The organism is Streptomyces sp. NPDC048142, assembly GCF_043202835.1.
In the GTDB taxonomy this organism is placed as follows: domain Bacteria; phylum Actinomycetota; class Actinomycetes; order Streptomycetales; family Streptomycetaceae; genus Streptomyces.
The window spans coordinates 1-57671 of the sequence record NZ_JBIDBC010000037.1 but is presented as its reverse complement, the minus strand read 5'-3'; the positions used below and the strand labels follow the sequence as shown (position 1 = coordinate 57671).

Genomic DNA, 57671 nt, shown 5'->3' with positions numbered 1-57671 from the left:
GAAGCGCAGGATCGCCTTCGCCGTGTACGTCGCCGGCGCGGACGAACTGCCCGGACTCCAGGCCCTCCTGCGCAGCCTCGCGCTGAGCAACCCGGCCCTCTGCGAGGACGTCGTCGTCCTGCACCCCGGCCTGCCGGACACCGCCTTCGACGCCGCCCGCCGGCTGCACCCCCGGCTGATCCCGCGCACGGCCGCCGGACGCCACGACGTGTTCCGCGTGGACGGGTACGACACCGTGCTCGCCCTCACCCCCGCCATGGTCGTCCTCGGCCGGCTCGACGCCCTGCTGAGACTCCGTACGGGCGTGGCCGCCGTGCCGCGCCCCGGCCCCGACAGTGCCCCGGACCTGCGCGGCGGTGTCCCCGACGACGGGCTGCTGGTGATCCAGCGGCGGGACCTCGCGGCGGTGATCCAGCGGCGGGACCTCGCGGCGGTGGACCAGAGGCAGGACCTCGCGCCGGAGGTCCAGGACCTCGTGCCGGAGCCGCTTGTAGCGAATGACCTCCCGGAAAGTCTTCTCGTACCCCTGGACTCCCGTCACGACTTCCGGGCGCTGCGGCTCAACGACGACCTGCCGGTCCCCGAGGGCGTCGTCGTCCTGAACTTCGCGGACGCCCCCGCAGCCCGCACCGGCCTCGCCCCCGCCCACGCCGCCAGGGACCGTTTCGACCTGGACGACGAGGCGTTCCGGGCCGCCTACCTCGCCCTCCCCGGCCCCAAGCACCCGGACCTGCTGCTGCACCTCGCGCTCCCGTTCCCCGACCGGCCCCGGCCGCCGATCGACCTGGTCCGGCAGCTCGCCGAGATCCTCCGGGGGCGCGGTCGGCACGACGAGGCCGTCGCCCTGCTGGGCGAGGCGGTCGCGGGCCGCCCCGACCTGCCACGCTGCCACGAGACGCTCGGCGTCTGCCTGATGGCGCTGTCCCGGTACGAGGAGGCCGAGACGCACCTGCTGCTGGCGACCGCCTCGCCGGACTTCGCCCCCCGGGCCTTCGGTCAACTGGCCCGCCTGGCCTGGCTGCTGGGCCGTACCGAGGATGCCCGCGGTTATGCGCTCGCGGGTCTGGAAGCCGACCCCACCGATGCCAACTGCCGTGCCTGGTACACCCGCACGTCCGAGACGGTCATCCCGGACCGGTCCTCGGCAGGCGTCCGGCCCGGTGAACAGCTCGCCCATGTGGCCCTGTTCGCCGACGGCGAGGAGAACGCGGGCGACAAGGTGCTGCCCGAGGCGGTCCGCAGCTGCTTCACCGCCGACACCGGCCCGGACCGCTGGCACCAGCAGCACGCGCACCTGCTGGTCGACGAGGCCACCCTCGAACGCCTCAACGCCCGGCGGGCGGTGATCGTGGGCGGCGGGGGGCTCTTCCTCCCCGACACCGCGCCCAACGGCAACAGCGGCTGGCAGTGGAACATCCCCGACGACGTGCTCGCCCGGATCACCGCCCCCCTGGCGGTCTTCGCCGTCGGCTACAACGTCTTCGACGGTCAGCGCTACCGCCGCGAGCGGTTCACGGCCTCCCTGCGGGCCCTGGTCGAACGGTCCGCGTTCTTCGGGCTGCGCAACCACGGCTCCGTCGCCCGGGTCAGGGAACTGCTGCCCGCGTCCCTCCACGAGAAGGTGCGCTACCAGCCCTGCCCCACCACGGTCGCCCGCCACCTCGATCCCCGCCTCGCCGAACCGGCGGCGCGCGAGGACACCGTGCTGATCAACTGTGCCTACGACCGGGCCGGGCTCCGCTTCGGCCACGACTACGGGCACTTCCTCGCGGAGATGGCCGGGGCGATCCGGGCCGTCTCCGCATCGGCGGAGGTCCGTTACGCCGCGCACATGCCCGCCGACGAACGCTTCGTCGACGATCTGCGCCGGGAGCACGGCCTCACCCTCCCCGTGGAACCGCTGTACCGTCTCTCCAACGACGCCGTACGCGACCTCTACCGGCGCGCCCGGCTGGTGATCGGGATGCGCGGGCACGCAGGAATGATCCCCTTCGGCTGCGGCACTCCCGTCATCAGCCTGGTCTCGCACCCCAAACTGGCCTACTTCCTGGCCGACATCGACCGGCCCGACTGGGGCGTCTCCGTCCACGAGCGGTCCCTCGGCGCCCGGCTCGCTGAGCGGGCCCGCGCGATGCTGGAGGACCACACGGCGGCGGTGGCCGACGTCCACGACCGGCAGCGGGCGCTGTGGTCGGTAACCCGGGACAACCTCGCCCGGCTACGTGAACTCACCGGTCTCCCGGACCCGTTCGGCGACCCGGGCCCGGACCTCGTGCTTCCCGCGCCCAGGTCCGCCGCCGAGCAGGACAGCGCCGCCCGCTCCCGGGGCCCCATGCGTGACGCGCCCCACCCTGCTTCCGGGGCCCACGGATGACGTACCCCACCCTGCCGGGGCCCCAAGCGTGACGCGCCCTGCCCCGCTCCCGGGGCCCCACGCGTGACGCGCCTTGCCCGACCCCGACCCCGACCCCGACCCCGTCCCCGGGACCGGGCGTGACGCCCCCGTCGTCACCGCCCGCCGGTATCAGCCCGTACCGCCCCGGAACCTCCGTCCACCCCTGAGGACCATGCCGACCACACCCTCCGCCTCCGCCTCCACTCCCACTCCCAGCTCCACCCCCGCTCCCGTCCCGGCGCCGGCGGTCCCGGAGGCTCCTCGTCCTGTCCGCGAGTACCGCTACGACATCGACCTGATCCGGCTGCTCTGCTCGGTCGGCGTGATCGTCTGTCATACCGGCTCGGCGTTCGTGAACACCGTGGGCCGGGAGGCGTCGCAGGGGCCCGGCACCTACTGGGCCGGGCTGACCGCCGACTCCGCCGGCCGCTTCGCCGTGCCGCTCTTCTTCGCCATCGCCGGCTGGGTGGTCCTGGTCGGTGCCCCGCCGAAGGACGGCGCGCGGCTGCGGCGGCGCATCGTGCGGATCGTGGTGCCCCTCGCGGTCTGGACTTCGCTCTACCTGGCCTGGGGCAGGCTCCGGGGGACCAACGACGACCCGGTGGCCGAGCTGGCGCTGGACTCCGTGTTCGCCTCGGTCCGCCCCGCCTACCACCTCTGGTACCTGTACGCCTACCTCCCCGTGATCATGGTCCTGGGTCTGGTCGTGCTGGTCAGGTCGGGCAAGCGGCCGTGGGGTTTCGGCGCGGCCCTGCTGGTCCTGGCGGCCGCCCCGTCGCTGTTCGGCGATCTGGCCGAGGCCACCGGCCGCGAACTGCCGCGCTTCGGCTGGGCCTTCGGGCCGTACCAGCTGATCTACGCGGTGCTCGGGGCGCTGCTGCTCGCCGCCCCGGCCGGCACGTTCGGCCGGCGGCGGCTCCCCTGGCTGCTGCTCGCGGCGGCCGGACTGGCCGGGGTGATCGCGTACCAGCACGAGGTGCACTACGCGATCCCGTACGCCCACGTCCTGGTGGCCCTGTTCAGCTGCGGCGTCCTGATCGCCCTGCACGGCCTGCGCGTCCCGGAGCGGATGCGCCCCACCCTGACCCGGCTGGCCGACGCGTCGTTCGGGGCCTACCTCGTGCACGTACTCGTGCTCGGCGTCCTCACCGACGCCTTCGTCCGCGCGGACCTGAGCGGCCCGGCAGCCGCGGCCCTCGTCGTCGGGGTCACCGTGGCCACGACGGCTCTGTCGTTCGGCGCGGCCCTGCTGTGGGGCCGCGCGGGGGCGAGCAGGGTGCTGGGCTGAGCGTCCAGCGCACGCTGCTGACCCTGGGGCCCCTTGCCGGCCCCGGGGCCCCTTCGCCCGTCCCGCGCACCCTGCCGGCCCCGGGGCCCCGCCGCTCCCTCAGCTCCCGCCGCTCCGCAGCGCCCGCGCCCGCCGGGCCACCCGGCGCAGGGCCGGGTTGCTGCGCAGGAACGCCAGCCGGGCCGGAACCACCCCGGGAAGCGCCAGCGAGGCCAGGCGGCGGCGCTTGAAGTAGCGCCAGGTCCGGCTGTCCAGGTGCGCGGCGAGGTAGCGCTCGGCGGCCGGACGCAGATCGGGGCGGACCTTCGGCCGCATCGCGAAGCCGACGGCCGCCAGCAGACCGTCCAGCTCCACCCCGGTGCGCGGCTTCTGCGCGGCGACCGCCTCCGCGTCGCCGAGCGCGGGCAGCAGCGCGTCGGCGATCGTCGCCGGGATCCGCTCGGCGTTCTCGTACGGGGTCAGGCGCTCCAGGAGCAGCCCCGTGCCGACGGTCGCCACCGGGAGACCGTGGAACCGGGCCGCCCCGAACAGCGCGGTCGAGGTGCAGCCGACGACCAGCGCGGGCCGCAGCCGGTGCAGCAGCACATCGGCCGCGACGGGCAGCGGAGTGTCGAGCACGGTCAGTTCGACGCCCAGCCGGGCCGCCTCGGCGAGCAGCGCTCCCGGGCTCTCCCACGGCGCGTACGGATCCGGCGCGAACACCAGCCGGGTGTGACCGAGGGCCGCCGCCCCGCGCACCATCTCCAGCCGCAGCCCCGCCTCCTCGGCCGCCGGGATCAGCCCGCCCCCGGCGAGATCCTGCCCGAGCAGCAGCGCGGGCGACTCGACGGCAGGCGACTCCCCGGCAGCCGGCGCGACGGCAGGCAATCCGTCGACGGCAGGCAACCCCCCGGCGGTCGACGCGGCAGCGGCAGGCAACCCCCCGGCGGTCAACGCGTCAGCGGCAGCGGCCGCGTCCGCCAGTTCGGCGACGACCTTGGTGATCGCCTCGGCCGGCACGGTCTGCGGCTCCACCCCGTACTCGCCCAGCAGCAGCGGGCGCACCCCGGGGACCAGGTCCGGATGGAGCAGCCGCCGCACCCGGGTCCCGGTCAGCGGGGGGATCTTCTCCCCGGTCGGGCCGTAGCCGCCGGGCCCCTCGGCGTACACATCTACCGGGACACCGGCGAAGACCTGGGTCAGGGCGCGTGCGGGACCCGCGTGCGGGGCGTCCACGACGAGCTCCAGCGCCTCGTCGCCGAGACCCCAGGCGCGCCGGAAGTGCCGCTCCCACAGCGGGGCGTCGTCGGCGCGGGGCAGCCAGCCGTCCGGGTGGAAGGGGAAGACCGCGTCGTTCCACGAGCGAACCTCGTCGAAGCGGGCGCGCAGCCGTTCGAAGCCGGCGGTCTCCGAGACGTCGGCAGTGGCCTCCGGCGCCGGCCCGGTCCGGGACAGCAGCAGGATCCGGCGGTCGGGCTCGGTGAAGCACCCCGCGTCGATCGCCGCGGCGAGCAGCACCGTCGCGGCGGGCGTGGAGGCGTGGAAGATCCGGATGGTCATGTGGCCGAGGCCCCCTTCGCGGCGGCCGGGCGGCGGCGCAGTCTGCGCACCCGGGTCGCCCGTGTCACGTCCATGGAGTCGAGCGCCTCGTTCAGCAGATGCTGCGGCAGGCGGCCCAGGGCCGCCGCGCCGCGCGACTTCAGTTCGCGGGCCACGGCCGGTTCGAATTTCTCGATATCACCCAGATGGTGGGCCATGACCGCGCAGTACGTACGTACGGCTTTCGGCAGAAACGCTTCCGCGTCACGGTCGGCTGCCGTCTCGGCGATCACCTGGTCGAAAGCGCGCAGGAAATCGAGCTGGCGCACATCGCCGATCTGGGTCAGCGAGGTGGACACCCCGCGCCGGTAGAAATGGCTGAGCAGGCCGAGGACGGCGAAGGATTCCGCCTCCCGGTGCAGCCGCCAGATCCACGGCCGGTCCTCGGCGGTCCGCAGCCCGTCGGTGAAGTGCAGCAGCCCCCGGTCCAGCAGCCGCCGGTGGTAGAGGCCCGCCCAGGCGAACGCGTAGTCCACCGAGGTGGTGCGGTGGGCGGGCAGGATCGCCGCCCGGGGATCGCTCACCACACCGTGCGGCCCGTGCGGAACCCGCCGTACGGTCCGCGAACTGCCGTTCGCCCGGACGTGGTCGGTGCGCACGAAGTCGCAGCCCAGCGCCTCGGTCCGGGCCACCAGCCGCTCGTAGTGCCCGGGGGCCAGCCAGTCGTCGCCGTCCAGGAAGGCGATGTACTCGCCGCGGGCGGCGTCCAGACCGGTGTTGCGCGCGGTCGCCAGACCGCCGTTCACCTCGTGCCGCAGCAGCCGGGCCCCGGGGATCTCGTCCGCGGCCCGGCTCAGCAGCCGGGGTGTCCCGTCGGTCGAACAGTCGTCGACCAGAAGGAACTCGAAGTCGTCGCGGGCGTTGGCCCGCAGACATCTGAGGGTGTCGGGCGCGTAGGTCTGCACGTTGAAGAACGGCACGATGACGGAGAGCTTAACCACGCGCATCACGTTAGGTGCGGCCCTGGCCCTTTCCTTTTCCGCAATGCGCCCGGAAGGTGAACAACACCCGACGTCCAGGTGAATCACCTTTTCCTGGCCGGGAATTGACGGTGATTTCGGGCCAGTCCCCCAATCGTCGGCTCGCTGTTAACCATCTGTTGCCGTCACGTTGGGCCACGCATCGAAATGCCTTCCTAACTTCTAGGACGTGCCCCCACGTACCAGCAATGAGGCCGAACCGGCCGAAACTCCCGCCGCGCCCCGACCGGCGCTGCGGGTCGCCGTACTCGCCGACTCCGACACCCGGTGGAAATGGGGCGCGCTCACCGCGCGCCGCCTGACCGCCGACGCGGGCGGGCGGGACGCGCGGCCCGTCGAGGTCAGCGGGCTGCTGCTGCGCGGCCGGGCCACCCCGACGCCCCGTCAGCTCGCGGAGGTCGGCGAGGTCGGGATCGACGCCGAGCGGGTCCGCGAGGTCACCGCCGTCGAGTTCCTGCACACCGTGCGCGACGAGGGTTACGACCTCGTCGTCCTCGCCCTCGTCGGCGGCGGCGTCCAGGCCATGCTGCACGGCCTCGCCGCCCTCGACCTGCCGCGCCGCCCCGTCGTCGTCACCGGATACGTCGGCGTCGTCTACGAGAAGCTCGCCGACGGGCTGCTGCTCCGCCACGGGGCGGACGTCGTCCTCGCCAACTCGGCCCACGACGCGGAGCGTTTCCGCGCGGTGTACGAGGGAGTGGGCGCCGACGCCTCGGCCGTCACGGAGGCCGCGCTCCCCTTCCTGGGCGGAGCCCCGTACCGCCCCGAAGAGGGCCGCGACACCGTGGTGTTCGCCGCCCAGCCCTCCGTGCCGGCCTCCCGCGCCGACCGTACGTACCTGCTCCGCCGGCTCGTCGAGCACGCCCGGCTGCACCCGGGCCGCGAGGTGCTGCTGAAGCTGCGCTCCAAGCCCGGCGAGCACACCACGCACATCGAGGAACTGCCCTACCAGCGGCTCGCCCAGAAGCTGCCCGGCGGCCTGCCGCCCAACTTCCGGCTGGTGTACGGGCACATGGGCGAGGTCCTGGACCGCACCGACCTCCTGGTCACCGTCTCCTCGACCGCCGCGCTGGAGTCCCTGCACCGCCGCATCCCGACCGCGGTCCTCACCGACCTCGGCGTACGGGAGACGCTCGGCAACCACCACTTCGTCGGCTCCGGGCTCCTCACCTCATGGGACCGGCTCGACGGCGGGTACCGGCCGCACCCCGACGAGGAGTGGCTGGCCGGCCAGGGCGTCGCCGCCGACGGCTCGTACGGCACCGCCTACGACACCGCCCGCGCCGAGGTCACCGCCCTCCTCGACGCGGACCGGCTCCCGCCCCTGGCCCCCTACTACACGCCCGCCACCGCCCCCGGCTACCTCCCCGGCATCCTCGCCCGCCACCACCTGGCCCCCGACGGCACGCCCCTGCCCGGCGCGGCCGCACCGCAGGAGGCCGGCCGGGTCCGGGGCGCGGTCCGCGAAACCGTCCGCAACGCGGCGCGCGGCGCCTACCGCCAGGGCGTCCAGCGCGTCGCCCCCGTGATCCGCCGGATGGGCGAGCTGTGACCGGGCCGGCCGGGGGAGCCGCCCCCGCATCCGAGAGCCGACCCACCGGGCGAACCGCGGTCACCACCCCAGCGGCCTCGACGACTTCAGCGGCCTCCACGACCTCAGGAACCTCCATGACCCCAGGGACAACGATGCAGTCGCCCCCGCCCCCGCCCCCGGCCCCGACCGTCCTCGCCGTGATCCCCGCCCGCGGCGGATCCAAGGGCGTCCCCGCCAAGAACCTCGCCGAGGTCGGCGGCATCCCCCTGGTCGCCCGCGCGGTCCGCGCCGCACTCGGCGCCCCCGAGGTCACCGACGTCGTCGTCACCACCGACGACGGGGCGATCGCCGAGGCCGCCCGGAGCGCCGCCACCGACCTCGGGGCCGCCCACCGGCTGCACTGCGTGGAGCGCCCCGCCGCCATCGCGGGCGACACGGCGACCAGCGAAGCGGCCGTGCTGCACGCCCTGGACGTCTACGAGGCCGAGCGCGCCCGGAGCGTCGACGTGGTCCTCCTCGTCCAGTGCACCAGCCCGTTCGTCTCCCGCGAGGACATCGACGGCGTCGCCAGGGCGGTGGCCCACGAGGGCGCGGACACGGCCGTCACGGTCGCCCCGTTCCACGGTTTCGTCTGGCGCGACGGGCACGCGGTCGAGGAGGGAACGTACGGCGTCAACCACGACAAGTCCGTACGCCCGCGCCGCCAGGACCGCCCCCAGGACCACCTGGAGACCGGCGCGGCCTACGCGATGGACGCGGCGGGCTTCCGTACCCACCGCCACCGCTTCTTCGGCCACACCGCCCTCGTGCCCACCGACCCGGCGCGGGTGCTGGAGATCGACGACCCGCACGACCTGGCCCGCGCCCGCGCGCTCGCCCCGCTCCTGGACCCCTCCCCGCTGCCCTCCCTCGCGGACGTGGACGCGGTCGTCCTGGACTTCGACGGCACCCAGACCGACGACCGGGTCATGATCGACTCCGAGGGCCGCGAGACGGTCGCCGTGCACCGGGGCGACGGACTGGGCATCGCCGCCCTGCGCAAGGCCGGCGTACCGCTGCTGATCCTCTCCACCGAGCAGAACCCGGTGGTCGCGGCCAGGGCCCGCAAGCTCCAGATCCCCGTCCTGCACGGCATCGACCGCAAGGACGAGGCGCTGAAGCGGTGGTGCGACGAGCACTCCATCGCCCCCGACCGGGTCCTCTACGTCGGCAACGACGTCAACGACCTGCCCTGCTTCTCGCTGGCCGGCTGGCCCGTCGCCGTCGCGAGCGCCCACGACTCGGTACGCGCCGCGGCGCGCGCCGTCACGACCACCCCCGGAGGCTACGGCGCCATCCGCGAGATCGCGGCCTGGCTGCTCGGCCCCACCCTCACCACCACCAGAACCACCTCTGAACCCACCGTCCCCACAGTCCCCGCCAAGTAAGGAAGCACCACCATGAGCACCTCCCGCCTGCGCACCTTCGGCACCCGCACCGTCGGCCCCGGCAACCCCGTCTACATCACGGGCGAGATCGGCATCAACCACAACGGCGACCTCGACAACGCCATCGCGCTGATCGACGCGGCGGCCGAAGCCGGCTGCGACGCCGTCAAGTTCCAGAAGCGGACGCCGGAGATCTGCACCCCGCGCGACCAGTGGGACATCGAGCGCGACACGCCCTGGGGCCGGATGACGTACATCGACTACCGCCACCGCGTCGAGTTCGGCGAGGCCGAGTACCAGGCCATCTCCGAGCACTGCGCCAAGCGCGGCATCGACTGGTTCGCGTCCCCGTGGGACACCGAGGCCGTCGCCTTCCTGGAGAAGTTCGACGTCCCCGCCCACAAGGTGGCCTCCGCCTCCCTCACCGACGACGAGCTGCTGCGCGCCCTGCGCGCCACCGGCCGCACGGTGATCCTCTCCACCGGCATGTCGACCCCGAAGCAGATCCGCCACGCGGTCGAGGTCCTCGGCTCGGACAACATCCTGCTCTGCCACGCCACTTCGACGTACCCGGCGAAGGCCGAGGAGCTGAACCTGCGGGTCATCAACACCCTCCAGCAGGAGTACCCCAACGTCCCGATCGGCTACAGCGGCCACGAGACCGGCCTGCAGACCACCCTCGCGGCCGTCGCGCTCGGCGCCACGTTCGTCGAGCGCCACATCACCCTGGACCGCGCCATGTGGGGCTCCGACCAGGCCGCCTCCGTCGAGCCGCAGGGCCTGACCCGCCTGGTCCGCGACATCCGCACCATCGAGCAGTCGCTCGGCGACGGCGTCAAGAAGGTGTACGAGTCCGAGCTCGGCCCGATGAAGAAGCTCCGCCGGGTCGCGGGCGTCGTCGCCGAGACCGAGAACGCGCCGGCCCCCGAGCCGGCCGCGGTCTGAGCGCCGACCGGTGAACCTCGCCTTCGTCGAGAGCCCGGTCCAGCTCCTGAACGTCCTGGAGTGGGTTCACACCCAGGGGGGAGACGATCCGGCCGCCACCACGGTCGTCGTCCTCCCCCCGGTCGACCCGATGTCGCGCGGTCAGCTGCGCCGGATGGCGGAGCTGGCCCGCGACGAGGGCATCGCCGTGCGCTGGCAGGAGGCGCGCGGCGAGTCCGGCGCGCCCCTGAAGGCCCTGCGCGCGCTGGCAGGACTGGTCCGGCGCGCGGAACACATAGTGATCGGCGACCCGTTCTCCCGCTATGTGCAGCTCCTGCTGACCCTGGTCCGCGCCGACCGCCTCACGGTGGTCGACGACGGCACGGCCACCATGGAGTTCGTCGCCCAGCTGGCCCGGGGCGAGCGCCTGACCCGCTGGCACCGCCGGGGCCGCACCGGACCGCGCGAACTGGTCCTGGCCCCGGTCACCGCCACGGCCCGCCGCCGCTTCACCCCGACCGCGGACCACACGGTCGAGGTGTTCACCGCGATGCCGGTCGAGGCTCCGCCCGGCATCGCGGTCACCCCGAACACCTTCGCCTGGACCCGCGCCCGTTTCGGCCCGCCCGCCGTCGGCAAGGACGCGGACCTGGTCGGCACCTCCCTGGTCGAGACGGGCGTCGTCGACCCGACCCCGTACCAGGAAGCGGTCACGGCCCTGGCCCGTACCCACGGAGCGACCCGCTACTTCGCCCACCGCCGCGAGTCCGCCGACAAACTCCGCGCCCTGGAAGCCGCCACCGGCCTGGAGATCGTCCGCCCGGACCTCCCCCTGGAACTCATCGCCCGCCGGGGCCCCATCGGCCGCACGATCGTCAGCTTCCCCTCCACGGTCGTCCACACCCTCCCGCTGGCCCTGGCCGGCACGGGCGTCCGGGTGGCGGTCTGCGACATCGCCCCGGAATGGCTCCGCGCCACGGCTTCGCCCCGGGCGCAGGGGTTCCTGAGCGGGGTCACGGAGACGGCTCGGGGGGTGCAGCGGCTGTCGTCGGTGGCGACCTGGAGCTAAGGGCTGTCCCGCCAATCCCTGGCGGGCGCACGACGACAGCTACGGCACCTCGCCGCGTTGTCGCAAGGGCGCGGACCCCGGCCCGGAAGACGAACCGGTATACCCGCAACCACTCAGCGTCACACGTCCTCACGTGAACTTTGTTCGCCTGTGCGGCTGAAGTTTTGTTGATCTGTGGCCAGTTGAGGGGGCAAGGGGCCTACGCTTCCTCAGGTGAACCAGTTGAAGTCCCGCGCCTCCAGCCCCCACCACCCGGCCGGCCAGCCCGGGGGAGGTGCGCTGCCCGGCAGGCTCTCCGACGAACTCCGTGCCGAGCTGATCGCCTTCCGCCGTGACCTGCACATGCATCCCGAGCTCGGCAACCAGGAGTTCCGCACCACCGCCGCCGTCAAGGACCGGCTGGAGAAGGCCGGGCTGAAGCCGAAGGTGCTCGCCGTGGGGACCGGGCTCATGTGTGACGTGGGGGAGTGGGACGGGGTGACGCCCATGCTGGCGTTGCGGGCGGACATCGACGCGCTGCCGATCCCGGACACCAAGGCGGGCGTGCCCTACCGGTCCACCGTGCCCGACCGGGCGCACGCCTGCGGGCACGACGTGCACACCGTCGCCGTGCTCGGGGCGGGGCTCGTGCTCGCCGGGCTCGACCGGCAGGGGCTGCTGCCCAACGCCGTGCGGCTGATCTTCCAGCCCGCCGAGGAGGTCCTGCCCGGCGGTGCGGTCGACGCGATCGAGTCCGGGGTGCTGGAAGGCGTCGGGCGGATCATCGGTGTGCACTGCGACCCGAAGGTGGACGTCGGGCGGATCGGGCTGCGGACCGGGGCCATCACCTCGGCCTGCGACCGGCTGGAGATCACGCTCGACGGGCCCGGCGGGCACACCGCCCGGCCGCATCTGACCACCGACCTGGTCACCGCCGCCGCCCGGATCGCCGTCGACGTGCCCGCGCTGCTCGCCCGCCGGGTCGACGCCCGCTCCGGGCTCGCGCTGACCTGGGGGCGGCTGGAGACCGGGCACGCGCCCAATGTCATCCCGCAGCACGCCGAGCTGTCCGGCACCGTCCGCTGCCTGAATCTGGAGGCCTGGCGCGAGGCCCCCGACCTGGTGCACGCCGCCGTGGACGAGGTGGCCGGAATGCACCGGGCCAAGACCGTGATCAACTACGTGCGCGGGGTGCCGCCCGTGGTGAACGACGCCGAGAGCATCGGCCTGCTCGACGCCGCGATGACCGAGCGCCGCGGATCGTATGCGATCGAGGACACCGAGCAGAGCCTGGGCGGCGAGGACTTCTCCTGGTACCTGGAGCGGGTGCCCGGCGCGATGGCCCGTCTCGGCGTCCGCACCCCGGGCGACACGCGCGGGCTCGACCTGCACCGCGGCAACTTCGACGTGGACGAAGAGGCCATCACCGTAGGAGTCGAGCTGTTCACCGCCTCGGCACTGCTCGACGGGAACCGTTAGCGGAGCGTTGACGCAGTCTTCGTGGGCCGTTCGTGGACCTGCGGGGCGCCCTCTGTTCGCGACGATCCGATAACGGCTTCCGTACGTGCTCTTATCTGACATCTACGCGCGTTACGATCGCGGCGAAACCAGCGCCGGAAGAGGCGCTTCGGTCAGGTTTGAAGGAGCCTTCCCTTGCGCCGGATCACCAGGATCACCACCGCGGGCCTCGCGTCCGCGGCACTTGCTCTCAGCGTCACCGCCTGTGGCGGAAAAACGTCGTCGGACGCCGCGTCCGACGCGGGCGGCGACAAGGCCGCCATCGCGTACGACATCGGCGGCCGCGGCGACCAGTCGTTCAACGACGCCGCCTACGCCGGACTCGAAAAGGCCGAGAAGGACCTCGACGTCAAGGGCAGCGAGGCCGAGCCCTCCGACGGTGAGGGCGACGCGGACAAGGTCCAGCGTCTCACCGAGCTGGCCCGCTCCGGCAACAACCCGGTGATCGGCGTCGGCTTCGCCTACGCGCCCGCCATCGAGAAGGTCGCGCCGAAGTTCCCGAAGACCACCTTCGGCATCATCGACGACGCCTCGGTGACCGGCGACAACATCGCCAACATCGTCTTCAACGAGGAGCAGGGCTCCTACCTCGCCGGCGTCGCCGCCGCCAAGGTCACCAAGTCGAAGACGGTCGGCTTCATCGGCGGTGTCGAGACCCCGCTGATCAAGAAGTTCGAGGCGGGCTTCATCCAGGGCGTCAAGGACACCGACGCCTCGGTCAACGTGCTTCCGCAGTACCTGACGCAGCCGCCGGACTTCGGTGGCTTCTCCAAGCCGGACCTCGGCAAGGCCGCCGCCCAGGGTCAGCTCGACAAGAAGGCCGACGTGATCTACTCGGCCGCCGGTCTGGCCGGTTCCGGTGCCATCGAGGCCGTCTCCAAGGCCGGCAAGTGGAACATCGGCGTCGACTCCGACCAGTACCAGCAGAAGGGGCTCGCGGACTACAAGGAGTCCATCCTGACCTCGGTCACCAAGGACGTCGAGGACGCGGTGTTCAACCTGATCAAGTCCGTCCAGGACGGCAAGCCGCAGTCCGGTGAGATCCGCTATGGCCTGGACAAGAACGGTGTCGGCCTCTCGACCTCCAACCCGGCCTTCACCGAGATGACCGACGTCATCGCGGCTGTCGACAAGGCCAAGCAGGAGATCATCGACGGCAAGATCACCGTCAAGACCGCTCCGTAAGCAGCTCGGCGCCCCGCCTCCTGCCGTACGACCGGTTTCCCCAGGCCCTGTCCGTCCCCGCGCCGCACTCCGGCCGGCGGACGGACAGGGCCGCGGGCCCGTTCCCGCGCGACGGCCGGGCCTCCGCGGCACCGCTCGAAGAAGACTCCCGCAGCACCACTCGAAGAAGATCCGCCTCTCGCAGTGCTCTCCCAACCGGTCCGGACCGCGCGTCCGGACCGTGACGTGCACCTGTGTTTCACGATTCGGCAGAGCTACGCGTGTAGACAGCCCTCCGGCGCGATAACTTCACCCCGCCCCCAGGCGGGTGCCCGACACCCCCTCAGCCCCTCCGCCCCCGCTCCTGTCCGGCCAAGGAGAGTGCGTCATCAACGCGTCCAGCAGTCCCCCTGCCGTAGAACTGCACGGCATCACCAAGCGCTTCCCCGGCGTCGTCGCCAACCACGACATCGACATCACCATCGGCAAGGGCACGGTCCACGCGCTCGTCGGTGAGAACGGCGCCGGCAAGTCCACCCTGATGAAGATCCTCTACGGCATGCAGAAGCCGGACGAGGGCACGATCGCGATCGACGGCGAGCAGGTCTCGTTCTCCAACCCGGGCGACGCCATCGAGCGCGGCATCGGCATGGTGCACCAGCACTTCATGCTCGCCGACAACTTCACCGTCCTGGAGAACGTCGTCCTCGGCGGCGAGAAGCTGTACGGCATCGGCTCCGGCGCCCGGAAGAAGGTCAAGGAGATCTCCGACGCGTACGGCCTGGGCATCCGGCCCGACGCGCTCGTGGAGGACCTCGGGGTCGCCGACCGGCAGCGCGTGGAGATCCTCAAGGTGCTCTACCGCGGCGCCCGCATCCTGATCCTGGACGAGCCGACCGCGGTCCTCGTGCCGCAGGAGGTCGACGCGCTCTTCGCCAACCTGCGCGAGCTCAAGGCCGAGGGCCTGACCGTCATCTTCATCTCGCACAAGCTGGGCGAGGTGCTCTCGGTCGCCGACGAGATCACGGTGATCCGCCGCGGTACGACGGTGGGCACCGCCGACCCGGCCACCACCACGACCAAGCAGCTCGCCGAGCTGATGGTCGGCAGCGAGCTGCCCTCGCCGGAGACCCGCGAGTCCACCGTCACCGACGTGCCGATGCTGCGGGTCCAGGGCCTGGAGCTCACCGTCACCGACCCCGACGGCACCGTCCGCGAGGTGCTCGCCGGCATCGACTTCACCATCCACCAGGGCGAGGTCCTGGGGATCGCCGGAGTCGAGGGCAACGGCCAGACCGAGCTCATCGAGGCCCTGATCGGGATGCGCGACCCGGACGCCGGGGTGATCACGCTCGGCACGGACGACATCTCGCACGCGCCGACCCGCAAACGGCGCGAGTCCGGCATCGGCTACATCCCCGAGGACCGCCACCGCCACGGCGTCCTGCTGAACGCCCCGCTGTGGGAGAACCGCATCCTCGGCCACGTCACCGAGAAGCCCAACAGCCGCGGCTGGCTGCTGGACAACAAGGCGGCCCGCACCGACACCGAGCGCATCGTCCGCGAGTACGACGTACGCACCCCCGGCATCGAGGTCACCGCGGCCTCGCTCTCCGGCGGCAACCAGCAGAAGCTGATCGTCGGCCGCGAGATGAGCCACGCGCCCAAGTTCCTGATCGCCGCCCACCCCACCCGCGGTGTGGACGTCGGCGCGCAGGCCCAGATCTGGGACCAGATCCGCGAGGCCCGCCGCGAAGGGCTCGCCGTCCTGCTGATCTCGGCCGACCTGGACGAGCTGATCGGGCTCTCCGACACCCTGCGCGTCATGTACCGCGGCCGGCTGGTCGCCGACGCCGACCCGGCCACCATCACCCCGGAGGAACTGGGCACGGCCATGACCGGCGCCGCCACCGGTCACCTCGAAAGCCCGGAGGACGAGGCCCGATGAAGAAATTCGACAAGGACCGGCTGATCCTGGGCTTCGCCGGCCCGGTGCTCGCCCTGGTCGTCGCCCTCGTGCTGACGACCGTGGTGCTGCTCGCGTCCGGGCAGAACCCCTTCGAGCCGTACCGGATCATGTTCGAGTCGGCCAGCTACGCCGACGTACAGGTCCTGATCGTCAACCAGGCCGGCACGTACTACCTCGCCGCGCTCGCGGTGGCCGTCGGCTTCCGGATGAACCTGTTCAACATCGGCGTCGACGGGCAGTACCGCCTCGCCGCCATGGTGGCCGCACTGGTCGGCGCGAGCGTCACCCTGCCGGGACCGCTGCACATCGCGCTGATCGTGATCGTCGCGATGCTCGTCGGTGCCTTCTGGGCCGGTATCGCGGGCTTCCTCAAGACCACCCGCGGAGTGAGCGAGGTCGTCTCGACGATCATGCTCAACTCGATCGCCACCGCGCTGGTCGCCTGGCTGATCCTGCCGGACAACTTCGGTGAGCAGCCGCCCGGCTCCAACAACCTCACCACCGGTGAGATCGCGGAGTCCGGCTGGATCCCGGGGCTGCCGATGGGCGACCTGGCCGGAGAGATCTACGGCTTCACCTTCGTCGCCGCCGGCTGCGGCCTCCTCTACTGGTTCGTGCTGAACCACACCCGGTTCGGCTTCGACCTGCGCGCCACCGGCGCCAGCGAGAGCGCCGCCCAGGCCTCCGGCGTGGACGCCAAGAAGATGATCCTCACCTCGATGCTGATCTCCGGCGCGGTCGCGGGCCTGGCCGGCATGCCGACGCTGCTCGGTGACACCCACACCTACAGCCTCGACTTCCCCACGGGCATCGGCTTCACCGGCATCACCATCGCGCTGCTGGGCCGGAACAACCCCCTCGGCATCGCCCTCAGCGCCCTGCTGATCGCGTTCCTGGACAAGTCCTCGGCCTCGCTCGACCAGCACGGGTACGAGAAGGAGATCGCCACGATCATGCAGGGTCTGATCGTGATCTCGGTCGTCGTCTCCTACGAGCTGGTCCGCCGTTACGGCATCCGCCGCCAGCAGCAGAAGGTCGGCGAGGAGCTCGCCGCCGGACACTCCCTCACGACCGAGAAGGAGGCGGCCCTGTGAGCACCAGCAAGACCATCGCCGCACGCGTCGTTCCCATCAAGGGCGGCCGCCGCAAGCTGTCCCTGCCCGTCGTCCTGCTGATCATCGCGGGCGCGCTCGCCCTGGTCTCGCTGGTCCGCCTCATCAGCGGCGCCAACGACATCACGTCGGTCGGCCAGGTCCGCGGCGCCCTGGCACTCGCCGTCCCGATCGGCCTCGCCGGACTCGGCGGTCTGTGGGCCGAGCGCGCAGGCGTCGTCAACATCGGCCTCGAAGGCATGATGATCCTCGGCACCTGGTTCGGGGCCTGGGCCGGGTTCCAGTGGGGCCCGTGGGTGGGTGTCCTCTTCGGGATCCTCGGCGGCTGCCTCGGCGGCCTGCTGCACGCGGTCATCACCGTCACCTTCGGCGTGAACCACATCGTCTCCGGTGTGGCCATCAACATCCTCGCCGTCGGCGTCACCCGCTATCTCTCCAACTTCGCCTTCGACGGCATCCAGGGCGGCTCCTCCAAGCAGTCCCCGCGCATCGATCCGATCGACAGGATCACCGTTCCGGGGCTCGCGGACTGGATGCAGGACCTGCAACAACGGCACTGGTTCCTGATCTCCGACCTCGCGGGCATCATCGGCGGGCTCGTCACCGGCCTGTCGCTGCTCACCGTCGTCGCCCTGCTGCTGATCCCCGCCACCTGGTGGATCCTGTGGCGCACCCCGTTCGGGCTGCGGCTGCGCTCCTGCGGCGAGAGCCCCACGGCCGCCGAGTCCCTCGGCGTCAACGTGTACAAGTACAAGTACATCGCCGTCACCGTCTCCGGCGGTCTGGCCGGTCTGGGCGGTGCGTTCCTCGCGATCGTCGCCACCGGCATCTACCAGGAGGGCCAGACCGGCGGCCGCGGCTACATCGGTCTCGCCGCGATGATCTTCGGCAACTGGATGCCGGGCGGCATGGCACTGGGCGCCGGGCTCTTCGGCTTCACCGACAGCCTGAAGCTGCGCGGCGGCGCGGAGAACGTCCACGCGATGCTGCTCCTGCTGGCGATCCTGCTGGTCATCGCGGTGCTCTGGCAGCTGTACAAGAAGAAGTACGTCTCCGCGGCGATCTCGGCGGCCGTCTCGGCGCTGCTGTTCACCTGGTACTTCCTGACCGACCAGGTGCCGAGCCAGTTCGTCGACGCCGCGCCGTACGTCACCACGCTGCTGGTCCTCGCGCTCTCCGCGCAACGGCTGCGGATGCCCAAGGCCAACGGTGTGCCGTACCGCAAGGGCGAGGGCAAGTGACGCCGCCCGCCGCCGGAGGCCGGCCGGCCGCCACCGTGTTCGGCGAGGCCGACTGGGAGGCCCTGCGGGTCGCGGCCCGGGACGCCATGTCCCGTGCGTACGCCCCCTACTCGGGCTTCCCGGTCGGTGTCGCCGCTCGGGTGGACGACGGCCGCACGATCACCGGCTGCAACGTCGAGAACGCCAGTTACGGACTCTCGCTCTGCGCCGAGTGCGGTCTGGTCTCCACGCTCCACGCCACCGGCGGCGGCCGGCTGACCCACTTCACCTGCGTGGACGGCACCGGGGCGATCCTGGTGCCGTGCGGCAGGTGCCGGCAGTTGCTGTACGAGTTCGGCGGCCCGGCGCTCCTCCTGGAGACGCCCGACGGGCGGCGCACGCTGGACGAGATGCTGCCCCAGTCGTTCGGCCCGCAGCACCTCGGCTGAACCCCGCATCTCCCGGCGGTGGCCCTTCCCTTCCGCGGAAGGGCCACCGCTCTTTCCCATCTCTATGCGCGTAGAGTCATTGGAACTCTCGCGTACGCACCGGCCGGAAGGACTCCCATGGACGCCATCTCCGTCATCCGCACCAAGCGGGACCGAGGCGAGCTGACCCCCGAGCAGATCGACTGGGTCATCGACGCGTACACCCGCGGCGAGGTCGCCGACGAGCAGATGTCCGCCCTCGCCATGGCGATCCTGCTCAACGGGATGAACCGCACCGAGATCGCCCGCTGGACCGCCGCGATGATCGCCTCCGGCGAGCGGATGAACTTCGACGCGCTGTCCCGCCCCACCACCGACAAGCACTCCACCGGCGGCGTCGGCGACAAGATCACCCTGCCGCTCGCCCCGCTGGTCGCCGCCTGCGGCGCGGCCGTGCCGCAGCTCAGCGGCCGGGGCCTCGGCCACACCGGCGGCACCCTGGACAAGCTGGAGTCCATCCCCGGCTGGCGGGCCCACATCTCCAACGCGGAGATGCTCGACGTCCTGGACACCACCGGCGCGGTCATCTGTGCCGCCGGCGACGGGCTCGCCCCCGCCGACAAGAAGCTGTACGCGCTGCGCGATGTCACCGGCACCGTCGAGGCGATCCCGCTGATCGCCAGCTCCATCATGTCCAAGAAGATCGCCGAGGGCACCGGGGCACTCGTCCTGGACGTCAAGGTCGGCTCCGGCGCCTTCATGAAGACGATCGAGGACGCCCGCGAACTGGCCTCCACGATGGTCGCGCTCGGCACCGACAGCGGGGTGCGCACCGTCGCGCTGCTCACCGACATGTCGACCCCGCTCGGCCTCACCGCGGGCAACGCGCTGGAGGTCCGCGAGTCGGTCGAGGTGCTGGCCGGCGGCGGCCCGAGGGACGTCATCGACCTCACCCTCGCGCTCGCCCGCGAGATGCTGGACGCGGCGGGCCTCAAGGACGCCGACCCGGAGAAGGCGCTCGCCGACGGCTCCGCCATGGACGTCTGGCGCCGGATGATCTCCGCCCAGGGCGGCGACCCGGACGCCACCCTCCCGGTCGCCCGCGAGCAGCACGTGGTGACCGCGCGCTCCTCCGGCGTCCTGACCCGCCTGGACGCGTACGACGTCGGCGTCGCCGCCTGGCGCCTGGGCGCGGGCCGCGCCCGCAAGGAGGACCTGGTACAGGCCGGCGCGGGCGTCGAGCTGCACGCCAAGCCCGGCGACACCGTCACCGAGGGCCAGCCGCTGATGACGCTGCACACGGACACCCCCGAGAAGTTCGACTACGCACTGGAGGCGCTGCCCGGGGCGTACGACATCGCCCCGGCCGGCACGTCGTTCGCGCCACTCCCGGTGGTGCGGGAACGTATCGCCTGACCTGCGCTTTCCTCGTACGGGTGAACGGGACCGGTGGACTGCCGCCGGTCCCGTTCGGCATGCTGGACTCGGGCCTTGCGTCCGGATCAGGGCGGATCAGGGAGCGGGGTCCGGTGCGTGCAGCTGCAAGGCGGAGGATTGAGTCAACGCGGAGCGTTGGTGATTGACCACAACACCACCGCTGAGCTGCTTCAGCGCAGGCTCTACACCGTCATCCCGGAGGACTGGGGGATCTACCAGACCCTCGGCCTCGCCCTGCCGGGGCGGGGCGGGATCTACATCCCCGACCTCGTGGTCGTGGACCGCGCCACCGCCTCCGGGCCGGGGCACACCGTCCCCGCCGAGGAAGCCCGCCTCGTCGTGGAGATCACCTCCCGCGCCAACGCCAACCACGACCGCGTCAGCAAGGTGAACGGCTATGCCAAGGCCGGGGTGGAGCTGTTCCTGCTCCTCGACCCCTGGCACTCCGGCCGCCCGACCGCGACGCTCTACGGGGAGCCGGACGGCGGTACGTACCGGGTGCTGGAAGCGGTCGAGTACGGACGGAAGCTGACCCTCCCCGAGCCGTTCGGGCTGGTGCTCGACACCGGCGTCCTCCCCGTCAGCTGACCCGCGGACGGCCCGCCGCACGGAGAGGATCTGTGCGACGGGCCGCCGTCATGTACGGAGTGAACTACCCGCGAGCCACCGTCACTTGCCCAGGTAGGCGTGGTAGATCCGCACCGAGGACGTGTTGCCCTTCTTGTCGGTGACCTTGGCGGCGAAGGAGATCGTCCTGCCCTTCGCCGGGTTCCTGACGGTGATCTTCCCCTTCTTGACCGTGACCTTCTTCCAGCTCTTGCCGCCGTTGTGACTGACGTACGTCTTCAGCGACTTCAGGTTCCTGCCCGCGGCCGCGCCCAGCACCTTCACCGGCACCGAGACGGTCCTGCCCGCCTTGACCCGGCCGTCGGCGCCCACGGCCGGGGTGAACCGGACGGTGGAGACGGGCAGCATCGTGAACGCGGTCTTCCTGGAGCGGAACGTCCAGGCCGCGTCCACCCGGGTGGAGAGCGGGCTGATCCTCGCGCTGTGCCTGACCGAGGTCGTCAGCTTGTAGTCGGCCGCGCCCGCCGGCACCCGGAAGGGCTCCCAGCCGCTCAACGGGTCGCTGTTGCGGCCGATCTTCTTGCCGTTGCGGTAGAGGACGGTCTTGGCCGACAAGGGGGCGAGCCCGCCGGGGTTGCCCCGGCCGTCCGCCAGCAGCGGGAGGGCCCCGGTGATCTCGTTGCCGTCACGGACGATGCCGAAGTCCTTGTTCACCAGCGGCCCGAACACCGCGGTGTTCACGGTCCTCCGGTACGACCTGCCCGCCTTGTACCTCACCTGCTCGCCGACCCGGTAGCTCGCCTCGTACGTCGGGAAGCCCTCCGCGTCGAGGGGGCCTACCTGGTTGAAGTCGAAGCTCCAGGTCGCTCGGTCGGCGGTGGAGAGGTACAGCGTGCGGGTGCCGGGCAGCTTCTGCTCGGCCGCGGCCGCCCAGCTGCTGCCCTGCGTGGGCAGCTGACCCCAGGCGGTGATCTCGCCCTTCTTCTTCGGCGCGGCCGCTCCCATGGCGATCCTCACCCTGGCCAGCTGCCCGGTGGTGAACGTCCGGCTGTAGCCGGTCGCGAGCCGCTCGACCTTGCCGCCGACCGCGATGTCGTACTCGGTCGACGCACCCTTGGTCCAGGTGCCCGACCAGTGCTGGGCGAGCGAACCGTCGGTGATCCGCGGACCGGTGTGGAGCGTGCGGATGCCGGCCGGCGATTCCATCAGCCAGCCGAAGGAGACCGAGTCGTTCGTCGACTCCACCGAGTAGTCCGGGGAGAACAGCAGGCCCTTCGCCTTCGTGTCCGGCACCGTGATCTTCACCGGCTTCGCCTTGCGGGCGTCGAACGTCAGCGTGGTGTTCTCGGTGACCGCGACCTTGGGCCGGACGATCCAGTCGGCGCCCTTGGTGACGTCGTCCGGGTCGTTGTACACCGTGGAGTTGACCACGTACGTGCCCTTGGGCACCCGGATCCTCGCGGTGCCGTCGACGACCTGCGGGTCCAGGAACGGATAGCCCTCCCCGGCGTCGAAGCGGTAGAGCGTGCTGTCCGCGTAGGCAGCCGGACGGCCGTCCCGCCCCAGGTGCTTGACGGTGAGGTCGTAGCTCTCCACCTCACGCTCGACCGCGGCGGCCGTGCGCACGGTCTGCCCGCCGCCGGTGGCCACCAGATACGCGGAGTACGTGCCGTCGGCGGTGCCGCCGAGCCGGGTGTCGGCGGTCAGCGTCACCGCCGCCGTGCCGCCCGCCGGGACGGTCACCCGGTCCGCGCCGAGCGTGAAGAAACCGGCCGGAGCGGGCTCGCCCCCCGGGCCGGTGCCCGTCGCCTTCAGACTCAGGGTGACATCGCTCGTACCGAGGTTGCGGTACGTGACCTTCTCGGTGGCCGGCTTGTCGTCGGTGTGCGGCCACCGCTGCACCCCGAAACTCACCGAGACCGGGTCGGCGACGACGGTCTGGGCGATGGCACGGTCCACCGCGATCCGGCCGGAGCCCTGCTGGAACGGGTTGTACGCGCCGGGCTTCGTGGACGCGGTCAGCGCGCCCTTCAGCTCCGGGTACGCCCAGTCGGGGTGCTGCTGCTTGAGCAGCGCGGCCGCGCCCGCGACATGCGGGGTGGCCATCGAGGTACCCGAGATCGTCGCGTAGCCGGCGGGCTTCTCGCCCACCTCCCGCGCGATCAGCGAACCGGGCGGGACGGCCGCCGTGGTGTCCACGCCGGGGGCCGTGACATCGGGCTTGACCGCCCCGTCCCCGATCCGCGGGCCGCGGCTGGAGAAGTCCGCCAGCCGGTCCTGGTCGTCGACCGCTCCCACGGTCAGCGCGGCGTTCGCGCTGCCGGGCGAGCCGACCGTGCCCGCACCGTCGCCCTCGTTGCCCGCGGCGATGGCGAACAGGACGCCCTTCTCGGCCGACAGCTTGTCGACCGCCGCCTCCAGCGGGTCCACCTCCGGGGTGTCGGTCCCGCCGAGGCTCAGGTTGACGATGTCGGCGCCCTGGGCGACCGCCCACTCCATTCCGGCCAGGATGCCGGAGTCCTCGCCGTACCCCTCGTCGTCGAGCACCTTGCCCGCGAGCAGCTTGGCGTCCGGGGCCACGCCCTTGAACTTCCCGCCCGACGCGGCACCGGTGCCCGCCGCGATCGACGCGACGTGCGTACCGTGGCCGACCCGGTCCTCGGTGTCGGCGGAGGCGCTGAAGTTCTTCTCCGCCAGGATCTGGCCCTTGAGGTCGGGGTGGGTGGCGTCCGTCCCGGTGTCCAGGACCGCGATCGTGACGCCCTTGCCGGTGAACCCGGCCTTCCAGGCCGTCGGGGCGCCGATCTGCGGGACGCTCCTGTCGAGGCTCGCCCGGCGCACCCCGTCCAGCCAGACCCGGTCGATCCCGGCGGCGGTGGTGACCCGCTCACCGCTCCCGCCCCGGTCGGTGAGCGCCTTCCAGATGGCCGGCGCGTCGGCGGTCGGTGTGGTCACCGACTCGGCGTTCAGCGAGGTGAGGCTCCGGCCGACCTCGGTGGAGCCCGCGCCGCGGACCTGCGCCTTCGCGGTGGCGGCCTGCTTGCCCCGGTAGCCGACGATCAGCTTCAGTCCGTCCCGCTGGGCCCGGAGGTTCTCCGGGCGGCTCAGCTCGGTGACGTCGAACAGCCGCCGGTCGAGCTTGCCGGAGACGATCAGCCGGCGGGCGTCGGCCGGGACGACGAGGGTGTGTCCCTTGTCGCTCATCCGCTGGACCGGGATGTTCTCCCGGCCCTTCGAGGGCCGGAAGGCGACCGGCTTGCCCTGGGCGTCGACGGTGACCCGGTCGCCGGTGACGAGGGTCAGATGACGCAACTCCCGGTCCTGGCCCCGGTCCTGGTCCCGGTCCCGATCCTGGGCCCGGGTGCCGGACGCCCCCCTCGGATCCGGCTGGGCGACGGCGGTCTGGGTCATACCCGCCGTCAGTGCCACGGCCACGGCTGTGGCGACCGCCGGTACGCACGCTTTTCTCACGTGTCTGCGCAACTCTCCCCCTGGAGAACTCGATGGTTTCTCAGCCCGCCGGTCCGCAGCGACGCCGGAATGACGGCTGCGGCCGTCGGTTCACCGAACTAGAGGGAATGCAGGGGGGATTGGTTCACGGGAGGGGAACAGGGAGCCGGGAGTTGACGCAAAACGGCCCCTCCGCGGTGGGTGCCGCGCGGAGGGGCCGATGAATTTCGCCCGCCGCTCCGGTCTGCTTGGTATGGATGCCGAGAATCCGATCGCCCTGACTGTGACCGGCCGGGTCAGCCGTGCCGTCGTACCCGAACTCTGCGCCGAGCTGGAGCGTGCCCTGGCCGGTCCCGGCGGAGCCGCTCTCGCCCCGGGCGCGGCGGTGGACTGCGACCTGGGCGGGGTGATCGGGCCCGATCTGACCCTCGTCGAGGCGGTGGCCCGGCTGGGGCTCGTCGCCCGCCGGTCCGGACGCACGCTGCGGCTGTGCCGCGTACCCCCCGAACTCCGGGCGCTGCTGGACCTGGTGGGGCTGGCCGACGTGGTGACCCTGGAGGAGGGCCCGGACGAACGGGTGCCGGACCCGCGCTGACGGCGGACGGGCGGGCGGGCTCCGGGCCCGCACCGAAGGCGAACGGGCGGATGCCGGGTCCGCACTGACGGTGAACGAGACGGGCGCCGGGCGTACGGTCACCGGCCGGGCGCCGGGGTGCGAAGCCCCGCGCGCCCGCCCGGCGACTCCTACGCGTCGGCCGGCAGCCGGTCCGGCAGGCCGAACAGCGGGAACCAGCGCGGGACGTCCAGGAAGCAGTGCATCCCGGTGATCGACCCGTCGTGGATGTCGATGACCTGGACCGCCCACGGCACGAACCCGTCCCCGTCCTCGGCGGGCTTGTAGTGCGCGAAGCCGGGGGAGCCGTTGGCCGGGACGGGCACCAGCCTGGAGCCCGCGCACGCCGCGCCGATGGAGGTCATGAAGCCCGTGATGTCCCCGGTGCCCCGGAGCCACAGGTCGAACGGCGGCATCGTCATCACCGCGTCCTCGTGGAGCAGCGCGGTCAGAGCCGACATGTCATACCCCTCGAACGCCTTCACATAGCGCTCCAGGAGCTTCTGCTGCTCCTCGTCGAGGGGGTCCGCCGCATCGCCCGGCCGGCTCTTCGTCTCGGTCAGCGTGGCGCGGGCCCGCTGCAGGGCGCTGTTGACCGAGGCGACGGAGGTCTCCAGCAGCTCGGCCACCTCCGCGGCCTTCCAGGCGAGGACCTCGCGCAGGATCAGCACGGCGCGCTGCTTGGGCGGCAGGTGCTGGAGGGCGGCGACGAACGCCAGGCGCACCGACTCGCGCGCCACGGCCGCCTCCGCCGGGTCCTGGACCGATGGCAGGATCCGGCCGTCGGGCATCGGCTCCAGCCAGACGTTCTCCGGGCGGGGGCTCAGCGCGGCCTGGGCGAGCGGGGTCGGGCCCGTCAGATCGACCGGGCGGGCCCGCTTGTTGCCCGCGTTCAGCATGTCCAGGCAGACGTTGGTGGCGATCCGGTACAGCCAGGAGCGCAGCGAGGAACGGCCCTCGAACTTGTCGAAGTTGCGCCAGGCCCGGACCAGGGTGTCCTGCACCGCGTCCTCGGCCTCGAAGGCGGACCCGAGCATCCGGTAGCAGTACCCCGTCAGTTCGGTCCGGTGCCCTTCCAGGCGGCTGTCGATCCCGGCGTTGTCATCGCCTTCGGCGCCCACCGCCGCACCTGTGGCCGTCGTCGTGGTCAGATCCCTCATCGCTCCACCCCTGTCGCGCGCAGCCGCGCCGTGCCGTCCGTCACCCGGTACGTCGGAAGCTACCGCAGGCCACTGACAGTCGGGGCGGTAAGGAGGACATGGGGGCGCCGGGCGGACATGGCCGCGGCCACGATCCGCCCGGCGCCCCTCCGGTGTCCCGCCGGCAGCGGGCGCGTCGCTCAGGTCCCGGGCTTGCGCCCGTACACGTACACGTCGTCGCCGTTCTTCAGCGGTTTCCAGTATGCCTTCGCGTCGGCGGGACGCATGTTGACGCAGCCGCCGGAGCCCGGCGGGTCCGGCACCGGCCCGTACTTCAGCTTCTTGCCGTCCTGGGTCCAGCTCAGCGACGAGCCGGGAAAACCGGTGGAGCCGCCGCCCGGAAGGCCCTATGGTCGCCGGGTTCCCGATCCACGCGCTCACAGCGAGGTGTTTTCGATGACGGTCCGAGCAACGGCGGCCGACTCCGGCCGGCTGTCCCCCGCAGATGCCATGACCTCATCGCACGTATCGAACGCAAGGAACACCTCTCGTGGATCTTCCCCGCATCTTCACCCTTCGCGAAAGTAGCCACCGCATCCACAACCCGTTCACCCCGGGCAAGCTCGCCGACCTCGGTCGGGCGCTGCGCCTGGTGCCCGGTACGCGGATGCTCGACCTCGCCGGCGGATCGGGCGAGATGCTGTGCACCTGGGCCCGCGACCACGGGGTCACCGGGACCGGCGTGGACATCAGCACGGTGTTCACCGAGAAGGCCCGCGCCCGTGCCGCCGAACTCGGCGTCGCCGACCGGGGCACCTTCGTGCACGGCGACGCCTCCGGCTTCGTCGCGGACGAGCGGGTCGATCTCGCCGCGTGCGTCGGCGCCAGCTGGATCGGCGGCGGTGTGGCCGGCACGGTCGAGCTGCTGGGCGAAAGCCTCCGCCCCGGTGGCCTGATGCTGATCGGTGAGCCGTACTGGCGCAAGGAAGTGCCGGACCGGGAAACCGCTCAAGGCGCTCACGCGGGCGACGAGGACGACTTCCTCGTACTGCCGGAGCTGATCGAGCGGTTCGGCGACATCGGGTACGACGTGGTGGAGATGGTGCTGGCCGACCAGGACAGCTGGGACCGGTACCGGGCCGCGCAGTGGCTCAACCTCCGCCGCTGGCTCGACGCGCACCCCGATGACGAGCCGGCCGCCGAGGTGCGGGCCGAACTCACCACCGAACCCGCCCGCTACGCGCGGTACCAGCGGGAGTACCTCGGCTGGGGAGTCTTCGCCCTGATGGCCCGCTGACACCTGCGGGGCTGACGGCCTGGCGGCCCGCTGACGCCTGCGGACTGACGAGTTGACGGCCCGCCGGCGTCCTGGCGGGCCCGTGGTCCGCCGACGGGCCGGTCGGCGCGGGTCCGGGCGGTACACACCGCCCGGACCCGTGCACGGCGCTCGGGCGGTTCAGCGCGTGGCCGGGACGAGCGCCCGCCGCTCCGCACGCGCCACCCGGGTCCCGTACAGGGTGATCGAGACGACCCCGAGGACCGCGAGCAGGCCCAGGGCCACCGTCGCCGTCCAGCCCCCGGCGTGGAAGGCGACCGCGCCGAGCGTGCCGCCCGCGCTGGAGCCCAGGTAGTACGCCGACTGGTAGAGCGCTGATGCCTGCGCCCGGCCCGTCGTCGCGGTCCGGCTCACCGAGGACGAGGCGACCGCGTGCCCGGCGAAGAAGCCGGCCGTGATCAGCACCAGGCCCAGCAGCACGGCGGCCAGCCGGTCGGCCAGCGAGAGCAGCAGCCCGGCGGTCGTGGTGGAGACCGCGAGATAGAGCGCGCCCCGGCGGCCGAGGCGGGCCACCAGACGTCCGGCGGCGGCGGAGGAGACCGTACCGACCAGGTAGACGAGGAAGATCGAGCCGATGACGCCCTGCGGCAGGCTGAACGGCTCCTCGATCAGCCGGTAGCCGATCACCGTGTAGACCGCGCCGAACACCGTCATGAACAGTGCGCCGATCGCGTACAGCCGGACCAGCAGCGGGTCGGCCAGATGTGTGGCGACGGTCTTCGCCAGGGCCTTCGGGTTGAGCGAACCGGGACGGAAGTTCCGGGCCTTCGGAATGAGGAAGTGGAACGCGACGGCGCACGCCAGCGCGAGCAGCCCGACCGCCCCGAGCGCGGCCCGCCAGCCCCAGGCCTGGGCGACCCAGCCGGTGAGGATGCGCCCGCTCATACCGCCGATGCTGTTGCCCGCGACGAACAGCCCGATCGCGGCGATCAGCGCCTTGGGCCGCACCTCCTCCGCCAGATACGCCATCGCGGAGGCCGGCAGCCCGGCGAGTGCCGCACCCTGGACGGCGCGCAGCGCGATCAGCGCGCCCATCGACGGGGCGAAGGGCACCAGCAGCCCGACCACTACCGCGATCGCCAGCGAAGCCGTCATCATCTGCCGCCGCCCGAACCGCTCCGAGAGCGCGCTCAGCGGCAGCACGAACAGGGCCAGCGCCCCGGTCGCCGCCGAGACCGTCCAGCTCGCCTGCCCGGCCGTCGCGCCGAACGACGCGGAGACGGCGGGCAGCAGCGCCTGGGTGGAGTAGAGGAGGGCGAAGGCCGCGACACCGGCGGCGAAGAGGGCGAAGCTCATCCGGCGGTAGCCGGGGCGGCCGGGCTCCAGGCGCTCATGGGCGGCGGCGGGCGCGGCGGTGGTGGTGACGGGGGACGACGGGGCAGAGGCATCCACGACGATGGTGGATGCCCCGGTACTGGCGGGAGGCATACGTCGAAAGTAGAGGGAGAGGTTTCATGCGTCCAATGCATGAAACTGCCATAATCAATCCCATGGCGCATGAACGCAGCTCAGGGCCTCGGCTGTCACCAAGCAGTTACGAAGAAGACATCCGGGCCGTGCTCGCGCCCCGCCTCGCGTACTTCGAGGCGGTCGCCCGCCACGAGCACGTGACCCGCGCCGCGCAGGAGCTCGGCGTCCCGCAGTCCACGCTCTCGCGGGCCATGGTCCGGCTCGAAGCGGACCTGGGCGTCGCCCTGTTCGCCCGCAAGGGCCGTACCGTCTCGCTCACCCCGGCGGGCCGCACGTTCCTCGGCTCGGCGGAACGGGCCCTGGCCGAAGTGGAGAAGGCCGCCGACTCCGTCCGGGCGGACGCCGACCCGACGGCGGGCCGGGTCTCCTTCGGCTTCCTGCACACCATGGGCTCGGAGACCGTGCCCGCCCTGATCCGCGCCTTCCGGGTCGACCACCCCAAGGTCCGCTTCCAGCTCGTGCAGAACTACGGCGAGGCGATGATCGAACGGCTGCGCGCGGGCGGCCTCGACCTCTGCCTCACCTCACCCGTGCCCGACGCCCCCGACCTGGTCGCCCGCCGCCTCGACGAACAGCGGCTGCGCCTGGTGGTCCCCGACGACCACCGCCTCGCCTCCCGCCGCCGGGTCCGGCTCGCGGAGGCCGCCGACGAAACGTTCGTCACCCTGGAACCCGGTTACGGGCTGCGCCGCATCACCGACGACCTCTGCGCGGAGGCGGGCTTCACGCCGCGGGTCGCCTTCGAGGGCGAGGAGGCGGAGACCCTGCGCGGACTGGTCGCCGCCGGGCTCGGGGTGGCCCTGCTGCCGCCGCCCGCGGTCGCCCGCCCCGGGGTCGTCGAACTGACGGTCACCGCACCGCGCGCGGCCCGCGAGATCGGCGTCGCCTGGCTGGACGGGCACCCCGACACCCCTCCGGTCGCCGCCTTCAAGCGCTTCCTGCTCTCGCGCCGGGGAAACCTGCTGCCGGACTGATCCCGGGGGAACCCGCTGCCCGCACCGAGCCCGGGGGACCTGCCGCTGCACCGAGCCCGGGGAACCTGCCGCCCGACCGGGCGGACGCGGGCCGGCGCGCGGCGGGACCCGGGGCGTGCGGGCCCGCCCCTCAGTACCGCAGCGACCGCCCGAACCCGGCGGCCAGCGGCATCCGCAGCCCCAGCGGCGGCGGTGCGGCGAGCGCGTCCGCGACCGGGCGGGCATAGGACCGGGCGAAGAGCGAGCCGCGTACGAAGTCGGCGGCCAGCGCCACCACTTCGGCGCGGTGCTGGCGCAACGCGTGCCCGTCCGAATGGACTTCGAAGCGGCAGGTGTCCCGGTTGGACTTCTTCACCCGCTCGGCCAGCCGGTAGGACAGCTCCGGGTCGGTGCGCTCGTCGTTGGTGCCGTGCACGATCAGCACCCGCCGCCCCACCAGCTGCTTCACCGGCTCCGGCCGGTCCGCCGCCCGCTCCGGCAGCCACGGGGCCATCGCCAGCACCGAGGTCACCGCGTCGTGCCCGGCGGCCCGCAGCGCCGCCCGTCCGCCCATCCCGTGGCCGGCCAGGCAGACCGGCACATCGCCGTAGCGGCGCTGGACCTCGTCGGCCGCCCACCCGGCGTCCTCGGCGGGATGCGCGTCGTCCGCGTTCCAGCCGCGGCAGCGGTAGCGCAGCACGTGCACCGCGAGCCCGTCGCCCACCCCGGCACGGGCCAGGGAACGGGCGAACGGCAGCTGTGCGGCGTACGACAGGGGGGAGGGGCGACGCCGTGAGTCGGCCTCGCCGTCCGGGAGCAGCAGAACCACGCCGCTGACCTCGTCCGTTGCTCCGGCCGTCTGAACGGCCCGTCCCAGCCTGGGGGCAGGCGAGGGGAGTGCGCGCTGTGCCATGACAGAACAGTGTCAGAAGGTGAGGTGTACTCCACCCGACATCACGGTCACTGTTACGCATCGACACGAGGCGCTCTACGCGCGTAGGCGCTAGAGTGCCAAGATGACGAGCCAGACCCTGAATGTCCCTGATTCCGACCAGATCCGGCGCGCCCCCAAGGTGCTGCTCCACGACCACCTCGACGGCGGCCTGCGGCCGGGCACGATCATCGAGCTGGCCCGCGCGCAGGGTTACGACTCCCTGCCCGAGACCGAGGCCGACAAGCTCGGCATCTGGTTCCGCGAGGCCGCCGACTCCGGTTCGCTGGAGCGCTACCTGGAGACGTTCGCCCACACCTGCGCCGTCATGCAGACCCGTGACGCGCTGTTCCGGGTGGCCGCCGAGTGCGCCGAGGACCTCGCCGAGGACGGCGTCGTCTACGCCGAGATCCGCTACGCCCCCGAGCAGCACCTGGAAGGCGGCCTGACCCTCGAAGAGGTCGTCGAGGCCGTCAACGAGGGCTTCCGCGCGGGCGAGCGCATCGCCCGTGCCAACGGCCACCGCATCCGCGTCGGCGCCCTGCTCACCGCGATGCGGCACGCCGCCCGCGCGCTGGAGATCGCCGAGCTCGCCAACAGCTACCGCGACCAGGGCGTCGTCGGGTTCGACATCGCGGGCGCCGAGGCCGGGTTCCCGCCCACCCGCCACCTCGACGCGTTCGAGTACCTCAAGCGCGAGAACAACCACTTCACGATCCACGCCGGCGAGGCCTTCGGGCTGCCGTCGATCTGGCAGGCCCTCCAGTGGTGCGGCGCCGACCGGCTCGGCCACGGGGTGCGGATCATCGACGACATCGAGGTCGCCGATGACGGCTCGGTCTCCCTCGGCCGCCTCGCCTCCTACGTACGCGACAAGCGCGTCCCGCTGGAGATGTGCCCGACCTCCAACCTCCAGACCGGCGCGGCCACCTCGTACGCCGAGCACCCGATCGGGCTGCTGCGCAAGCTGCACTTCCGGATCACGGTGAACACGGACAACCGGCTGATGAGCGGGACGAGCATGAGCGGGGAATTCGAGCGGCTGACCGAGGCATTCGGATACACGCTCGACGACATGCAGTGGTTCACAGTCAATGCGATGAAATCAGCATTCATTCCTTTCGACGAACGTCTCGCGATGATCAATGACGTCGTCAAGCCCGGATACGCGGAGCTGAAGTCCGAGTGGCTCTTCCGGCAGACCGCTGTGACCAGTGGTTCTGTGGTCTCCGGAGGCTGAGGGGCGCAACAGGTGAAAGGGCCGGGACGCAGTATCCCGGTCCTTTTCCGCGTGTCGGGATGTTTGCGGTGGGGGCTGCGGGATGGCTAGCTTGCAGAGCCGCTCACATCCCCTTCCCCAAGGATGAATTCTCCATGAAGAAGTCTGCTGCCAAGACTCTCGGTGTCGCCGCCCTCGGTGCCGCTTTCGCCGCTGCCGCCGCCGGCAGCGCCTCCGCCGCCCCGTCGCTGCCGCTGGACACCGCGGCCGGGGCGCTTCCCCCCGTCTCGGCGCTGGCGCTCGACACCGTCGCGCAGGGTGTCCAGAACGCGCCGGTCCAGGACACCGTCGGCAAGGTCCTCGGCGGCGACGCCACCGACGCGGCCGCCCCGGTCACCGGCCTGCTCGGCGGACTGCCCACCCAGGGCCTCACCGCCAACGGGATCCCGCTCGGCGGCTGATCCCGCCCGCGCGCCGGGCCTCCGGCGCCACCCGCACATGCCGATGGGGCGCACACCCTGGATCAGGGTGTGCGCCCCATCGCGCGTATCTGCTCCCCGTGCTGCCGCGTCACCAGGCCGTCGCGGAGGAGGCGGGCTTCTCCGCGGGCAGCAGCGCCCACAGCGCCAGGTAGAGCAGGAACTGCGGGCCGGGCAGCAGGCAGGAGACGACGAAGATGACCCGCATCGTGCTTGCGGAGATACCGAAGCGCCGGGCGAGGCCCGCGCACACTCCGCCGATCATGCGGCCTTCGCGGGGGCGGACAAGTGCGGCCATGGTGGGCTCCTTCGCGAACCGTTACGGGAGGAGCAGGCTGTCGTGCTCCCCGATGTATCCATAGTGCCGCCGCGAAGGGGGACAAAGCATCCCTCTACGGTGCGAGACCGACCCCGGTAATCGTCGGGGTCGGCCCCCCAGGGGCCTCGTCCCTGAGACGGGTCCCCTGCCAGTGGTGAGGCAGGTCCCGTGCCCCGGGCAGCCCCCGGCGGCGCAGCCGCGCCCGGCAGACCGGGACGACCAGCAGATGGGCCAGCACCACCCCGGCGGTGTTCAGCAGCAGCGAATCGATGTCGACGACCTGACCGGGCACCCCGGTCTGGCCCAGCTCGATGGCCAGCGAGATCAGCGCCCCGGCGGCGACCGTACGCGTCAGCGAGACCCAGGGCGAGACGAAGATCCGGCCCCCGGCCATCGGCAGCAGCACCCCGAGCGGGGCCAGCAGCAACAACGCCCCGCCGATCCGGCGGGCCGCCTCGACCGGTCCCAGCGCGAGGTCCGCCCTGATCCCGGCGAGCGGCTCGAAATTCGCCGCCGTGATCCAGGGAACGTCCAGCGGGCGCAGCGTCAGCCACCCGACGAACAGCAGATGCGCGACAAGGAGAATGACCCCCACCGCGCGGAAGTGGATGACGGTCTGGCCGTCCGAACTGTGACGCACGTCCAGCAAGACGCCCCGACCGGCAGGATCGGTTCCGTGTCGTTGCTCCCGGCCATGCGGACGGCTCTGCCGGGGCGGCTTCGGAGGCGGTACGGGGGGTGTGTGCGGGCCGTACAGGGGCCGGGTCGGCCCGGCCGGACGGCGTACGGCGTGGCCGGGACCCGCGTACAAGCCGCGTCCCCCGCGTCCGTCCCCCGCGTCCGTCCCCCGCGTCCGAACCGCGCGTCCCCCGCGTCAGCCCGGCCGGACCGCGTTCCGCGTGCCCAGGTCCCCCGGTCGGGCCTTCGTCTGCGAGGTGCACAGATAGCCGTGCGGCGGGTAGTCCCCGGGCCCGCCCAGGAACACCGAGCCGTCCCGGACCAGCGTCCCGCTCTCCGCGTACGTGCACACCAGCTGGGCCAGCGCCTCCGCCGACAGGTCCTCCGGCTGGCTGCTCAGGCGCAGGGTGCCCGCCGGGTCGCCGTCCCGGGCCGGATCCACCCGCAGCCCCGCCGGAACCGCCGTGGTGAACCCGGCCCGCCGCTCGCTCGCGGGCGGCACCTGCTGGACCTCCTTCAGCAGCGCGCGGGCGACCGTCACCGGGTCGGCGCCGGCCGCGTCCGCCGGCACCGGACGGTCCACGGTGACCAGCTGCGAGGCGCACACCAGATACACCTCGGCGCTCACCCGGTCCGGCGACCGGGTGGTGACATCCGACGGGGACAGTCGGCACGGCACCCGGGAGGGCGCGGCCCCCGCGTCCACCGGCACCGAGGTCGTACGGATCCCGCACCCGGAAGCCAGCGCCCCGGCCGCCAGCACGGCCGCCAGCGAGGCCGCCGTACGCCGCCGGAACGGGCCCCGCCGGTACGTGACATCGCCGCGCTTCATGTCGCCCCGTCCTCGTCCGGGGCCTGCGCGCCCGGTTCGTCGTGGTGCGCGAGCTTCTCGGCGTCGCGCGGCAGCCGAAGTTCGAAGACGGCACCGCCGTCCGGGGAGTTCGCCGCCGTGATGTCACCGCCGTGGATGTGCGCGTTCTCCATGGCGATGGAGAGGCCGAGCCCGCTGCCCTCCGACCGCGGCCGGGAGGCGCTCGCCTTGTAGAACCGGTCGAAGACGTGCGGCAGCACGTCCTCGGGGATGCCCGGACCGTGGTCCCGTACCTCGATGACCAGCTCCTCGCCCTCGGTCCGCACCCGGACGTCCACCGGCGAACCCCCGTGCTTGAGGGCGTTGCCGATCAGATTGGCCAGGATCACATCCAGCCGGCGCGGATCGAGCCGGACCATCATGCCGCGCTCCGCGTCCAGGTCCACCGCGTCCAGCCAGGCCCGCGCGTCGATGCACGCGGTCACCTGGTCGGCGACGTCGACGGTGTCCAGCACCAGACGGGCGGTGCCCGCGTCGAAGCGGGTCACCTCCATCAGGTTCTCCACCAGGTCGTTCAGCCGCCGGGTCTCGCTGACCACCAGATGCACGGCGGGCGCGATCATCGGATCGAGGGTGTCCGCCTCGTCCTCCAGCACCTCCGCCACCGCGGTGATCGCGGTCAGCGGAGTGCGCAGCTCGTGCGACATGTCGGCGACGAACCGGCGGCTCGCCTCCTCCCGCGCGCTCATGTCCGCGACCTTCTTCTCCAGCGAGCTCGCCGTCCTGTTGAACGTACGGGAGAGATCGGCGAGTTCGTCCGTGCCGGAGACCGCGAGCCGGGTGTCGAGCTTGCCCTCGCCGAGCTTGCGGGCCGCGTCGCCGAGCCGCTGCACCGGGCGCAGCACCGTCGTCGCGGCGGCCTGCGCGAGCAGCGCCGAGCCGATCAGCGCGAGGGCGGTCGCGATCCCCAGCGACCAGGCCAGCGAGTTGAGGTCCTGCCGCTCCTGGTCGAGGGACTTGAGCATGTACCCGGTCGGCCCGCCGCCGATGATCCGCGTACCGGCGACCAGATACGGCGTGCCCGCGATGCTCGTCCGCTGCCAGAACAGGTGGTACTCGTGCTCGTTGCTCGACGTCAGCGGCTGCTTGCGGGCCACCTGCTTCTGCAGCGATTCCGGCACGACGGCCCGGGTGAAGCTGTCCAGGTCGGAGTAGCCCACGATCGGCTTGCCGCGCTCCCGCTCGTCCTCCAGCAGCACGCTGTAGCCGGGGCTGCTGGACGCCATCTCCCCGGCGGCCCGCTGGAGGTCGTCCTTGGTGGGACGCACGGGCAGCCCCGCCGCGGTGTCCTGCATCTGCCGCCGGAAGTCGTCGAGCGCGGTGTCCTGGGTGCGGGTCAGCACGGCCTCGCGGTTGAGCCAGTACGCGATCGCCGACGCGGACACCGCGGCCGTCAGCGCCACCAGTGCGAACACCACGACGAGCCGCAGCCGCAGACTGGTCCAGCGCAGACCGGCGCGCAGGGACCGCTTGGCGGTTTCGGTCACTGAGGCGAGTCCAGCCGATAGCCCACGCCCCGCACCGTACGGATCAGGGTCGGCGAGGACGGCACGTCCTCCACCTTCGCGCGCAGCCGCTGCACACAGGCGTCCACCAGACGGGAGTCGCCCAGGTAGTCGTGCTCCCACACCAGGCGCAGCAACTGCTGCCGGGACAGGGCCTGGCCGGGCCGGCGGCTCAGCTCCAGCAGGAGCCGCAGCTCGGTCGGTGTGAGCTGCAGATCCTCACCGCCCTTGGTGACGGTCATGGCGGAGCGGTCGATGACCACGTTGCCGAAGGTCGCCGAGTCGGTCGACTCGCGCTCCCCGCGGCGCAGCACCGCCCGGATCCGGGCGTCCAGCACCCGGCCCTGGACAGGTTTCACCACATAGTCGTCCGCGCCGGACTCCAGTCCCACCACGACGTCGATGTCGTCGCTGCGCGCGGTCAGCAGAATGATCGGCAGCTGGTCGGTGCGGCGGATACGCCGGCACACCTCGAAACCGTCGATACCGGGCAGCATCACATCCAGTACGACCAGGTCGGGTCGCTGCTCACGCAGCAGCTCCAGGCCGTCCTCTCCCGTCGCCGCGGTGGCCACACGGTGGCCCTGGCGTGACAACGAGAGTTCGAGGGCCGTGCGGATGGCGTCGTCGTCCTCGATCAGCAACAGGAAAGGCACGAACGTCATTCTGGCCCATGGTGGCGCTTCAGTTCGACCTGCGGTCCGGTCCGATTGTCCGGGCACGGCCGCAACCGCCCCTGTGACAGGCCTGTGACAGTCGGGGGACAGCGCCATGAAACTGCCCCGGCAAGCTCTTCGACAGCAGGCAACGAACGGACTCCACAGACAGGGGGCGCGAGATGAACGCACTGCACAGCACCGGCTCAAGCGCTGTTGTCACGCGTCTCCACGACGTCGGGCGGAGCACGGAGAAGTCCGGCGTGATGAACATGCGGGGGTGTGTTCGCAGCGCCGGGCGTCAGCACCAGTCGGCAGCGGAGCAGATGCGTACGCCGTACATGACGGTCGTTGACGCGCCCACGGGGGGCAACGGGGCGAACGCGTACGGGAAGGCCACGGGGGATCGCACGGCCTGGACGGAGAACGCGGACGCCGAAGCGGCGTTCACGGCCTACGTCCAGGAGCGGCGGGCCTCCCTGTACGCGACCGCCTACCACCTGACCGGCGACCGCTTCGAGGCCGAGGACCTGCTGCAGAGCGCCCTCTTCTCGACATACCGGGCGTGGGACCGGATCAGCGACAAGGCGGCGCTCGGCGGCTATCTGCGCCGCACCATGACCAACCTGCACATCAGCGCCTGGCGCAGGCGCAAGCTGAACGAATACCCGACCGAGGAGCTGCCGGAGACGGTGGGCGACACGGACGCGATGCGCGGCACGGAGCTGCGGGCGGTGCTGTGGCAGGCACTCGCCCGGCTGCCCGAACTCCAGCGCACGATGCTGGTCCTGCGGTACTACGAGGGCCGCACCGACCCGGAGATCGCGTCGATCCTCGACATCAGTGTCGGCACGGTGAAGTCCAGCATCTGGCGCTCCCTGCGCCGGCTGCGTGAGGACGAGGTTCTCAGCTTCGGACGTGACGAGCAGGAGTCCTTCGGCGAGCTGGTGGCCTGAGGCAGCGGGGGGAACGGGGGAGAACGGCCACTGCTTCGGGGGAGGCAGGGGTTACGGGGGAAGTTCGGGGGAGCGACGGGGGAGCAGGAGCCACGGGGACCGGGGGGACCCGGGGGAAGCACGGGGAACGGCTCATCGCTTCGGGGGAAGCGCGGGCCACGGGGGGAAACACAGCGGGGTCGTACGGGCCGGGGGGTCCTGTACGACCCCGCTTCCCGTGTGGCCGGTGGGCCTGGAGAGGCCCTTGTTAGGGTGAACGGGCCACGCCAAATGCGGGTGGCGCCAAGGAATTCCATGGGGGACGAGTGAGCAGCCAGGCAGGCGATCCGACGACGGCCGGGGCGGGCGACGCACCGACATCGATGCGGCTCAACGAGGCCCCGACGGATCCCTCCCCGCCTCCCTTGTACGGGCCGTTCGCGCCGGGACAGGACCCGAACGCGAAGGCCCAGGTCCCGTACGCCCCCGGCTACGGGCCGCCGTTCGCTCCTGGCGGTCCCTCGCTGGCCTCCAGCCAGGCGCGCAAGAAGGCCGCGGCCGAGGCCATTCGCACGCGTATCAGGCCGCAGACCAAGAAGGCCGGCGATCATGCGGACGAGGAGACCTCCGCGGCTGTCAAGGCGTTCGGAGCCAAGGACGGCGACGGGTGGATCACCTCACGCGCGCTGAAGAAGGCGCACACGACCTGGGAGCGGCAGGTGCGGGCCCTGCTGACACGGCTGGAGGGGGACGAGAACGGCCTCATGGGCGCCCGTCTCAACCTCCACGGGGCGGATCTCCTGGCCGGGCAGCAGATCCGCCCGTCCTCCGCGTTCGACGGCTACTGACCGGTCGCGGGGCGGGAAGCGCCCACTCGGCACGTACATCGGGTATTCCGGACAGACGGGGGTAAGGGTATGCCCACCTACCACGAGATCATGACCACGGATCTGTCCGCCCTGACCACTGCCGCCGGCAAGTGGACCAGCATGGCGGGCGAGTTCGGCAAGCGGGAGAAGGAGTACGAGAAAGAGGTCCACGGCATCACGCTGGAGCCGACCTGGATCGGACAGAGCGCGGACGCCGCCAACGCCCGGTTCCGTATCACGCTCAACGAGTACAAGGCGGCCCAGGCCGAGGCGAAGGCGATCGCCGCGCTGCTCCGGGACGCGCACACCCAGTTCACAGAGCTCAAGGGCAAGCTGCAGGCGGTGCGCACCGACGCCCTGAAGGCGGACATGCTGGTCTCGGACAGCGGCCAGGTCGCCTTCGACACGGCGAGCCTGAGCGACGGCGCACGGACCGCGTACCACCACGACCCGGACTACCAGAAGTCGGTACGGGAGGCGGTCGCCTCCTGGCAGCAGCAGATCGACCGGCTGGTCGCGGCGGTGACGGACGCGGACGGCGGTGTCGAGATCGCGCTGAACGCGGCGGTGCAGGACACGGACGTCACCGACGGCACCGTGAACGGGTTCAACGCGAAGCCCGTCGGCGACATCGAGGAGTACGAGGCGCGGAACACTGAGGAGATCGCGGAGCGCCTGATCGACGGCAAGAAGGTCTCCGCTGCCGACCTCGCCGAGTTCGAGCGTTCGATGCGGGACAACGCCGGCGACAAGGCGTTCAGTCAGTCCCTGCTGACGAAGCTGGGCCCCGAGGACACCATTAGGCTGGGCGATGTCCTGTCCGACCGCGAGCAGGACGGTGGGGCCTCCGGGGCACAGTCCACGCGGCTGATGGGCGGCCTGGCCAACACGGTGGCGACGGCCACCCAGGTGCCGGGTTCGATGGCGGACGCAGGGCCCGGCTCGGCGAAGTACCAGGCCTGGCTGGGCAGCGGCGACGGCGCGTTCTACCGCCGGTTCACCGAGGGCCTCAAGGAGGCCGGCGCCAAGAACTTCGACTCGAAGACCAATCCGCTCTACGGCTACCGCCCGTTCGTCGAGATGATGACGCACGCCGACGTGCCGTTCGACGACCAGTTCCTCAACAAGCTCGGCGACGACATGATCGCCGCCGAGAAGGACAACAGCGCCCTGTTCCAGCAGTGGGGCGGCAACCACCGCGAGGGCCGGGCCGACGCGCTCGACAGCCTGCTCGGCGTGATGAGCAAGAACCCCGACGCGTCGACCGCCTTCTTCGACCCGGACCTGGACCACGGGCAGGCGCACCTCGACTACCTGATCGGCAACGGCGACGAGGCGCGGGAGTGGCCGAAGGAGCACGTCGTGGCCGGGCCCAGGGTGATCACCACCGACGACCCGCTGAGCCGCCACGGCCTGGGGCTCGCGCTGGAGGCCGGCGCGACGGGGCAGGAGCCCGGAACGCCGCTGGGTAAGCCGGGGCCGCACAGCGAGAGCCAGGCGCGGGTCATGCAAGGCATCATCGCGACGCTGGACCAGGGGACCAAGGGCGACACCGTCCCCGAGGCCCTCAAGGTACCGCTCGGCCGTGTGCTGAACGACTACACAGCGGACACGCACGCCATCCTGGGTGGGTACGCGCCGGGCAGCCCGAGCGGCCTGGACGACATCGAAGGATCGGGCGACAGCGCCTCCATCACCAACGACAAGGCCAGTCTGCTGCGGGTGATGCGTGGTGTGTCCGACGGGGTGGCCGGTGAGGACGAGGAGGGGAATCCCATCCGGGTCTTCGACGCCCTCTACGAGGCGCAGCGCCAGTACGCGGTGGAGTACCTGGAGACCGGCGATCGCGTTCCCCCGGGCAGCCTGACCGAGAATGTGACCGGCTGGGATGTCAGGTCACGCGATGTGGGACAGGCCTTCGGCGGCATGAACGCCATCGCCACGGACATGATCCTCGACGTTCGTGACGCCGAGATCGGGAAGATCAACGACCAAGCGCGTTACGCGTACCACGGGTTCGGGGCGGTGGCCAACATGATTCCGCAGGCCGGCGACATCGCGCAGCGGGCCGTGGACGCCGCCACTTACGAGTGGTCCAAGGGCGCCGCGGACGAGGCGGAACTGGTGGCGAAGGGCCAGGTCAGCGAGAAGACAGCGTGGGGCGTCACCAGCACGAACGGCCTCATCCAGGACTGGGCCGACACGCGTGGGGCCGCCAAGGAGAGCAACGCTGTCCGGAACGCCGTCCAGGAGGCGGGACAGAGCTACATCACCGGCCGTGAAGAAGCGTATTCGGCCCTGCGAACCAGGAAGTGAGCACGTGAGCACAGCAGGAACAGCAGACCGTACGCGTCCGGCGTGGAAGGTCTGGGCGGTCGTGGCCGCTGTGGTCGTGGTGGTCGCGGGGCTGCTGCACGCCTGGCGCAACACCAACGTACTGACGGCGGACCGGCTCTGTGGGGACCTGGTCTCGGCAGAGAAGACGGACGCGGTCCTTCCGGGGTCCGGGCGTCTGGACGCCGAAGGGGACGGTCTGGATGACGACGACCTGACGGACACGACGTGCAGAGTCGAGAAGTCGTCTGTCGTCCTCGGCTCAGGCGAGAGCCGGCTGACTGTTCGGCTCTGGGGGGTACGAGGCTACGATCCGCTGACGTTCGAGACGGAGCCCTACCCGACGGGCGCTTCGTTCTTCAGCGGCGAGGTGACCGGCGGGGTCGACGCTCACAAGGCGTGGGTCATGCTGCCCGAGAAGTGCTGGACGGACCGGCCGGTGGTCGCCGAGTTCAACGTCACCGAACCGGCTTCCGACCGCACCGCCTTCGCCGCCCTGGCCACCGACACCGTACGGACCATCGCGGCCCGGACCCGGTGCGGCGACCTCCCCGAGAAGCCCGGAACGCTCGTGCCTCCGCGCTCCGACGCCGCCCGACCGGTCTCCGCAGGACAGGTGTGCGGATTGGACGGCCTGACCGTGGCGGGCCAGGTGCCGGCCGGGGCGGAGGTGCTCGAAGAGGGGCAGAAGGCCCCCGCCGACCTGTGGTTCTGCAAGCTGACCCTGGACGACGAGACGCGCGGCTATGTCCGTGCGGACGGCTTCATGAAGTACGCGGCCTCCCGGGACCCGCTGCTCATCGAAGCCATGCGGAAGTTCCCGGGCACGGCCAAGGGTACGACGCCGGACGGCCGGGAAGCCGAAATCGTCGACAAGGGTGCCGGAGTCATCCTGCCCTGTGTCGATGGCGACCCCCTCTACCTGGCGGTGGAGTCGGGACAGCAGTATCTGGAGGCGAGCAAGCGCCACCCGGACCTTCCGCGGCGGGACGCCTATACCGAGCCCTTCATGAAGGCAGCCGCCAAGACCTTCGGCTGCGCGGCGCCCACCACCGGCTGAGCGAGCGGCGGGGCGTCCGTCCCTACTCCGGGACCGGCGCCCCCACGCTCGCCCGCCGGCACCGCCCCGCCGCCGCCGCGGCGAACCGGCCCAGCGCCTCCTCCTTGCCGCACGGGTGCGCCCCCAGGGCCGTCTGGCGGGCCACGATGCGGCGTTCGGCCCGCATGAGCCGCCAGCCGCGCCGCAGCAGGAACGGCACCGACTTGCGGCCCTCGCGCAGGTCCCGCACCAGCCGCCGCCGGAACGTCGTGGACGGGCGGCCGCGCAGGCACAGCGCGTCGGCCAGCAGCCCCAGTTCCTGGCAGCGCTCCACGATGTCCGCCGCGAAGATGCCCTCCGCCACGAACAGCGGTGACCGCTCGATGTGGAAGGCCTCGCGGTCCGTACGGGAGCTGGTCGCGATGTCGTACACCGGCACGTCCGTGCGGCCGGTGCAGCACAGCTCGGCTATGGCGGCCACCGCCGCGTCCGCGTCCCAGGACCCGGCGGAGTCCCAGTCGATGTCCGTGGAGCCGGGGACCTGGGGAAGTGTCGGGTCGTCGCCCTCCTTGTAGAAGTCGTCCAGGCGCAGCACCGGCAGACCGGTGCGGGCGGCGAGGGACGACTTGCCGGAGCCGGAGGGGCCCGCGAGCAGTACGACGCGGGTCGGGATCGGTTGGGAACTCACAGAACAGAAGTGTGAGGCATTGATCCGCACAGGGGACCACTCGGGCCTTCTGTTGGTATCCAGCATCACACCTCAACTACTCTGCGCGCACAGACGATTACCCGACCAGGCTCGATCAGGTGGAAAACATGGCACTTCATGCACGTAAGCCCGAACGTCGCGTCCTGCTGCGCGCCGGTCTGACCTTCACCGCCCTGGGGGCCGCGCTGGGGGCCGGTGCGGGCTCCGCACAGGCCGTCCAGCTGCCCGCCGTGGCCGAGGCCCCCGAGCAGGGCGTCTCCGCCCTCCAGGCGGTCGGTGAGACGGCCGGACCGGCGGTGACGAGCGCGCTCGGGACCTCGCTGGCCAGCAGCGTCGCCCCGATCACCGACCTTCAGCTGGACCCGCTGGCCAATACCGGGGTGGATCCGCTGGACAACGCCGTGGGCACCCAGATCGCCGACTTCAAGCCGCTGACCACGGCCGTCCTCACCGACCCGATCACCAGCGGCGGCGCGCTGAGCGACCTGCCCGTGGTGGGGACGGTGACCGGGCTCGTCACCGGCTGACGCACGGGAGCACGGCGAACGGGGCCGCCCCGGAGTGGGAGGGCGGCCCCGTCCGGGTGCCCGGCGGGCGTCAGTACGAGGAGCCCGCGGCTCCCAGCGCGCCCGTCGGGTGCCAGACCGTCTTGGTCTCCAGGAAGGCCGTCAGGCGCTGCGTGCCGGGCGAGGCCGACCAGTCGGCCGAGTCGGACGCGCCGTCCGCGTCGGCCGGCTGCGGACGCAGGACCCGCTTCAGGTTGTCCGCCGCCGCGATCTCCAGCTCCTTCGCCAGGGCGGAGTCCGCGCCGGTGAGGTCGATCGCGTTGACGTCCTGGTGGGCGGCGAGCGGGGCCGCCAGCTCCGCCGTGGCACCGGACAGGATGTTGACCACGCCGCCGGGGACGTCCGAGGTGGCCAGCACCTCGCCCAGCGACAGCGCGGGCAGCGGGGCGTCCGCCGAGGCGACGACGACCGCCGTGTTGCCGGTCGCGATCACCGGGGCGATCACCGAGACCAGCCCGAGGAACGACGACTTCCGCGGCGCGAGGACCGCGACGACGCCGGTCGGTTCGGGGGTGGAGAGGTTGAAGAAGGGGCCCGCGACCGGGTTGGCCCCGCCCGCGATCTGGCCGATCTTGTCGGTCCAGCCCGCGTACCAGACCCAGCGGTCGATCGCCGCGTCGACGACGGCCGCCGCCTTGGACTTCGACAGCCCCTCGCAGGCGGCCACCTCGCGGACGAACTGGTCCTTGCGGCCCTCCAGCATCTCCGCGACGCGGTAGAGGACCTGGCCCCGGTTGTACGCGGTCGCGCCCGACCAGCCGCCGAACGCCTTGCGCGCGGCCACGACCGCGTCACGCGCGTCCTTGCGGGAGGACTGCGGCGCGTTCGCCAGCCACTGGCCCTTGGAGTCCGTCACCTCGTACACCCGGCCGCTCTCGGAGCGGGGGAACTTGCCCCCGACGTACAGCTTGTAGGTCTTGAAGACGCTCAGACGGTTCTGCTCAGACATCGAGGTACGCCTCCAGGCCGTGGCGGCCGCCCTCGCGGCCGAAGCCCGACTCCTTGTAGCCGCCGAACGGCGACGTCGGGTCGAACTTGTTGAACGTGTTGGCCCAGACGACGCCCGCGCGGAGCTTGTTCGCCACCGCGAGGATGCGGGAGCCCTTCTCCGTCCAGATGCCGGCCGAGAGGCCGTACTGACTGTTGTTGGCCTTGGCGACCGCCTCGTCCGGGGTGCGGAACGTCAGGACGGAGAGCACCGGGCCGAAGATCTCGTCCCGGGCCACCGTGTGCGCCTGGGTGACGTTCGTGAAGAGCGTCGGGGCGAACCAGTAACCGGACGACGGCAGTTCGCAGGGGGCGCTCCAGCGCTCCGCGCCCTCCGCCTCGCCGGTCTCCACCAGGGTGGTGATCCGGGCCAGCTGCTCGGCGGAGTTGATCGCGCCGATGTCGGTGTTCTTGTCCAGCGGGTCGCCGAGGCGCAGCGTGGACAGCCGGCGCTTCAGGGCGTCCAGCACCTCGTCCTGGACCGACTCCTGGACCAGCAGCCGGGAGCCCGCGCAGCAGACCTGGCCCTGGTTGAAGAAGATCCCGGTGACGATGCCCTCGACGGCCTGGTCGATCGGGGCGTCGTCGAACACGATGTTCGCGCCCTTGCCGCCCAGTTCCAGGGTGACCTTCTTGTCCGTGCCCGCGACGGAGCGCGCGATGGCCTTGCCGACCGCGGTCGAACCGGTGAAGGCGACCTTGTTGACGTCCCCGTGCGTGACGAGGGCCTCGCCCGCGTCCCCGTAACCGGTCAGGATGTTGACGACACCCTTCGGGAGACCCGCCTGGCGGCAGATGTCCGCGAAGAACAGGGCGCTCAGCGGGGTCGTCTCGGCGGGCTTCAGGACCACCGTGTTGCCCGTGGCGAGCGCCGGAGCGATCTTCCACGCGAGCATCAGCAGCGGGAAGTTCCACGGGATGACCTGACCCGCCACGCCCAGCGGACGGGGGTTGCTCCCGTAGCCCGCGTGGTCCAGCTTGTCGGCCCAGCCCGCGTAGTAGAAGAAGTGCGCGGCGACCAGCGGGAGGTCCGCGTCGCGGGTCTCCTTGATCGGCTTGCCGTTGTCGAGCGTCTCCAGGACGGCCAGCTCACGGCTGCGCTCCTGGATGATCCGCGCGATCCGGAACAGGTACTTGGCGCGCTCGGAGCCGGGCAGCGCCGACCACTTCTCGAACGCCTTGCGTGCCGCCTTCACGGCCCGGTCCACGTCCGCCGCGCCCGCCCGCGCGACCTCGGAGAGGACTTCCTCACTGCTCGGCGAGACGGTCTTGAAGACCTTGCCGTCGGCGGCCTCGGTGAACTCGCCGTCGATGAACAGCCCGTAGGAGGGGGCGATGTCGACGACGGCGCGGGACTCCGGCGCCGGTGCGTACTCGAATGCGGATGCCATGGCTATCAGTCCACCGTCACGTAATCGGGGCCGGAGTAGCGGCCGGTGCTGAGCTTCTGGCGCTGCATCAGCAGGTCGTTGAGCAGGCTGGACGCGCCGAACCGGAACCAGTGCGGGTCCAGCCAGTCCTCGCCCGCGGTCTCGTTCACCAGCACCAGGAACTTGACCGCGTCCTTGGTGGTGCGGATGCCGCCGGCCGGCTTCACGCCGATCTGTACGCCGGTCTGCGCCCGGAAGTCGCGGACGGCCTCCAGCATGAGGAGTGTGTTGGCGGGGGTGGCGTTGGTGGCCACCTTGCCGGTCGAGGTCTTGATGAAGTCCGCGCCCGCCAGCATCCCGATCCAGGAGGCCCGGCGGATGTTGTCGTACGTGGACAGCTCGCCGGTCTCGAAGATCACCTTGAGGCGGGCGGTCCCGCACTCCGCCTTCACGGCGAGGATCTCCTCGTACACCTTCAGGAACCGGCCGGAGAGGAACGCCCCCCGGTCGATCACCATGTCGATCTCGTCGGCGCCGGCCGCCACGGCGTCGCGGACGTCCGCGAGCTTGACGTCCAGCGCGGCACGGCCCGCCGGGAAGGCGGTCGCCACGGACGCCACCTTCACACCGGAGCCGGCCAGCGAGGCGGCGGCGGTGGCCGCCATGTCGGGATAGACGCAGACCGCGGCGGTGTGCGGGGTCGTGCGGTCGGTCGGGTCGGGGTTGACGGCCTTGGCGGCGAGAGCCCGGACCTTGCCCGGGGTGTCCGCGCCTTCCAGCGTCGTCAGGTCGATCATCGAGATGGCGAGATCGATGGCGTACGCCTTGGCCGTCGTCTTGATCGAACGGGTTCCGAGGGAGGCGGCGCGCGCTTCGAGGCCGACGGCGTCGACGCCGGGCAGCCCGAACAGGAAGCGGCGCAGCGCACTGTCGGACGCCGTCGCGTCGGAAAATGCGGGAGCAGTGGTGGGCATGGTCACCAGAGGAGCATATCTACGCGCGTAGCGACCTGTACAGGGGGCCGGGCCATCCGTGCGTCCCGCACCCCGCCCCTCCGCCTCCCGGCCGTTCCGTACGCCCCCGGCCGGGACCGGAGGGCACCCCGGCCGGGACCCGAGGGGCGCCACGGCCGGGCGGCCGCTCCGACGCCCTCCGCGCCCGTCAGGCAGAATCGGCCCCATGACGAGCCCCACACCTCCCGCAGAGCCGCCCCCCGCGACACGGACCTACCGCTCCGTCGCCGCACTGGTCTGCGGGTCGCTGCTGCTCCTGCTGATCGCCTGGATGGGCGGGGACGCCATGATCCGGGGCGAGGGACGGACTCCGTGGCTCGCGGCGGGGGCGCTGCTCCTCGTGGTGCCGCTGGTCGTGGCGTTCACCCTGCGGCCCGCCGTCTTCGCGGACGACGAGCGCATCCGGATCCGCAACCCGTTCCGGACGATCCAGCTTCCCTGGACCGAGGTCGCCGACGTACGGGCCTCGTACTCCTCCGAGCTGCTCGCCCGGGACGGCACGAAATACCAGCTGTGGGCGATCCCCGTCTCCCTGCGCGCCCGCAAGCGCGTGGCGCGCGGCGCGGCCCGCGCGGCGCACGACGACCCCTATGGCCGTACGTCGGTCAGCGCCGACGTCCGCGACACCGCCGAGCGCACCGCATCCGCCGACCAGACCGTCCGCGACCTGCGGGACATCGCCGAGCGGGCCGGCGACACGACCGCCGGGGGCGCGGACCGGGGCTCCGTGCGCTGGGCGTACGAGGTGATCGCCCCGGCCGTCGCGGGGGCCGTCCTGCTCGTGGTGGTGGTGGCGGTCGGCTGAGAGCCTGTCGGGTGACCTCTGACCGGGCGGCCACGCCCTGGCACGCACGCTTCCGGCGCCTTGGAATCGCACGCACCATGCCGCGTCCGCTTTCCGGTCGAAGGTCACCCGACAGGCTCTGAGGCCGCCGCCACGGAACAGCGAAGGGCCGGCACCCCGTCAGGGGTACCGGCCCATTCGGGTGAAGCGGCGCGTCAGATTCCCGCTGCCGCAGCCAGGTCCCGCTTGATCCCGGCGAGGAGTTCGGCGCCCCGGGCCCGTGCGGCAGGCAGTGCGGCCGCGTCCGCCACCGGGACGACGACCTCCAGGTAGCACTTCAGCTTCGGCTCCGTGCCGCTCGGGCGGACGATCACCCGGGCGCCCTGAAGCTGGTAGCGCAGACCGTCGGTGGGCGGCAGCCTGTCCGTGCCCTGCGCCAGGTCCTCGGCCGAGGTGACCGCGAGGCCCGCCAGCGCGGTCGGCGGCTGCTCCCTGAGCCGGGCCATGGCGTCGGCGATGACCGAGAGGTCCTCCACCCGCACCGAGAGCTGGTCGGTGGCGTGCAGACCGTGGGCGAGGGCCAGGTCGTCCAGCAGGTCCAGCAGCGTACGGCCCTGCTCCTTGAGTACGGAGGCGAGCTCGGCGACCAGCAGGGCGGCGGTGATGCCGTCCTTGTCGCGGACGCCCTCGGGGTCGACGCAGTAGCCGAGGGCTTCCTCGTACCCGTACCGCAGGCCGTCCACCCGGGCGATCCACTTGAAGCCGGTCAGCGTCTCCTCGTAGCCGAGGCCCGCCTTCTCGGCGATCCGGCCGAGCAGCGAGGACGACACGATCGACTCGGCGAACACGCCGCTGACGCCCCGCTCCACCAGGTGCGCGGCGAGCAGCGCGCCCACCTCGTCGCCGCGCAGCATCCGCCAGCCGCCCTCCGCGGCGGTGTCGGGCACGGCGACGGCGCAGCGGTCCGCGTCCGGGTCGTTGGCGATGATCAGGTCCGGCGCGGCCCGGCGCGCGGTGGCGAAGGCGAGATCCATCGCGCCGGGCTCCTCCGGGTTGGGGAAGGCCACGGTGGGGAACGCGGGGTCCGGCTCGGCCTGCTCGGTGACGAGCACCGGCGCGGGGAACCCGGCTCGGGCGAACGCGGCGGTCAGCACCGAGGTGCCGACGCCGTGCATCGCGGTGTAGACCGTGCGAGCCGTACGGGGGCCGCCGGCGGCCAGGACCGCGTCCGTACGGGCGAGGTAGGCGTCCAGCACCTCCTCGCCGAGGGTCTCCCAGCCGTTCTCGGGGCGGACGACACCCGCCAGCGGGCCGACCGCCGCGATGGCGGCGGCGATCTCGCCGTCGGCCGGGGGCACGATCTGCGAGCCGTCGCCGAGGTAGACCTTGTAGCCGTTGTCGCGCGGCGGGTTGTGGCTTGCGGTGACCTCGACCCCGGCGACGGCTCCCAGATGCCGTATGGCGTACGCCAGTACGGGGGTGGGGAGCGGGCGGGGCAGCACGGCGGCGCGCAGTCCGGCACCGGTCATCACGGCCGCCGTGTCGCGCGCGAAGTCCGCGGACTTGTAGCGGGCGTCGTACCCGATGACGACGAGCCCGCCCTCGTGGCCCTGCGCCTTGAGGTAGGCGGCGAGGCCCGCCGCGGCCCGGATCACCACGGACCGGTTCATCCGCATCGGCCCGGCTCCGAGCTCCCCGCGCAGTCCGGCGGTGCCGAACTGGAGCGTGCCCGCGAAACGGGCGGCGAGCTCCTGGGTGTCGCCCGCCTCGATGATCGCGGCCAGCTCGTCGCGCGTCTCGGGGTCGGGGTCCTCGGCCAGCCAGGTCCTGGCCTGCGCGATGGGGTCGTGCTGCACGGGGGCCGCCTTTCGGGGGTGTGCGGAAGGGGTACGGGGGTGGGGTGCCGGGGGTGGGGCGCGGGCGGAACGTGGCGGGGCCGGGGCTCAGCCCCGGCCCCGGTCCCCGAACGCCGGACGGGCCGGAAACTCAGCCGGACGGGCCGCATACCCGGCCGGGCCGGCCGCGTACCCGGATACCCGGCCGGGAGGGCCATACCCGGCCAGGCGGGGCCGAGAGTGCGGCCGGAAGGGCGGGGAGGCCGCTCAGATGCGGTCGAGCACCCTCGCCAGCAGCGCGCCCATCCGGGTCGCCGAGTCGCGGCCGGCCTGGAGGACCTCCTCGTGGTTGAGGGGTTCTCCGGACAGGCCCGCCGCCAGGTTGGTGACGAGGGAGAGGCCGAGCACCTCGGCGCCCGCCTCCCGGGCCGCGATGGCCTCCAGGACCGTGGACATGCCCACCAGGTCGCCGCCGAGCACCCGGACCATGTTGATCTCGGCCGGGGTCTCGTAGTGCGGGCCGGGGAACTGGACGTACACGCCCTCTTCGAGGGAGTCGTCGATCTCCTTGCACAGCGCGCGCAGCCGCGGGGAGTACAGGTCGGTCAGGTCGACGAAGTTGGCGCCGATGATCGGGGAGGCGGCCGTCAGGTTGATGTGGTCGCTGATCAGGACCGGCTGCCCCGGGTACATGCCCTCGCGCAGACCACCGCAGCCGTTCGTCAGGATGACGGTCTTGCAGCCCGCGGCCACCGCCGTACGGACCCCGTGGGAGACGGCGGCGACGCCCCGGCCCTCGTAGAAGTGCGTGCGGCCGAGGAAGACCAGCGCGCGCTTCTCGCCGATCCGGTACGAGCGGACCGTGCCGCCGTGGCCCTCGACGGCGGGCGCCGGGAAGCCGGGCAGCTCGGTCACGGGGAACTCGGCCTCCGGGACGCCGAGTGCTTCGCCCGCGGGCGCCCAGCCGGAGCCCATGACCAGGGCGACGTCATGGGTCTCGGCGCCGGTCAGCTCGCGGAGGCGGGCGGCGGCCCCGGCAGCGGCTTTCTGCGGGTCGCCCTGGATGTTGTCCGGAATAACAGATGCGTTCACGCGGACGAGCGTAACCGCTGAATCCCTACGCGCGTAGATGTACTGGCGCAAAGACGCGCCGCGGGTCTTTGTGCTTTTGTACGAAGGCGGCGGGACCGGGTCCCCTTCCGCCCAGGTCAGCAGGGGCGCTTGCGCAGTTCCATCACATAGTCGTGCGGTGCGCCGGCGGATTCTGCGGCGTCCGCGATCTCGCCCAGATAGCGCGCCGAGGGCAGCCCGCCCTCGTATCCGTTCAGCACGTACATCCAGGCCGGCTCCTCGCCGTCCAGGGTGTGCACCCGCACCCGCATCCGCCGGTATATGTCGAGCCCGACGCCCTCCCAGCGGTCCATGGAGTCCTCGTCCATCGGCGCCAGGTCGTACAGCGCGACGAAGACCTGGGAGCGCGGCGCCTCCACCACGGTGGCCAGCGCCCCCTCCCAGCCCATCTGCTCCCCGCCGAAGGTCAGCCGCCAGCCGTTGAGCCAGCCGGTGCTGCGCATCGGGGAATGCGGTGCGCGGCGGGTCATCAGCCGCGCGTCGAGGTTGCCGGCGTACGCGGCGTAGAGCGACATGGGACCGAGGGTACGGGAGGTGGGTGCGGGAACGGCGGTTCCTGTGACGAAGGCCCCGGGCGGGGGAGTACGGGGCGGGTGCCCGGCTCCGCCCCCGGGGCCCGTCACCCTGCGGCGGACGTCCTCGTTCCCGAATGGAGGGCCCCGGGGCGAAGCACGTTGGCGCGTGCGGGACAATGGAGTACGTACTGCATTCCCCCGGGGCGATCCCCCGGACCCCCGGCCGGGGCGGCAGGCGGCCGCGGGTTACCCAACGCGAGGCGGACTTTTCGTGACCCGGATCGTGATCATCGGCGGCGGCCCCGGCGGCTACGAGGCAGCCCTGGTGGGCGCCCAGCTCGGCGCGGAGGTGACCGTCGTCGACTGCGACGGTCTCGGCGGGGCCTCGGTCCTCACCGACTGCGTACCTTCGAAGACCCTGATCGCGACGGCCGAGGTGATGACCACCTTCGACTCCTCCTACGAGGAGCTGGGCATCATCGTCGCCGACGACACGCCGCACGTGGAGCGGGCGGCCAGGGTCGTCGGCGTGGACCTCGGCAAGGTCAACCGCCGGGTCAAGCGCCTCGCGCTCGCCCAGTCCCACGACATCACCGCCTCCGTCACCCGGGCCGGCGCCCGCGTGATGCGCGGCCGGGGCCGGCTCGACGGCCTCCAGGCGGCCGACGGGTCCCGCCAGGTCGTCGTCACCGCCGCCGACGGCACCGAGGAGCGGCTCACCGCCGACGCCGTGCTGATAGCGACCGGCGGCCATCCCCGGGAGATCCCGGACGCGCAGCCCGACGGCGAGCGCATCCTGAACTGGACCCAGGTCTACGACCTCGACGAGCTTCCCGAGGAGCTCATCGTCGTCGGATCCGGTGTCACCGGCGCCGAGTTCGCCGGGGCCTACCAGGCGCTCGGCTCCCGCGTCACCCTCGTCTCCTCCCGCGACCGGGTGCTGCCCGGCGAGGACCCGGACGCCGCCGCCGTCCTGGAGGACGTCTTCCGTCGCCGCGGGATGAACGTCATGTCCCGCTCCCGCGCCCAGTCCGCCAAGCGCGTCGGCGACCGGGTCGAGGTGACGCTGGCCGACGGCCGGGTCATCACCGGCTCGCACTGCCTGATGGCGGTCGGCGCGATCCCGAACACCGCGGGCATGGGCCTGGAGGAGGCCGGCGTACGGCTCAAGGACTCCGGGCACATCCTCACCGACCGGGTCTCGCGTACCAGCGCCCCCGGCGTCTACGCGGCCGGTGACGTCACCGGCATCTTCGCGCTGGCCTCGGTCGCCGCGATGCAGGGCCGGATCGCGATGTACCACTTCCTGGGCGACGCGGTCGCCCCGCTGAACCTCAAGGCGGTCTCCGCCAACGTCTTCACCGACCCGGAGATCGCCACCGTCGGCTACAGCCAGGCCGACGTCGACGCGGGCCGGATCGAGGCCCGGGTGGTGAAGCTGCCGCTGCTGCGCAACCCGCGCGCCAAGATGCAGGGCATCCGCGACGGCTTCGTCAAGATCTTCTGCCGTCCCGGTACGGGGATCGTGGTCGGCGGCTGCGTGGTCGCGCCGCGCGCCAGCGAGCTGATCCACCCCATCTCGCTCGCGGTCGACAACAACCTGACGGTGGAGCAGATCGCAAACGCATTCACCGTGTACCCGTCCCTGTCCGGATCGATCGCGGAAGTGGCCCGGCAGTTGCACACCCGCAAGCTCACGGGCGAGGGCTGACCGCCCGGGAAACCAGACATTCCCCGGCAACCTCCGGCAGTCCGGACGGCGCTGCGACCGCTTGGCGATCACTCCTGAACAACAACGGGGCCTCCTATACCACTTGGAGGCCCCGTTGAAGTACAACTTCTGTTATTCGGCGCAAACTGCTGAAAACTCACCGACGGCCAGGTTACTGTCAGTTCCGTGTTCGCTGCAGAACGTCGTCAGTTGATCCTCGAAATGGTGCGTGCCAACGGGGCGGTATCGCTCCGTGAGCTCGCCCGCGTCGTCCAGACCTCCGAAGTGACCGTACGGCGGGACGTGCGGGCACTGGAGGCAGAAGGACTCCTCGACCGCCGGCACGGCGGTGCGGTCTTGCCGGGCGGTTTTACGCGGGAGTCCGGCTTTCCGCAGAAATCCCATCTCTCCACCGCGGAGAAGACGGCCATCGCCGACCTGGCCGCAGGTCTCGTCGGCGAGGGCGAGGCCATCGTGGTCGGCGCCGGCACGACCACGCAGGAGCTGGCCCGCCGGCTCGCGCGGGTCCCCGGCCTGACCGTCGTCACCAACTCCCTGCTGGTGGCCCAGGCGTTGGCCCATGCCAACCGGGTCGAAGTCGTCATGACCGGCGGCACCCTGCGCGGGAGCAACTACGCGCTGGTGGGCAGCGGGGCCGAGCAGTCCCTCCAGGGGTTGCGGGTCTCCCGGGCCTTCCTGTCCGGGAGCGGCCTCACGGCGGAGCGTGGTCTGTCCACCTCCAACATGCTCTCGGCCAGCGTCGACCGGGCTCTCGTCCAGGCCGCCGCGGAGGTGGTGGTCCTGGCGGATCACACCAAGCTCGGCGCGGACACCATGTTCCAGACGGTGCCCACCGAGCTGATCACCCGCCTGGTCACGGACGAGCCCCCGCTCCACGACGAGCGGGCCGCCGCAGAGCTCCAGTCCCTGGCGGACCAGGGCGTGGAGATCACGGTGGCCGGTCCGGGAGCGGACGCGTCCGGCGGGGACAGCTCCCCACCGGGGCGTCAGCCCCGCCGGGACATGCCGCTGCCCGGTCAGCGGCGCACACAGAACGGCGGCCTCGGGCCACAGCTCCGCAGCGCCTCCGCACTGGCTGACGTACCGGGAGAGCGGGCGCGGGTCGCGGACCTGCGACGGCGGTAGGGCCTTCCAGCCCTCTGCCCTTCGGGCGCTCGCTTCTCGGTGTCTCCGCTGTCTCCGGTGTCTCCGGCGTCTCCGGGGATAGGGCACTCCCAGCCCTCCGGCGTTCGCCTTTCAGCCCCTCGGCCCTCCGGCGTTTGCGGTGGCAGGGGCACTCCCAGCCCCTCCGGCGTTTGAGGAGCGGGGTCCGGGGCGGAGCCCCGGGTTCGGGAAGGGGCGGGGCGGGGAGAAGCCCCGCGCAGCGGCCGACCACGCCCGGCGCAGGGGTGGAGCCATCACAGCGGCCGACCACGCCGGGGCCCAGGGGGCGGGGGCCCGGACGAAGCCCGCTGCTCCAGGCCGCGCTGCATCAGGCCCGCTACTTCAGCCCGCGCAGCGTCAGCCGCAGCAGCCGGTCCGCCAGCTCCGGATCGTCCGGCGACTCCTCCGCCGCCAGCGCGATCGCGTTCGTCAGCTGGAGCAGATCGTCGATGGAGACGTCGGCCCGCACCGAGCCGCTCTCCTGGGCCCGGCTCAGCAGCCCCGCGCCCGCCTCCCGGAGCGGCTGATGGCACTGCACGAGCGCCGAGGTCTCGTCGCGCGAGGCGGACATCAGGGCGTGGGCCAGGCCGCGGTACTCACCCGCATGAGTGACGATCGCGCCCAGCCACTCCACCAGCGCCCGGCACGGCGCCTTCGCCGCCGCCAGCTCCCGGGAGCGTTCCAGGAGTGAGCACAGGGCGTCCTGGAAGACCGCGTTCATCAGGGCGTCCCGGTTCGGGAAGTGCCGGTAGAGGGTGCCGATGCCCACACCCGCGCGCCGGGCGATGTCCTCCAGCGAGGCGTCCGTGCCGTGCTCGGCGAAGGACCTGCGCGCCTCGCCCACCAGGCGGTCGTGGTTCCGGCGCGCGTCCGCGCGCATCGGCCGGGCCGGCGGCTGCGCCGTGCTCGTCTCCATCGGGATCGCCCCTGCCATGGCTTCTGCCCCTCCCTCGGTCCTCGGGCCCTGCGTGGGTTCCAGGATGCCACTGTGCCGAAGGGGCCCGGTCCGCGTCTCACGACGCGGGCCGGGCCCCTTCCGGAGTGTGCGGGGCGGGTCAGTCCTTGATCTCGCAGATCAGGGCGCCGGAGGAGACGGAGGCGCCGACCTCGGCGGTGAGGCCCTTGACGGTGCCGGAGCGGTGCGCGTTGAGCGGCTGCTCCATCTTCATGGCCTCCAGGACGACGACGAGGTCGCCCTCCTTGACCTCCTGGCCCTCCTCCACCGCGATCTTGACGATGGTTCCCTGCATGGGGGAGGCGAGGGTGTCGCCGGAGGCGGCCGAGCCGGCCTTCTTCGCGGCGCGGCGCTTGGGCTTGGCGCCGGCGGCGAGGCCGGTGCGGGCCAGGGACATGCCGAGCGAGGAGGGCAGCGACACTTCCAGGCGCTTGCCGCCGACCTCGACGACGACGGTCTCCCGTCCGGCTTCGTCCTCGGCGTCCGTGTCGGCCGGTGCGGCGAAGGGCTTGATGTCGTTGACGAACTCGGTCTCGATCCACCGGGTGTGAACGGTGAACGGGTCCGCGGTGAAGGCGGGGTCGGCGACGACGGCCCGGTGGAAGGGGATCGCGGTGGCCATGCCCTCGACCGTGAACTCCCCGAGCGCGCGGGCGGCGCGCTGGAGCGCCTGCTCACGGGTCGCGCCGGTCACGATCAGCTTGGCCAGGAGCGAGTCCCAGGCCGGGCCGATCACGCTGCCGGACTCGACGCCCGCGTCCAGACGGACCCCGGGGCCGGTCGGCGGCGCGAACGTCGTCACGGTGCCGGGCGCGGGGAGGAACCCGCGGCCCGGGTCCTCGCCGTTGATACGGAACTCGAAGGAGTGACCGCGCACGACGGGGTCGCCGTAGCCGAGTGCCTCGCCGTCGGCGATGCGGAACATCTCGCGTACGAGGTCGATGCCGGTGACCTCTTCGGTGACGGGGTGCTCGACCTGGAGGCGGGTGTTGACCTCCAGGAACGAGATCGTCCCGTCGACGCCGACGAGGAACTCGACCGTGCCGGCGCCGACGTAGCCGGCCTCCTTCAGGATCGCCTTCGACGCGGCGTACAGCTCGTCGTTCTGCGCCTGGGTCAGGAAGGGGGCCGGGGCCTCCTCCACGAGCTTCTGGTGGCGGCGCTGGAGCGAGCAGTCACGCGTGGAGACGACGACCACGTTGCCGTGGCTGTCGGCCAGGCACTGGGTCTCCACGTGCCGCGGCTTGTCCAGATAGCGCTCGACGAAGCACTCGCCCCGGCCGAACGCCGCGACCGCCTCGCGGACCGCGGAGTCGTACAGCTCCGGGATCTCCTCCATCGTGCGGGCCACCTTCAGCCCGCGACCGCCGCCGCCGAAGGCCGCCTTGATCGCGATCGGCAGCCCGTTCCGCTCGGCGAACGCGACGACCTCGCCGGACCCGGAGACCGGGTCCGGGGTGCCGGCCACCAGCGGGGCCCCCGCACGCTGGGCGATGTGCCGGGCCGCGACCTTGTCACCGAGATCGCGGATGGCCTGCGGCGGCGGACCGATCCAGGTCAGCCCGGCGTCCAGGACGGCCTGGGCGAACTCCGCGTTCTCCGACAGGAATCCGTAACCGGGGTGGATCGCGTCCGCCCCCGAGTCGGCGGCGGCCCGCAGCACCTTGGCCATGTCCAGATAACTGGCGGCCGGGGTGTCACCGCCCAGAGCGAACGCCTCGTCAGCGGCCCGGACATGCAACGCGTCCCGGTCCGGCTCGGCGTAGACCGCGACACTCGCGATCCCCGCGTCCCGGCACGCCCGAGCAACGCGGACAGCGATTTCGCCACGGTTGGCGATGAGCACCTTGCGCACGATGACTCCCTCCTCGAAACAAGCTGAGTTTAGGGACTACCGACACGGCCGTACGACCTGTCCCCAATGGTGAGCTTGCCCACACGGAGTGTGATCCGAGGCTTGCCCCAGTAGTGAAATCCCTTGTCGCACTACGGTACGCCGGGATCCTCAACCGCACAGTAACCATCCGGTGTGGTGCAGGTCTCTGTCTTGAAGGTCAACGCCTCATGGCGTTTCTTTGTGGAGTCCCTACGAACGGCCGTGGGATTCTTTGCCCGGCGCCCGGACCCGTCCAGCCTCTTGTCCGAAGGAATACCCATGAGTAGGGTCCGCGCTACGCACGTACCAGAGGTAACAGGGGTGGGACGCTGATGCGCAGACCGGTGGCGATCGTGACCGCGCTCGTGCTGTTCGGGGAGGCGGTGGGCATCGTGCTCATCAACGCCGTCCTGGCCACGGTCGCCGAGAACCAGAACATGTCGCTCGCCGGCCTGGATCCGGACGTCATGTCCACCGGGACCTGGGTGATGGGCGGCGTCTCCGGGCTGCTGCTGGTCCTGTGCGGGCTGCTGGCGCTGACCGCCGGGATACGCGACCGCACCCCGGGACGCGCCGGACGGATCGTCCTGATCGGCTGCGCGGTCGTGCACGGCGTCCTCGGCGCGGTCACCGTCGGCCTGGTGGGCTGGTGGGCCTTCGCGTTCATGATGACCGTGCTGGCCCTGCTGGTGTTCACCCTGCTGGCGTACGGGCCCGGGACCCGGGCCGACGACGGGGTGGGCGAGGAGGCGGCCCCGGCGGCGGCCTGAGCCGCCGCCACGCCGGGCCGGCCGGTCCCGGATCGGCGGTAGCCGGTCCCGGACCCGTAACGGCCGGTCTCAGACCCACAGCTCCGTGACGGAGACGTCCAGCTCCCCCAGCAGCCGGCGCAGCAGCGGCAGCGAGAGCCCGATGACATTGCCGTGGTCGCCCTCGATGGAGTCGACGAACGGCGCCGAGCGGCCGTCCAGGGTGAACGCCCCCGCGACATGGAGCGGTTCGCCCGAAGCCACATAGGCGGCGACCTCGGCGTCGCTCGGCTCGCCGAACCGTACGACCGTGGACGCCGTCGCCGATGCCGTACGGCCGGTGGCGGTGTCGATCACGCTGTGCCCGGTCCGCAGGACCCCCGACCGGCCGCGCATCGACTTCCAGCGGGCGGTGGCCTCCTCGGCGTCGGCCGGCTTGCCGAGCGCCTCGCCGTCCAGCTCCAGCACCGAGTCGCAGCCGATGACCAGGGCGCCCGCGGCCTCGGGGCGCTCCGAGACCGCCGCGGCCTTGGCGCGGGCCAGGACGAGCGCCAGCTCGGCGGGGGTCGGTGCGCTCAGGGCGTCCTCGTCCACACCGCTGACGATCACCTCGGGGGCGAACCCCGCCTGGCGCAGCAGGCCGAGACGGGCGGGGGAGGCGGAGGCGAGCACGAGACGGCGCTGATCAGTCATGCGGCCATCGTAGAAGGGCCCGGAGGGTCCGAGGTCCCGCAGTGCTCTCAGGGGGCCGGGGGCCGAGGGGCCGAGGGCCCATCGCTCAGCGGATGCCGAGCACGGACTCTCAGCGATACCGAACCGGATTCTCAGCTTAAAATTTAACCTTTGTGAGCTTTCAGGTGATTACGTTCGGTGATGCTCTCGGGGCGTTTGGTCGTCTTGCCCACGTTGTGACGGGTGGCG

Annotated in this window: 49 protein-coding genes and 1 pseudogene (1 of these 50 running past the window's edge); 28 read left to right on the top strand and 22 right to left on the bottom strand. The window is 72.0% G+C overall.

The window, feature by feature from the left end; all coding sequences use genetic code 11:
• On the top strand, positions 1–2374 hold the 3' portion of the coding sequence (locus ACGF2Y_RS31935; RefSeq protein ID WP_392954688.1) for a polysaccharide pyruvyl transferase family protein. Its footprint begins 134 nt before the window's first position; the window shows 2374 of its 2508 coding nt (coding positions 135–2508); its start codon lies off the left edge, out of view; it ends in the stop codon at positions 2372–2374.
• Positions 2375–2567: 193 nt separating this feature from the next.
• The gene (locus tag ACGF2Y_RS31930; protein ID WP_392954686.1) at positions 2568–3683 is read left to right on the top strand and encodes an acyltransferase; all 1116 of its coding nucleotides are present in this window, start codon (positions 2568–2570) and stop codon (positions 3681–3683) included.
• Between the two features lie 99 nt (positions 3684–3782).
• On the opposite strand, the gene ACGF2Y_RS31925 is transcribed toward ACGF2Y_RS31930, so the two are convergent.
• Together ACGF2Y_RS31925 and ACGF2Y_RS31920 are read right to left on the bottom strand one after the other, a co-directional pair.
• Complete coding sequence (locus tag ACGF2Y_RS31925) at positions 3783–5222, bottom strand: polysialyltransferase family glycosyltransferase (protein WP_392954684.1); 1440 nt, start codon at positions 5220–5222, stop codon at positions 3783–3785.
• A complete protein-coding gene (locus tag ACGF2Y_RS31920; protein ID WP_392954682.1) occupies positions 5219–6202 on the bottom strand; it encodes a glycosyltransferase family 2 protein in 984 nt (327 codons plus the stop codon). Before ACGF2Y_RS31920 ends, ACGF2Y_RS31925 begins: the two co-directional genes overlap by 4 nt.
• A 208-nt stretch (positions 6203–6410) precedes the next feature.
• Here ACGF2Y_RS31920 and ACGF2Y_RS31915 point away from each other — a divergent pair, with 208 nt between their 5' ends.
• The 12 genes from ACGF2Y_RS31915 (at position 6411) to ACGF2Y_RS31860 (ending at position 20610) form a co-directional block, all read left to right on the top strand.
• Complete coding sequence (locus ACGF2Y_RS31915) at positions 6411–7793, top strand: DUF6716 putative glycosyltransferase (protein ID WP_392954680.1); 1383 nt, start codon at positions 6411–6413, stop codon at positions 7791–7793.
• A 116-nt stretch (positions 7794–7909) separates the two neighbouring features.
• Complete coding sequence (locus ACGF2Y_RS31910; protein ID WP_392954678.1) at positions 7910–9202, top strand: cytidylyltransferase domain-containing protein; 1293 nt, start codon at positions 7910–7912, stop codon at positions 9200–9202.
• A gap of 12 nt (positions 9203–9214) precedes the next feature.
• Complete coding sequence (locus ACGF2Y_RS31905) at positions 9215–10147, top strand: N-acetylneuraminate synthase family protein (RefSeq protein ID WP_392954676.1); 933 nt, start codon at positions 9215–9217, stop codon at positions 10145–10147.
• 10 nt (positions 10148–10157) lie between these two features.
• On the top strand, positions 10158–11195 hold the full coding sequence (locus ACGF2Y_RS31900; protein WP_392954674.1) for a hypothetical protein: 1038 nt from the start codon (positions 10158–10160) through the stop codon (positions 11193–11195).
• 222 nt (positions 11196–11417) lie between these two features.
• A complete protein-coding gene (locus ACGF2Y_RS31895; protein ID WP_392954719.1) occupies positions 11418–12653 on the top strand; it encodes an amidohydrolase in 1236 nt (411 codons plus the stop codon).
• 174 nt (positions 12654–12827) lie between these two features.
• A complete protein-coding gene (locus ACGF2Y_RS31890; RefSeq protein ID WP_392954672.1) occupies positions 12828–13877 on the top strand; it encodes a BMP family protein in 1050 nt (349 codons plus the stop codon).
• Between the two features lie 343 nt (positions 13878–14220).
• On the top strand, positions 14221–15804 hold the full coding sequence (locus ACGF2Y_RS31885; RefSeq protein ID WP_392954718.1) for an ABC transporter ATP-binding protein: 1584 nt from the start codon (positions 14221–14223) through the stop codon (positions 15802–15804).
• On the top strand, positions 15801–16919 hold the full coding sequence (locus ACGF2Y_RS31880; RefSeq protein WP_392954670.1) for an ABC transporter permease: 1119 nt from the start codon (positions 15801–15803) through the stop codon (positions 16917–16919). The genes ACGF2Y_RS31885 and ACGF2Y_RS31880 overlap by 4 nt, the downstream gene beginning before the upstream one ends.
• On the top strand, positions 16916–18178 hold the full coding sequence (locus ACGF2Y_RS31875; protein WP_392954668.1) for an ABC transporter permease: 1263 nt from the start codon (positions 16916–16918) through the stop codon (positions 18176–18178). The genes ACGF2Y_RS31880 and ACGF2Y_RS31875 overlap by 4 nt, the downstream gene beginning before the upstream one ends.
• On the top strand, positions 18175–18606 hold the full coding sequence (locus ACGF2Y_RS31870) for a cytidine deaminase (protein WP_392954667.1): 432 nt from the start codon (positions 18175–18177) through the stop codon (positions 18604–18606). Before ACGF2Y_RS31875 ends, ACGF2Y_RS31870 begins: the two co-directional genes overlap by 4 nt.
• Before the next feature lie 117 nt (positions 18607–18723).
• Positions 18724–20001 carry a thymidine phosphorylase gene (locus tag ACGF2Y_RS31865; RefSeq protein ID WP_392954665.1) on the top strand — a complete coding sequence of 426 codons (1278 nt, stop codon included), beginning with the start codon at positions 18724–18726 and terminating at the stop codon, positions 19999–20001.
• A 117-nt stretch (positions 20002–20118) separates the two neighbouring features.
• Positions 20119–20610 (top strand): Uma2 family endonuclease, encoded by a 492-nt coding sequence (locus tag ACGF2Y_RS31860; protein ID WP_392954663.1) that lies wholly within the window; start codon positions 20119–20121, stop codon positions 20608–20610.
• 81 nt (positions 20611–20691) lie between these two features.
• Here ACGF2Y_RS31860 and ACGF2Y_RS31855 read toward each other — a convergent pair whose 3' ends face one another.
• A complete protein-coding gene (locus ACGF2Y_RS31855; RefSeq protein ID WP_392954661.1) occupies positions 20692–24000 on the bottom strand; it encodes a S8 family serine peptidase in 3309 nt (1102 codons plus the stop codon).
• Between the two features lie 259 nt (positions 24001–24259).
• Here ACGF2Y_RS31855 and ACGF2Y_RS31850 point away from each other — a divergent pair, with 259 nt between their 5' ends.
• On the top strand, positions 24260–24634 hold the full coding sequence (locus ACGF2Y_RS31850) for an STAS domain-containing protein (RefSeq protein ID WP_392954659.1): 375 nt from the start codon (positions 24260–24262) through the stop codon (positions 24632–24634).
• A gap of 149 nt (positions 24635–24783) precedes the next feature.
• Here ACGF2Y_RS31850 and ACGF2Y_RS31845 read toward each other — a convergent pair whose 3' ends face one another.
• Positions 24784–25812, bottom strand: coding sequence for a sigma-70 family RNA polymerase sigma factor (locus ACGF2Y_RS31845; RefSeq protein ID WP_392954657.1), 1029 nt, complete (start codon positions 25810–25812; stop codon positions 24784–24786).
• Between the two features lie 179 nt (positions 25813–25991).
• Positions 25992–26156: pseudogene (locus ACGF2Y_RS31840) on the bottom strand (L,D-transpeptidase); the annotation flags it as partial.
• Positions 26157–26341: 185 nt separating this feature from the next.
• Here ACGF2Y_RS31840 and ACGF2Y_RS31835 point away from each other — a divergent pair.
• Complete coding sequence (locus tag ACGF2Y_RS31835; protein WP_392954655.1) at positions 26342–27088, top strand: SAM-dependent methyltransferase; 747 nt, start codon at positions 26342–26344, stop codon at positions 27086–27088.
• A gap of 159 nt (positions 27089–27247) precedes the next feature.
• On the opposite strand, the gene ACGF2Y_RS31830 is transcribed toward ACGF2Y_RS31835, so the two are convergent.
• Entirely contained in the window at positions 27248–28555 is a 1308-nt protein-coding gene (locus ACGF2Y_RS31830) for an MFS transporter (protein WP_392954653.1), read from the bottom strand.
• Positions 28556–28617: 62 nt separating this feature from the next.
• Between ACGF2Y_RS31830 and ACGF2Y_RS31825 the strand changes: the two genes are divergently transcribed.
• A complete protein-coding gene (locus ACGF2Y_RS31825) occupies positions 28618–29571 on the top strand; it encodes a LysR family transcriptional regulator (protein ID WP_392954651.1) in 954 nt (317 codons plus the stop codon).
• A gap of 130 nt (positions 29572–29701) precedes the next feature.
• On the opposite strand, the gene ACGF2Y_RS31820 is transcribed toward ACGF2Y_RS31825, so the two are convergent.
• Entirely contained in the window at positions 29702–30463 is a 762-nt protein-coding gene (locus ACGF2Y_RS31820) for an alpha/beta hydrolase family protein (protein ID WP_392954649.1), read from the bottom strand.
• Positions 30464–30566: 103 nt separating this feature from the next.
• Here ACGF2Y_RS31820 and ACGF2Y_RS31815 point away from each other — a divergent pair, with 103 nt between their 5' ends.
• Positions 30567–31721 carry an adenosine deaminase gene (locus ACGF2Y_RS31815; protein ID WP_392954647.1) on the top strand — a complete coding sequence of 385 codons (1155 nt, stop codon included), beginning with the start codon at positions 30567–30569 and terminating at the stop codon, positions 31719–31721.
• A 134-nt stretch (positions 31722–31855) separates the two neighbouring features.
• On the top strand, positions 31856–32161 hold the full coding sequence (locus ACGF2Y_RS31810) for a hypothetical protein (protein WP_392954645.1): 306 nt from the start codon (positions 31856–31858) through the stop codon (positions 32159–32161).
• 109 nt (positions 32162–32270) lie between these two features.
• Here ACGF2Y_RS31810 and ACGF2Y_RS31805 read toward each other — a convergent pair whose 3' ends face one another.
• From ACGF2Y_RS31805 to afsQ1, 5 genes are all read right to left on the bottom strand, one after another.
• Positions 32271–32477 carry a PspC domain-containing protein gene (locus tag ACGF2Y_RS31805; protein WP_392954643.1) on the bottom strand — a complete coding sequence of 69 codons (207 nt, stop codon included), beginning with the start codon at positions 32475–32477 and terminating at the stop codon, positions 32271–32273.
• 94 nt (positions 32478–32571) lie between these two features.
• A complete protein-coding gene (locus ACGF2Y_RS31800) occupies positions 32572–33144 on the bottom strand; it encodes a VanZ family protein (RefSeq protein ID WP_392954716.1) in 573 nt (190 codons plus the stop codon).
• Between the two features lie 228 nt (positions 33145–33372).
• Entirely contained in the window at positions 33373–34008 is a 636-nt protein-coding gene (locus ACGF2Y_RS31795; protein ID WP_392954642.1) for a hypothetical protein, read from the bottom strand.
• Positions 34005–35534: an ATP-binding protein gene (locus tag ACGF2Y_RS31790; protein WP_392954640.1), complete on the bottom strand. Its 1530-nt coding sequence runs from the start codon at positions 35532–35534 to the stop codon at positions 34005–34007. Before ACGF2Y_RS31790 ends, ACGF2Y_RS31795 begins: the two co-directional genes overlap by 4 nt.
• Entirely contained in the window at positions 35531–36208 is a 678-nt protein-coding gene (gene afsQ1 / locus ACGF2Y_RS31785) for a two-component system response regulator AfsQ1 (protein WP_078533099.1), read from the bottom strand. The genes ACGF2Y_RS31790 and afsQ1 overlap by 4 nt, the downstream gene beginning before the upstream one ends.
• 182 nt (positions 36209–36390) lie before the next feature.
• Between afsQ1 and ACGF2Y_RS31780 the strand changes: the two genes are divergently transcribed.
• The 4 genes from ACGF2Y_RS31780 to ACGF2Y_RS31765 all read left to right on the top strand — a co-directional run bounded on the left by ACGF2Y_RS31780 (position 36391) and on the right by ACGF2Y_RS31765 (position 41406).
• Positions 36391–37164, top strand: coding sequence for a SigE family RNA polymerase sigma factor (locus ACGF2Y_RS31780; RefSeq protein WP_392954638.1), 774 nt, complete (start codon positions 36391–36393; stop codon positions 37162–37164).
• Positions 37165–37526: 362 nt separating this feature from the next.
• A complete protein-coding gene (locus ACGF2Y_RS31775; protein ID WP_392954714.1) occupies positions 37527–37991 on the top strand; it encodes a hypothetical protein in 465 nt (154 codons plus the stop codon).
• Positions 37992–38060: 69 nt separating this feature from the next.
• Positions 38061–40328, top strand: a complete 2268-nt coding sequence (locus ACGF2Y_RS31770) for a hypothetical protein (RefSeq protein ID WP_392954636.1) — start codon at positions 38061–38063, stop codon at positions 40326–40328.
• Positions 40329–40389: 61 nt separating this feature from the next.
• The gene (locus ACGF2Y_RS31765; RefSeq protein WP_392954712.1) at positions 40390–41406 is read left to right on the top strand and encodes a hypothetical protein; all 1017 of its coding nucleotides are present in this window, start codon (positions 40390–40392) and stop codon (positions 41404–41406) included.
• A gap of 22 nt (positions 41407–41428) precedes the next feature.
• On the opposite strand, the gene ACGF2Y_RS31760 is transcribed toward ACGF2Y_RS31765, so the two are convergent.
• Entirely contained in the window at positions 41429–42139 is a 711-nt protein-coding gene (locus ACGF2Y_RS31760) for a uridine kinase (protein WP_392954634.1), read from the bottom strand.
• A gap of 62 nt (positions 42140–42201) precedes the next feature.
• Between ACGF2Y_RS31760 and ACGF2Y_RS31755 the strand changes: the two genes are divergently transcribed.
• Positions 42202–42621, top strand: a complete 420-nt coding sequence (locus ACGF2Y_RS31755) for a hypothetical protein (protein WP_392954632.1) — start codon at positions 42202–42204, stop codon at positions 42619–42621.
• A gap of 70 nt (positions 42622–42691) precedes the next feature.
• On the opposite strand, the gene ACGF2Y_RS31750 is transcribed toward ACGF2Y_RS31755, so the two are convergent.
• From ACGF2Y_RS31750 to deoC, 3 genes are read right to left on the bottom strand one after another with little or no spacing between them, the layout of a single operon-like run.
• Positions 42692–43609 (bottom strand): aldehyde dehydrogenase family protein, encoded by a 918-nt coding sequence (locus ACGF2Y_RS31750; protein WP_392954630.1) that lies wholly within the window; start codon positions 43607–43609, stop codon positions 42692–42694.
• Entirely contained in the window at positions 43602–45038 is a 1437-nt protein-coding gene (locus ACGF2Y_RS31745) for an aldehyde dehydrogenase family protein (protein WP_392954628.1), read from the bottom strand. The genes ACGF2Y_RS31750 and ACGF2Y_RS31745 overlap by 8 nt, the downstream gene beginning before the upstream one ends.
• Positions 45039–45043: 5 nt before the next feature.
• Complete coding sequence (gene deoC / locus ACGF2Y_RS31740) at positions 45044–45991, bottom strand: deoxyribose-phosphate aldolase (protein ID WP_392954710.1); 948 nt, start codon at positions 45989–45991, stop codon at positions 45044–45046.
• A gap of 205 nt (positions 45992–46196) precedes the next feature.
• Here deoC and ACGF2Y_RS31735 point away from each other — a divergent pair, with 205 nt between their 5' ends.
• Positions 46197–46835: a PH domain-containing protein gene (locus tag ACGF2Y_RS31735; protein WP_392954626.1), complete on the top strand. Its 639-nt coding sequence runs from the start codon at positions 46197–46199 to the stop codon at positions 46833–46835.
• 194 nt (positions 46836–47029) lie between these two features.
• Here ACGF2Y_RS31735 and ACGF2Y_RS31730 read toward each other — a convergent pair whose 3' ends face one another.
• From ACGF2Y_RS31730 to ACGF2Y_RS31720, 3 genes are all read right to left on the bottom strand, one after another.
• The gene (locus tag ACGF2Y_RS31730) at positions 47030–48670 is read right to left on the bottom strand and encodes a phospho-sugar mutase (protein ID WP_392954624.1); all 1641 of its coding nucleotides are present in this window, start codon (positions 48668–48670) and stop codon (positions 47030–47032) included.
• 246 nt (positions 48671–48916) lie between these two features.
• A complete protein-coding gene (locus ACGF2Y_RS31725; protein WP_392954622.1) occupies positions 48917–49741 on the bottom strand; it encodes a purine-nucleoside phosphorylase in 825 nt (274 codons plus the stop codon).
• Between the two features lie 116 nt (positions 49742–49857).
• Positions 49858–50295 carry a gamma-glutamylcyclotransferase gene (locus ACGF2Y_RS31720; RefSeq protein ID WP_007458837.1) on the bottom strand — a complete coding sequence of 146 codons (438 nt, stop codon included), beginning with the start codon at positions 50293–50295 and terminating at the stop codon, positions 49858–49860.
• 271 nt (positions 50296–50566) lie between these two features.
• Here ACGF2Y_RS31720 and ACGF2Y_RS31715 point away from each other — a divergent pair, with 271 nt between their 5' ends.
• Positions 50567–52006 (top strand): NAD(P)H-quinone dehydrogenase, encoded by a 1440-nt coding sequence (locus tag ACGF2Y_RS31715; protein ID WP_392954620.1) that lies wholly within the window; start codon positions 50567–50569, stop codon positions 52004–52006.
• Positions 52007–52192: 186 nt separating this feature from the next.
• Positions 52193–53152 carry a DeoR/GlpR family DNA-binding transcription regulator gene (locus ACGF2Y_RS31710; protein WP_392954618.1) on the top strand — a complete coding sequence of 320 codons (960 nt, stop codon included), beginning with the start codon at positions 52193–52195 and terminating at the stop codon, positions 53150–53152.
• A 355-nt stretch (positions 53153–53507) separates the two neighbouring features.
• Here the strand turns inward: ACGF2Y_RS31710 and ACGF2Y_RS31705 are convergent, their stop codons facing one another.
• Together ACGF2Y_RS31705 and ACGF2Y_RS31700 are read right to left on the bottom strand one after the other, a co-directional pair.
• The gene (locus tag ACGF2Y_RS31705; RefSeq protein WP_392954616.1) at positions 53508–54104 is read right to left on the bottom strand and encodes a TetR/AcrR family transcriptional regulator; all 597 of its coding nucleotides are present in this window, start codon (positions 54102–54104) and stop codon (positions 53508–53510) included.
• Positions 54105–54225: 121 nt separating this feature from the next.
• The gene (locus ACGF2Y_RS31700; protein WP_392954614.1) at positions 54226–55980 is read right to left on the bottom strand and encodes an acetyl/propionyl/methylcrotonyl-CoA carboxylase subunit alpha; all 1755 of its coding nucleotides are present in this window, start codon (positions 55978–55980) and stop codon (positions 54226–54228) included.
• A 353-nt stretch (positions 55981–56333) separates the two neighbouring features.
• On the opposite strand from ACGF2Y_RS31700, the gene ACGF2Y_RS31695 reads away from it, so the two are divergent.
• Complete coding sequence (locus ACGF2Y_RS31695) at positions 56334–56771, top strand: hypothetical protein (RefSeq protein ID WP_392954612.1); 438 nt, start codon at positions 56334–56336, stop codon at positions 56769–56771.
• Positions 56772–56840: 69 nt separating this feature from the next.
• Here ACGF2Y_RS31695 and ACGF2Y_RS31690 read toward each other — a convergent pair whose 3' ends face one another.
• Entirely contained in the window at positions 56841–57443 is a 603-nt protein-coding gene (locus ACGF2Y_RS31690; protein WP_392954610.1) for a Maf family protein, read from the bottom strand.
• Between the last annotated feature and the right edge of the window lie 228 nt (positions 57444–57671).

Coding starts and splice junctions, on each gene's coding strand:
- ACGF2Y_RS31695 (WP_392954612.1), top strand. CDS start 56,334: ATGCGCAGACCGGTGGCGATCGTGACCGCGCTCGTGCTGTTCGGGGAG.
- ACGF2Y_RS31850 (WP_392954659.1), top strand. CDS start 24,260: ATGAATTTCGCCCGCCGCTCCGGTCTGCTTGGTATGGATGCCGAGAAT.
- ACGF2Y_RS31780 (WP_392954638.1), top strand. CDS start 36,391: ATGAACGCACTGCACAGCACCGGCTCAAGCGCTGTTGTCACGCGTCTC.
- ACGF2Y_RS31910 (WP_392954678.1), top strand. CDS start 7,910: ATGACCCCAGGGACAACGATGCAGTCGCCCCCGCCCCCGCCCCCGGCC.
- ACGF2Y_RS31745 (WP_392954628.1), bottom strand. CDS start 45,038: ATGGCATCCGCATTCGAGTACGCACCGGCGCCGGAGTCCCGCGCCGTC.
- ACGF2Y_RS31760 (WP_392954634.1), bottom strand. CDS start 42,139: ATGCTGGATACCAACAGAAGGCCCGAGTGGTCCCCTGTGCGGATCAAT.
- ACGF2Y_RS31775 (WP_392954714.1), top strand. CDS start 37,527: ATGCGGCTCAACGAGGCCCCGACGGATCCCTCCCCGCCTCCCTTGTAC.
- ACGF2Y_RS31905 (WP_392954676.1), top strand. CDS start 9,215: ATGAGCACCTCCCGCCTGCGCACCTTCGGCACCCGCACCGTCGGCCCC.
- ACGF2Y_RS31820 (WP_392954649.1), bottom strand. CDS start 30,463: ATGGCACAGCGCGCACTCCCCTCGCCTGCCCCCAGGCTGGGACGGGCC.
- ACGF2Y_RS31855 (WP_392954661.1), bottom strand. CDS start 24,000: ATGACCCAGACCGCCGTCGCCCAGCCGGATCCGAGGGGGGCGTCCGGC.
- ACGF2Y_RS31795 (WP_392954642.1), bottom strand. CDS start 34,008: ATGAAGCGCGGCGATGTCACGTACCGGCGGGGCCCGTTCCGGCGGCGT.
- ACGF2Y_RS31925 (WP_392954684.1), bottom strand. CDS start 5,222: ATGACCATCCGGATCTTCCACGCCTCCACGCCCGCCGCGACGGTGCTG.
- ACGF2Y_RS31770 (WP_392954636.1), top strand. CDS start 38,061: ATGCCCACCTACCACGAGATCATGACCACGGATCTGTCCGCCCTGACC.
- ACGF2Y_RS31690 (WP_392954610.1), bottom strand. CDS start 57,443: ATGACTGATCAGCGCCGTCTCGTGCTCGCCTCCGCCTCCCCCGCCCGT.
- ACGF2Y_RS31755 (WP_392954632.1), top strand. CDS start 42,202: ATGGCACTTCATGCACGTAAGCCCGAACGTCGCGTCCTGCTGCGCGCC.
- ACGF2Y_RS31805 (WP_392954643.1), bottom strand. CDS start 32,477: ATGGCCGCACTTGTCCGCCCCCGCGAAGGCCGCATGATCGGCGGAGTG.
- ACGF2Y_RS31810 (WP_392954645.1), top strand. CDS start 31,856: ATGAAGAAGTCTGCTGCCAAGACTCTCGGTGTCGCCGCCCTCGGTGCC.
- ACGF2Y_RS31830 (WP_392954653.1), bottom strand. CDS start 28,555: ATGCCTCCCGCCAGTACCGGGGCATCCACCATCGTCGTGGATGCCTCT.
- deoC (WP_392954710.1), bottom strand. CDS start 45,991: ATGCCCACCACTGCTCCCGCATTTTCCGACGCGACGGCGTCCGACAGT.
- ACGF2Y_RS31735 (WP_392954626.1), top strand. CDS start 46,197: ATGACGAGCCCCACACCTCCCGCAGAGCCGCCCCCCGCGACACGGACC.
- ACGF2Y_RS31720 (WP_007458837.1), bottom strand. CDS start 50,295: ATGTCGCTCTACGCCGCGTACGCCGGCAACCTCGACGCGCGGCTGATG.
- ACGF2Y_RS31825 (WP_392954651.1), top strand. CDS start 28,618: ATGGCGCATGAACGCAGCTCAGGGCCTCGGCTGTCACCAAGCAGTTAC.
- ACGF2Y_RS31750 (WP_392954630.1), bottom strand. CDS start 43,609: ATGTCTGAGCAGAACCGTCTGAGCGTCTTCAAGACCTACAAGCTGTAC.
- ACGF2Y_RS31865 (WP_392954665.1), top strand. CDS start 18,724: ATGGACGCCATCTCCGTCATCCGCACCAAGCGGGACCGAGGCGAGCTG.
- ACGF2Y_RS31880 (WP_392954670.1), top strand. CDS start 15,801: ATGAAGAAATTCGACAAGGACCGGCTGATCCTGGGCTTCGCCGGCCCG.
- ACGF2Y_RS31930 (WP_392954686.1), top strand. CDS start 2,568: ATGCCGACCACACCCTCCGCCTCCGCCTCCACTCCCACTCCCAGCTCC.
- ACGF2Y_RS31815 (WP_392954647.1), top strand. CDS start 30,567: ATGACGAGCCAGACCCTGAATGTCCCTGATTCCGACCAGATCCGGCGC.
- ACGF2Y_RS31705 (WP_392954616.1), bottom strand. CDS start 54,104: ATGGCAGGGGCGATCCCGATGGAGACGAGCACGGCGCAGCCGCCGGCC.
- ACGF2Y_RS31845 (WP_392954657.1), bottom strand. CDS start 25,812: ATGAGGGATCTGACCACGACGACGGCCACAGGTGCGGCGGTGGGCGCC.